Source organism: Leptolyngbya sp. ST-U4 (assembly GCF_039962215.1).
Lineage (GTDB): Bacteria > Cyanobacteriota > Cyanobacteriia > Elainellales > Elainellaceae > Leptolyngbya_A.
Genome location: NZ_JAMPKZ010000010.1, coordinates 114,004 through 170,540, shown reverse-complemented (window position 1 = coordinate 170,540; position 56,537 = coordinate 114,004). Strand labels below are relative to the sequence as shown.

Below are 56,537 nucleotides of genomic sequence, written 5' to 3'. Positions count from 1 at the left end.
TTGCTTAAAGGCTTGCTCGGAACTGTCTACCGCGTGATAGGAGCCATTGATCAGCGTGACTGCCACATCCACCACCGGGAAACCTAGCGGACCGTGGCTGAGGAATTCGCGCACGCCCATCTCAACGCCCGGAATGTATTGACGCGGAACCACACCGCCCACGATCTTTTCATCGAAGTTAAAGCCTGTGCCGCGTGGAAGTGGCTTGATATCGATATAAACATCGCCAAACTGCCCGTGTCCGCCTGATTGTCGTTTGTAACGTCCGTGGATATTATTTGCGACTTTGCGAATCGTTTCCTTGTAGGGAATCTGGGGCAGGTGGGTGGTCATGGGCAGACCATATTTCCGACGCAGGCGATCGAGCGCGACCTGAAGGTGAATTTCGCCCTGTCCCCACAAAATCACTTCATGGGTATCGCCGTGCTGTTCCCAGTGGAGCGATCGATCTTCTTCTAGCAATTTCGTCAGGGCAGAACTGAGCTTCACTTCGTCGCTGCGTTTTTCAGAGACAATTGCCAGGGCATAAACGGGTTCGAGGCGATCGGCAATGGGGAGGGGCTTGACGCTGGCATCAGTGCTAAGGGTGTCTCCGGTCTTGATGCCTTCCATGCGTCCCAGAGCGACGATCGATCCAGCGGGAGCTTCCTGTAGCGTTTGCTGCTGCTGTCCGGTGAGGCGATAAATGCCGCCTACGCGCACCCCGTTGAGAGCGATGCCGTCTGTAATCTTGCCCTGCCAAACTCGGACGAGCGAGAGTTTGCCGCCTTGAGCAGTGCAGTAGGTTTTGAGTACCTGGGCGATCGGGTTTTTCGCGTTGAGCTGCAAGCCACGCCGTTCTGCTGTGGTATCGGGTTCAGGGGCTTCGCGCAGCAGGGTTTCCAGCAAAGGACGCACACCAAAATCCTGTTCGGCAATGCCCACCAGCACGGGCACGATCAGATCTGCGCCTAGCTCCATCTTCAGATCCTTGAGGATCTCTTCCTGCGGGGGTTCGATGTCTTCGAGCAGTTCTTCCAGGAGGTGATCGTCAAAGTCTGCCAGCGTTTCCAGCATTTCGGCGTGAGCCGCGTGTTCTTGTTCTCTCAAGTCTTCCGGCAGCGGAATCGGGTCAGCCGGTGCACCGGGATGATATTGGTACGCTTGCTCAGTAATTAAATCGATAAATCCAGTGATCGTTTCTCCCTGCCCGATCGGGTATTGATGCGGAACCAGTGGACGGCTCGAAACGGATTTGAGTGCCTGCAAAATGTCAGCAAAACTCGCATGGGCGCGATCCATTTTATTGACAAAAACCAGGTGAGGAATTTCCCAATCGTCTAGAAATTGAAACAGCGGAGCCAGTGTTAAAACGCGATTGCAGTCTGGTTCACACACTACGATTGCCGCATCGACTCCAATTAGCGCATCGTAGGTTTCCTGAGCAAATTCAACCGAACCGGGGCAATCAATAAACGTAAAAGAAATGCCGCCATATTCTGTGCTGGCAGCATTGGTTTCAACAGACATCTGGCGATCGCGGGCTTCTTGAGAAGCATCTCCAACGGTATTTTTATCTGCAATCCTGCCTTTACGCGACGTTGCGCCTGTCACCCACAAAAGGCTTTCCAGCAGAGAGGTTTTACCGCTAAGATACGGTCCCACGATCGCCACGTTTCGTGAGCCAGATAAAACTTTTTCGCTCATGATATTCATCCTTTTTTCAATTCGGAATGAACGGCAAAAGGGTAGCAGCCCATCCGTTATGCTGCTCATTGAAGAGATGGAGCGATCAGCATTCTGGAAAAGCAATCAGCCGTTGAAGAGGAATCGAAACGTGCAGATTTTGTAGGGGTGAAAAGGAGCTGATGGCGAACAGTGGAATGCTAAAAGCTAACCGTTAAAAGTTAATCCCAATTACCTTAGTTTTAGATTACCTTGCGTATTCGCTGGATGCGATCGTCGGTTAGGAAAATTTATGACAATACGGTTTTGTTACGGTCATTTACACTCTGCAAAGTAATCCCTTGCAATTCGCTTTGTCAAAATAAAGAGATGGAGCGATTAGCCACCCTTCTGATTCCTGCTTCTCTCGCGTCGCTTAAATCCTCTCTTGATGAGACGATCGCCCGCCTCAAACAAACTACGCCGCCAATGGGCTATCACGTCAAACCGCCCAAAGGACGATCGGAGTCTCAGTTTGAGCGCGATCTTTGGCAATATTTCCCTGGCAAAATCCATACCGGGGTACAGATGCTGCGATCGGGCTACGATCAGCCTTATGTGCCCGATTTTGCCTATATTGATCCAGCGATAGGGCTGCATATCGACATTGAGATTGACGAACCCTACACCCGCGAACTTCAGCCCTTGCACTATTTCGGCTGTCCTAAAGATGCCATTCGCAATCAGGCATTTCTCGACTGGGGCTGGGTTGTGATTCGGTTCAGCGAGCGTCAGGCGGTCAAAGCTCCCGCAAGCTGCTGTAAGACGATCGCCAGCGTGATTGCCGAACTCACCGGAGACAGTTCTGTGATGAATGCTTTCCGTCAGGTTCCGACCCTAAAGCCCGATCGTCGCTGGACTGAAGCCGAAGCTCAGCAAATGGCGATTCAAGGCGATCGCGATGCCTATTTCAAACCTGCCAATGTCACTGAACTAAAACCCAAACGAAAGCGCAAAAAATCTCAGACGCAGGAAGCACGATTGATGCTCACCTCAGGCTTCACATTTTATTGTCCGGAGTGCGGTGAGGGTCCGATCCGCTGGCAGGGGCATTATGTTTGCTGTCCGAATTGCCTCTACGATGCGTTTGTGCTGTAGAGACATTTCATAATAGGGATACTGTTGTCTTTGTTCAGATTCTCATGCAGACTCGTGATTCGATCGCTCCCGCTTCCCTTAATTTAGACCTTCCGGCTCGAACTGCAACCGTGCGGCGCGTGACGGGCGAAACCGATGTGCAGGTTAGCCTCAATCTCGACGGCTCCGGGCAGTGCAACGCGAAAACGGGTGTGCCGTTTCTGGATCACATGCTGCATCAGATTGCCTCTCATGGGCTGATCGATCTGGACATCCAGGCAACAGGTGATCTGCACATTGACGATCACCATACCAATGAGGATGTTGGCATTACGCTGGGTCAAGCATTGCACAAGGCATTGGGCGATCGAAAAGGCATTGTCCGCTTTGGTCACTTTGTCGCGCCGCTCGATGAGGCTTTGATTCAGGTTGCGCTAGATTTTTCCGGTCGTCCTCACCTTAGCTATGGCTTAGAGATTCCGACTCAGCGGGTTGGAACCTATGATACGCAATTGGTGCGCGAGTTTTTTGTGGCGATCGTCAATCATGCTCAAATGACTCTGCATATTCGACAGCTCGACGGGATGAATTCGCACCACATTATCGAAGCGACGTTTAAGGCATTTGCGCGGGCAACCCGGATGGCGATCGAAGTAGACTCTCGGCGATCGAACCTGATTCCCAGCTCGAAGGGCGTGCTGTAGGCAAAAATAGGCATCGAAAAGAGGCATCGTTTAGCCTGAAGTCGATGTGAACTTAATATCTGAATACCTGTTCAGATGTTAGGATAAATACAGAATCTTATTTGAGGGAAAACTATGACGACCGTAACTCAAATGAAATGTGCTTGCGATTCCTGCCTGTGCGTTGTGTCGATCGAAGATGCAATCCAGAAAGATGGGAAGGCTTATTGCAGCGATGCTTGTGCGAATGGGCATCAGGGTGGACAAGCGGGCTGTGGTCATTCTGGCTGCGGCTGCTAAAATCAGTGCATTCAGCAAGGTTTCGTCTTGCTGACTAAGCGTTAAACTGACCTGTCGTTTTCCTCAAACGGCGACAAACCAAGCTTCAAAAAGGCAATTTCTTGTCCTGTGCGATCGTGTGACAGGCTATGGAGGTTGCCTTTTGCTATAGAAATAAAACTAAAAAATAGGGCAGGCAAGATGCCCACCCCACAAAAGCGATATTTCAAGCGCGATGAATCACGATCGAACCCTACAGCGAAGCCATCACTTCACGGGCAGCGGCTAGAGTGCGATCGATATCCTCATCGGTATGAGCCAGCGACGTAAATCCGGCTTCAAACTGAGACGGCGCGAGATAAATGCCCTGCTCCAGCATGCCGCGATGGAAGCGACCGAACTTGGTCAGGTCAGCCTTTTTCGCGTCTTCGTAGCTGTGAACGGGTCCCTCGGTGAAGAAGAAGCCGAACATTCCGCTGATTTGTCCACCGCAGGCAGCGTGTCCGGTTTCCTGGGCAATTTGCAGCAGACCGTCCGTTAGCTTTTTGGTGACGCGATCGAGATACTCGTAGGTTCCGGGACGCTTCAATAGCTCCAGCGTTTTGATACCTGCAGTCATTGCCAGCGGATTGCCGGAGAGCGTGCCTGCCTGATACATCGGACCTGCGGGAGCAACGAGCTGCATGATATCTTTGCGTCCACCATATGCGCCCACGGGCAGACCGCCGCCGATGACTTTGCCCATTGTGGTCAGGTCAGGGGTAACGCCAAATCGCTCTTGTGCGCCGCCGTAGGCAATGCGGAATCCGGTCATCACTTCGTCAAAGACGAGCAGTGCGCCGTGTTCTTTAGTGAGTTCGCGCAGCCCCTCCAGGAATCCAGCATCGGGAGGAATAAAGCCTGCGTTACCAACGATTGGCTCCAGGATTACGCCCGCGATTTCATTGGGATTTTCGGCAAAGAGGGCTTTGACAGCTTCCAGATCGTTGTAGGGCGCAGTCAGGGTGTTTGCAGTTGTGGATTTGGGTACGCCCGGAGAGTCAGGTAAGCCCAGGGTTGCGACGCCGGAACCTGCTTTTACCAAGAACATATCGGCGTGTCCGTGGTAGCAGCCCTCGAACTTGATCAGCTTCTCGCGTCCAGTAAATGCTCGCATCAGCCGCAGCACTGCCATACAAGCTTCTGTGCCGGAGTTGACGAAGCGTACCATTTCCACGCTGGGCACGGCATCGATCACCATTTCTGCCAGCACGTTTTCCAGATAGCAGGGCGCACCAAAGCTCGTTCCCTTCACCAGGGCATCTTGGAGGGCGGCAATCACTTCGGGGTGAGCATGACCGCAAATTGCTGGACCCCAGCTTCCCACGTAGTCAATATACTGGTTGCCGTCTACGTCCCACATATATGCGCCTTGAACATGGTCAAAGACGATCGGCTGTCCTCCAACAGACTTAAACGCCCGCACCGGGGAATTGACTCCACCCGGCATCAGCTTTTGGGCAGCAGCAAAAATTTCTTCTGATTTTGTCGTTTTAAGACGAGTAGTAACCAAATCTCTCTCCTCTTGAGCAGCTTAAATCGAGTAATTTTGTATCGTTTGCTTCGCAGTTGCTTCGCAGTTCCGCAAAGGGGGCATTGAGCGGATGCTGAGCTTGAGATCTTGGGGGCGATCGCAGCAGTGCGTCACGCTCTGTCAAAATAGCTCCTTCATTATCCTATCGAGTTGGGAATCCAACTGTGGGGGAATTCAGGAAAAGCAAATTTATTGTAAGAACGCAATTTTAAGGCATTACGTTTCAGGCAAAATAGAGAGTATTTCTACTCATCCTCTAGTCAGTGCAATTGATCCGTGCCAATTGATCTGTGCCAATTGCTTAGCGCAAATCGAGCGGTGGGATGCCAGGGATTTGAGAGTCACGATTTGAGAGTCGCGATCGAACAAAAGCCTATCGATAAATTTCCTGAAAGCGATCGTCGCAGCTAATAATAGACATTGATCATCAACACCGCTTGCAGCAGGTTAACCCATGTCCTCCGTTCAATCCTCTACCTTCGCTATTCCGCTGGATCAGATTCGCTACAACGAGCAGGGGCTTGTTCCGGCGATCGTGCAGGACTATCTCGACGGTACGGTGCTGATGATGGCGTGGATGAATCGCGAGTCTCTGCAAAAAACCCTGGAAACGGGTGAAACCTGGTACTGGAGCCGATCGCGCTCTGAACTCTGGCACAAAGGCGCAACCTCTGGACATTTGCAGCAGGTGAAAACGATTCGCTACGACTGTGATAGCGACACGCTGCTGGTGACAGTCGAGCAACAGGGCGACATTGCCTGTCATACGGGAGAACGAAGCTGCTTTCATCAGATTGACGGTCAGATTCAGCCACCGCCTGCGGATACCCTGTCTCAGGTGTTTGAGGTGATTTGCGATCGGCGAGATCACCCTAACCCCGATTCCTACACTTGTAAGCTGCTGGCAGGGGGCGATAACAAGATCCTCAAGAAAATTGGCGAAGAGTCGGCAGAAGTGGTGATGGCATTTAAAGATGATGACCCGGAGGCGATCGCCGGAGAAGTGGCAGATTTGCTTTATCACACGCTGGTTGCCCTGGCGCATCATAAAGTGGATATTCGTCAGGTTTACCGCAAGCTTCAGGAGCGCAGACGCTAGGCCAATGCTGCCTGTGCGGTGGTGTCTGTCAAGTAATGTTGTCTGTGCGGTAGGGTCATCCTCCGATCGATCGCCATTCTGATTCGGTCAAAGGCTGGGTTACAAATTCGACATCAAACGTCTCGCAGGCAGCAGCAATCAGGGCCTCAATGACTTTTTGATACAGGTCATTTTGATACGGATCTGGCAGGTCGAGCAGCGAGCAATCGATCGCCTCTATAGGTTGACCAAACACCTGCTCAAATAGCCCCGGATCAGGCTGAAGCCGCATTGAGCCATGCTGCAAAATTGCATTTCCCCGCCGCAGTTGGGCACTGCCGATTAGCTTCTCTCCGTTTGGCAAAACGAGATCGGCTGCGGTCGCCGTGCCAAAACAGTTGGGATTGTGGATGTAGCCCCTTCCTGCCGTACCGTAGTGCAGCTCTACGCCGATCGCCCTCCAGCCCCGAATCAGAAATTCACAAATCTTTTGGTATGCCTGCATTCGCGTTCCCTCAATCCCGGAGGTCACAACAGCATAGGTGAGGTCGCCCTGATGCAGCACGGCTCGACCCCCGCTTGGACGACGCACAAGGTCTAGCGGCTGCTCGTTCCAGATTAGGGTCTGCCAGTGGTCGGGAACCTGTCGCTGATGATAGCCGAGCGAAATTGCCGCCGGATGCCAGGTATAAAAGCGCAGTGTTGAGGGGTGCTGGTGGTGCTGATGTTGCTCTAACAGCCAGCGATCGATCGCCATTTGCTGGGAGCCGGGAGCCAGGAGGGGGGGGATGAGCCGCCAGGTGTTGGGAATCGGGAATTCGGGGGGTGAGGTGGGGGGGGAGTCTGCCATTTATTTTTGAGATGGGGGCGGGGGAGTAACTTGTTTTAGGATGGGGTGAGTTTAGCCCGTAGGGATTGGGCTATGGTGGGATAAAAGTGGGAATGAGTTGAGCGGCGATCCCTATGATATGAGGGAGGATGAACTCGATCGGCAACCTGGTATTCCTGGTATTTCTGAACGATTGAGAGAGTTTGTGTGAGAAGCTAGGGTGACGTATGGCGCATTCGATCGGTACACTTTTTGGCATTGGGGCGGGCGCAGGCGATCCAGAGCTGATCACAGTGAAGGGGCTGCGGATTTTGCGGCAGGTTTCGATCGTGGCATTTCCAGCAGGGGTGCGGGGAAAGCCAGGAGTCGCAGAGCAAATTATCGATCCGTGGCTGCTGCCGGAGCAGAAAAGACTGGCATTGACTTTTCCCTATGTGCAGGACGACGCGGAGCTGACTCAGGCATGGGAAACGGCTGCCGATCGGGTCTGGGAAGAGCTGCGTTTGGGGCAGGATGTGGCATTTGTTTCCGAGGGAGATGTAAGTTTTTACAGCACTTTCACCTATCTGGCGCAAACCCTGCAAGCAAGGCATCCGGAGGCGATCGTTCAAACCATTCCGGGAATTTGTTCACCGATGGCAGCCGCAGCCGCGCTGGGAATTCCTTTAACGGTGAGGGCACAAAAACTTCTGGTGCTGCCTGCGCTGTACAGTGTTACCGAATTGGAAACGGCACTGGCAACCGCAGATGTTGTGGTTTTAATGAAAGTGAGTTCGGTGTATTCGCAGGTTTGGTCGGTGCTGAAGCGATGGGGGCTGCTGTCACGCAGCTTTGTGATCGAACGCGCCACCCTACCCAACCAGGTCATTTATGCTGACTTGAGCGATCGTCCCACCCTAGAGCTGCCTTACTTCTCGCTGATGATTGTGCAGAGTCGGGATGCAGCACAGGCTCCGCTGGCGGTGGCAACTTTCCAGAATGAGCCGCAGTCGTGATTACAGTTCCGCAATTACAGTTCATATGTGCAGCGGTCATTCTAGGGGTCATTGCAGTCCTGATAGATTGAGCCATGTTGTGAAAGGGGATGCGGTAGGATCAAAAAGTTTCGTCAGGGGCGAAGTTTGGATCAGGAGTTCAGTTCGGTTTCGATCGCTATTTTTTCCATCGGTGCTTTAGTGAGTCGGCAATATGTCATCCTCCTTGCGGTTTCAGGATTTTTCAACCCTTCAGAAGAACGCGCAGCAGTGGCTCAAGCACCCTGCCGTTTGGTCGGGCATTGTCTCCGTAGGAGCGCACGGCTTGCTGTTTGCCCTATTGCCCCTGCTGCCCAGCGATGCTCTCAGGGAAAATCCGCCTGATCTTCAGCGATCGGTCGATCTAGTTGAACTGACGCCCGAAGAACAGCAGCGATTGCCGGAGTTTTCGAACGAGCTGCCCGTAGAGCTGCCATCGATCGCCCAAACACCGTCTCAATCTCCGTCTGATTTGTTTACCACGCTGCCGCCGCTGTCCAACGAGACACTACCGCCGATCGCGCCTTCTTTTATCAATCCACTGCCGCTGCCCTCGTTCCCGATTTTCCCGATTCTGCCGCCGTCCCGGACTCCGCTTCAGATTCCTGCCCCGACTGTGCCTCCGAACCCACCAGCCAGCCCTTTGCGCTCTCCTTCTCCCGAGGCTTCTCCTTCGGCGGCAGCTAGTCCGCAGCCGAGTCCTTCCCCGGCTTCTGATGCCCCGGCTCCCGATGCCAGTTCCGCTCCTGAATCTCCACCAACCGCTGAAAATCCGCCTGCTCCATCACAGCCCAGCCCCTCAGAGCAGCTTATTGCCCGGCAGCAGGAGCTACGGCAGCTGTATACCTATAACCCGGAAGGAACCAGCAACGAATCGGCTTTGCAATCGGATACCGACTGGCTGAAGCAGGTTACTGATAGCCTGGGCGAAAACTGGGACGAAGACGCCCAAGAGAACCTCGATCGCGACAAGATTGTAGAGATAGCGGGAGCTTATCCCAGAGCTGCCTGTATTCGCCGTCTATCGGCTTCAGTGATTCTAGGGGTGATGGTGGACGGAGAAGGCAAACTGCTGGAAGAACCCGTGCCGCCTGCGATTCTCAGAAGTTCGGGCTACGCCGTTTTTAATCAGCTCGCGGTCGAGGCAGCCGCTGCTCATGCTTTTGAAGCTGCCGAAAAACCGCTCCCTTACCGGGTCCTGGTTAAGTTTGAGCCGAGCAATGAAGTTTGTCCGCCCGGAACGGCTCCTGAATCGGCTCCAGAGGCTCCGCCGTCCTGAGGAAGAATCTCACTCGGTCGAAGAATCTAACGATCGAGGTATGACGGAAATTCTCCGATCACGGTATCTGTGGGGTACTTGCGGAATTTACTCTGTCTCTCCGCCCTTCCCCGTTACTGTGATCATCCTGGATACTCCGTTTAAAGCGCATCTTCGCGCGATTGCCGATCGCCTGTTTTCACTGATCGATCGCTTCTCGCAGGCAAAGGTACTGGTGATTGGGGATTTGACGCTGGATGAATTTTTGACAGGGCAGGTGGAGCGGGTGTCGCGGGAAGCTCCGGTGATGATTCTGCGGCACGAGCAAACCGAGAGAACGCCGGGTGGTGGTGCAAATGCGGTGTATAACCTAGCGAAGCTGGGAGCACAGGTGCAGGCAGTGGGTCTAGTGGGCGACGATGAGCAGGGAATCGCGCTTCGTAATCTGTTCGTCCAGGCAGGCATCGATACCGCAGGAATTTTTGTTGATCCCGATCGCCCAACCGTTACCAAAACCCGAATTTCCGGTCATGCCCGCCAGTCGGTAACGCAGCAAATTGTCCGAATCGATCGCAAGTCCGACCGCGCTCCCCGTTTAGAGCTTCAGCAGCAGCTTGCCACCTATATTCGCCAGCACGTTCATTTCGTGGATGCAGTGGTCTGTTCGGACTATGGCGATCAAACGCTGGGGCAGCCCGTGATCGATGCGGCACTATTTCATCCCTACACAATCGTCGATGCTCAACAGCAGCTCGAGCGCTATCGGGGCGCGTTTTTGTTCACGCCTAACCTCCCTGAAGCTGAAAAAGCGGTCGGCTACGCAATTACCGATGAGCAAAGCCTCAGCCGCGCCGGACATGATTTGCTAGAGCGCACTAAAGCCAAGTTTGTGCTTATCACCAGAGGCGAAGCCGGAATGACGCTGTTCGATCGATCGGGTGTGGAGCAAACCGTTCCTGCCTTTAACCGCACTGATGTGTTTGACGTAACAGGAGCAGGCGATACGGTCGCGGCTGCGCTCACCCTGGCCCTCACCGCCGGAGCCTCACCCTGGGAAGCGGCAATTCTGGGTAATCTGGCAGCGAGTTTGGTGGTGCGCCAGTTCGGAACCGCGACGACAACACAAGCCGCAATGCAGGCTGCTCTGAAGGATTTGCTAAGCGGCAGTCAAGACGACCGCATCACCGAACCCCTGCGCGAACGAGCCGCTGCTCCAGAGGAATTCAAGAATGCCTAGCCGGAATGTTTGCTGGAATAATTAGCCGGAATACCTAGCCATACACCTGCGGCCAGGTAGTGAACAGAAAGACGACCACCGGGACGATCGCCAGCAGGAGTTCGATGATATTACCAACCATAGTCCCGACAAAAATCCCGATCGCCGCCCGAAACGCCCGCTTCAAATCCCGCTGATACAGCAGCTCCCCTACAATTGCCCCCAGCAGCGGACCAATTAGCAGCCCCAGCAGCGGGCCTCCAAACGGCAGTGCAGGCAGCAGCCCAAAGACGCCCACCAGCAACCCGACGATCGCGCCAATTTGCCCCCAGCGGCTCGCCCCCGCCTTTTTTGCCCCGTAATAAGCTGCCAGAAAATCAATGCCTAGATTTGCCAGCAGCACGACGATCGCGACGGCAAGCGGAATCCAAATTTGGCTAAAGCCCTGAACCAATCCCCAGATAACGATCGCCACCAGAATTAAACTCGCACCTGGAAGCGCGGGAACGGCTGCGCCGATAACGCCGAGGATCATAACCGTGACCAGGAGCCAGTAGAGGAGGAGCATGGGGGTGAGGGGGTGAATGAATGGGGAAATAGATGATAGATGAATGGGATGGGTTGTCTAAGAGCTTAGTAAAGGCGGGACTGCGATTGTGGAGAGGGTGAATTTTCCGTGGAGAGAGCAATTTAAGAAGTCTAAAATAGAATGCTCCTGTCGATGCAAGTCTTCTAACCAAGAGGTGTAGCCTGCGAATGAAATCACTCCTTGCTCTCCCTCCCCCTATCTCCTCATCCCCTCACCCACCACCCACCTCAGCTAAGGCAAGACTATTCGCTAGTTTATCCGTGATCCCGGCAATCCAGGTTTCATCCTGCTTGGTATAGCTGCGGGGAGCGTTTGCACCCAGGATCATAACGCCCACTTTGCCGATCGGCTGACAAATCACGCCCTGAGTATTTTCGGGCAGATAATCAAACTCGATGCGTCCGGGATAAAGGGCAAGGTTAACCAGGTAAACGGGCTTTTGGCTCGAGAGAACGCGCTGCACGATCGCCCCTGGTATTACCTCTGGATTGTTGCCCAAAATGCCGCGCCTCAGCAGCACCCGATCGCCATACCAGACCAGGATTGATCGCGTAACAGTATTCGTCAGCAGCAAATGGGACGACCAGGCAAGCTCGGTTTGAATTGATTCAGGCAGATCTTCCGCCAGGTCAAATCCTTCTTCGCCAATGAGTTCCACAGCATCGGGTAGTTTTGGCTGAACTTGCTGCCAGATCAGTCCGGTCAAAATCAGAATCGCGCTGAGAATCACGCCCATCACATCCGATCGTGCCTGCGAGTCGGTGAGGGCAGGGGTGAGGAGCCGATTTAGCATCAGCAGCGTACCGCCAAGAATGCCAACGGCGATCGGCAATTGCCGTAACACTGCATTTTGATCTTTAGCCATCGCTGCTTTTTCCGGTGGAAGTCTGATTCTTTTTATCTTACCTAGCGGGATCAGGGGATTACCTCACCTGAGTCGACGCGACACTAGAACGAAAAATCAGGCTGTGTCATTTTGTCATCTAAAATTCACATCGCCATAACAAGGCTGACAAACCCGGCTGATAGCTTATAAATCACAGGTGAATGAATGCTGCGGAGGGGTAGTGGGCTGCAATCTCTGAGCAATCCGAAAGGGTTCTCACAGCGGCTACTCCTCTTTTTCCGTTGGATACCCCTTCGATCGAGATTCAACCAGCCCGAAGAATTTTCTGACTGCGGTTAACCCAGCGTCAGATCAAGAAACAGCATGACCATTATCCCTCCTGTCCTTTTGCATCCAGAGCCGCATAGCTTCTGCCGCGCCACTGAGTCGGAGTGCGGGTCGAAGACAGCCAGATTCGCAGCACCGCGATCGGATCAGCCAGGGGAGACAGCCAGAAGCTCCAGCTTGCATTTGCCTGGGAGAAATCGTAAGACACAGCAATACCCAACAGCAGGGCAAACCGGATTGCGACTAAGCCTGCATTTAGCCCAAACGCTGCCCAGATTGGGAGAGACGTGAAGCCCAGCGCGATCGTAACAGCAAACCCGATCGCCCCAATCAAAGGAAGTCCCTGAACGGCAATTAAAAACCCCAGATCGCCCCATTTCTGTGACGGAGTGCAGGCATCTTTTAAGTCGAGCGATCGTCCCCACTCGCGCCAAGTTTCTGCCATGCCTTCGTACATTCGCACCTTTAGCACTCTGGAACCATCCAGGAAGCCGACTTTTGCCCCCAGCCGAGCTGCATTTCGTGCCAGCGTCACATCATCACAAAAGGAATTTCTTGCGCTGGAGTAGCCCCCCAGTTGGGTTAAAAGCGATCGACGGCAGAGAAAGCACTGTCCATTTGCCATCACGCGATCGGCTTCGCCTGACCGTTCTCCGGCTGCCCCGAAGCGATAAACCAGTGTAATCAGCAGCGCAGGCTGGAGCCACCACTCGCCCAAATCCTTCAGGATAAAGCGAGGGGCAAGCGAGATCAGATCGTAGCCTTCCTGGTGAGCCGTTTTAAGAATGCTGGCAACAAGTCCGGGCTGAGGCTGGGTATCGGCATCGACGCCCAAAATCCACTCGCTGTCTTCGGAACTGTAGAGAAAGCCGCTGTGCAGTGCCCACGGGCGACCGACCCATCCTGGCGGCAAGGGGTCATCGGTTAGTAGGCGAAATCGCGGATCGGCCAGCTGGGCTGCTTTTACCAAATCCGGTGTACCGTCCTGCGATCGGCTATCGACCACAATGATTTCTCGCACTTCGTAGCCCTGTCGCGTCAGCCCTTCCAGGCAGCCTCCGATCCGATGTGCCTCATTCAGCGTCGGAACGACAATACTCACCCTGCCAATCAGATCCGGCGTAGCCATTTGCGGCTGAAGCGGGGGTAGTCGTCGGGGAGCTTGCAGCAAACGAGACAGCAGAATTGCGACAGCAGGTAACTGAATTACGAGCAGCAGCAGGGCAAGGGCATTCATCCAGCCAGAGCGAGGATCTGCACCAGGGAGAAAGTCAAAAAGCAGTAGAGTTTGCACAGTTTCAGCGTTTGCGATCGGAATCGATGAGGAAAAAAGGCGAATAAAAAAGCAATGAGGAAGTTTCCCCACTGCTCATTTTGACATCGAAAGGCTGCGTTCAAAGACGATTCGGCGATCCGTCCACAGCCTTTACTCGAAATTGAGCTATTTGGATGTAACGGCAACCGGAGTCGGATTACTCACGCTGTCAGCCAGGGAAAGAGACGCAATCGCGCGATCGCCTCCACGCTGAGCCAGCCACCAGCAAACGACCGCCGGAGCCACCCCCGTCAGTAATCCCAGACCCAGCGGAATCCAGAAGCCTGCCCCAATGCTGAGCACCGCAGCAAACACAAAGTTGCCGAGATAGACCACAAGCGGAAGTCCAAGTTCCTGACGATCGATCGAGATGGTTTGCTGACGCCAGAGGAAAGCAGCCACAGTAATATAAACGACCCCTGTGCCAAACCAGCCCGCAAAGTTTTGATAAGGCATTCCAAAAAATGCGCCGGGGGTGTGCCAGTACCAGAAGGGGAGAGCAGCCTGGCTCATTGCCGGGTCAAGCACAAAATCCCAGGAAGTGAGCATTAGCGAACCCAGAACCACGGCACCAATCTGCCCCAGCCAGCCCAGCTTGCCGGACTTGGCGACGCTTAAGCCTGCCCGTGCCAGCACGTATGCCGAGAAGCCAAGATAAAACCAGGAGAGGGGAATTGTAAACGGAACCAGTCCACTAATCTTGTAGCCCAAGCCGCTGAGATAGCTGTAGTGCCCGAAGGGAAAACCTGTGCTGGTTCCCATCAGTTCGCTGGTTAGGGAGATGGACACTGCCGGGATCATAAACGTCAGCAGGTTTCGTAGACCTAACATGCGACAAGCATAGACTGCTACCGCGATCGTTGCCAGCACCATGTACAAAACGCCGCCGCCCGCCAAGCTCCAGGCATACATAGTTTGACCCGCAGGCAGATAAGCTAAAAATTCAGGGTGGGGCATGACGAGCAGGATTCCTGCCAGTCCAAATGCCATCGACACCAAATGTCCAATCAAGCAATACCGCTCGATCCGCTCCAATACACTCATCTCAGGCTCCCCGTGCGTAGACACTCACAAGTCCAGACTAATTAGTGAAATTTACAAAATTTAATCTGTCTCACGATACTACTGTAAAAGAAGTCAGGCTGTAAATTAGCAGAAAAAGATTGGGATCAGGGGGATGGCGAGTTAGGGAGTTGGGGGGATAAGGATTAATCAGGATTTTGGTGCGGCGTGAGAATTCGTGGTGGGATGTCCAAAGTCGATTAGACTGCATAATGAACATTTTTAAGCAATAGAAGCGGAATCAAATACTGTGTCGATCGCCGGAATGATTGGAGTTGGTCTTGCCGTCGTAGTCGGTTTAGTCCTGCTGGGGCTGATTGCGTTCGAGGCGAAATATCGTCAGCGTCCAGGCAACCGCTTAGAGGTGACTGCCGGGGAATGGAATTTGCCGATTTATGAGCCGGATCATTATTTGGCGATCGGCGAGATAGAGCTGATTAACCAGACCAAAACACTGGAAATCATGGTTCCGCAGCTCTGGGCGGAGGCAACCCTGCTCTCGAAGGGAAGCCTGGAAGGAATTACGACTGAAATTCGCGTGACGCCCCGCCATCCTGATGCCCCTGCCCGTCCAGATGGCTACTGGTTTGGTTATATTGTGAAGCGGAAGCCCACTAAGGCAGAAATTGCGATCGACCTTCGCGGTAAGAAATTAACTGAGCTTCAGTCGGTTTGGGTACGGGTTCACTACATTACCTACGGGCCTCAGGGACGGATTCCCAAAGTCAAACATATTATTGTGCCGCTCAGCTTCCCCAATGTCGATGAGCCGAGACGGTGGCGACCGACGACCCGCGCTGACGTTTTACCGATACGAACTCACCTGCTGACTCACCTGGATGATCCAGTGGAGATTGTGAAGCGGTACGTTATGCCTCATGCACAAGATGGCGACGTCGTCACGATCGGCGAAACGCCCGTTGCCCTCATGCAGGGTCGGTTCCGGCATCCCACCGAGATTAAACCGGGCTGGGGGGCGCGTCGCATCTGCTATTTCTTTATGCCTACCTCCAGTCTGGCAACCGCTTGCGGCATGCAAACCCTCGTAGATATTGTGGGACCGTGGCGCGTGCTGTTTGCCTTTATCGGCGGCTCGATCGCCAAAGCCGTCTTTAAAAAACCGGGAATGTTCTACCAATGGGCAGGGGAGCAAGCCCGTCTGATTGATGACGTGACCGGAACGCTGCCGCCCTACGATCAATTTATTGTGCTTGGACCCGATCGTCCGCAGCAGGTGGTAGAGCGAATCTACCAAGAAACTGGGCTTCAGGCGGCGATCGTAGACGTGAACGACTTGAAAGCAGTTAAGATATTGGCAATGACGCCTGGATTGTCAAGTGATCTGCTGAATCAGGCATTGCTCCACAATCCAGCCGGAAATGCTGACGAACAAACGCCGATCGTGCTAATTCGTCCAACAGGTTAATGCCCAAAAGCTAATCATGCTTCCCTGTGACCTATGACTTCTGCCCCTCCCCAAACTAACGTGACGATCCGTGCCTTTCAGTATCGCGATCTGGAAGCAATCACCCGGATGATGGGTGCTGCGGAAACGAACACAGCGACCTCGACTGAAGCAACGCAGCGATTGCAGCAGTTGTGGCGGTGGTATGGGCTGCTTAAATGCCTCAGTTTGTTCCCAAACCCGTTTCAGCATTCGATTTCGGCTTACGTCGCTGAGCAGGACGGGCAGCTATGCGGCATGGTGCAGGTGTCGCCCTTTAATCGGACCCGCAGTACGTGGAAAGTCGATCAGGTCTGGGTTGATCGATCGACCCTGGGCGGGCAAACCTTGGCAATGGATGTGGGCTCTCAGCTTTTACGCCACTGCTTTCAGACGATCTGGGAAGCGCGAACCTGGATCATTGAAGTCAATGTGAACGATAGCGAAACCCTTGCCCTATATCGACAAAATGGCTTTCAGACTCTGGCACACCTCACTTACTGGGAGCTTTCCCCAGAGCTCTTGCAGGCACTTGCAGAACGCAAGCACGATCTGCCCAATTTGCTTCCGGTAGGCAACGCCGATGCTACGCTGCTGCACCAGCTTGATACGGTTTCCATGCCGCCCTTGGTGCGCCAAGTGTTCGATCGCCACGTCACCGACTTCAAGAGCGGGCTAATGGGATCGATGCTGCGTCAGATGCACCACTGGATGCACCAGTCTGAGCAGGCGCGAGGTTATGTGTTTGAGTCTCAGCGCAAAGCGGCGATCGGCTATTACGAGCTTCAGCTTTGCCGTCACGGTCATCGTCCCCATGTAGCAGATATTACGGTTCATCCGGCGTACACCTGGCTCTATCCCGAACTGTTTGCTCAGATGGCAAGAGTGGTGCGCGACCTGCCCGTTCAAACAATGCGAGTTGCTTCGACTGACTATCAGCCAGAGCGGGAAGCCTTCCTGGAGCGCATTGGTGCAACCCGGATCGAGCATACGCTGATGATGTCGCGATCGGTCTGGCACAAGCTGCGAGAGTCTCGCTTCTCGCTAGAAGGACTCCAGCTCTCTGAAGTGCTGCAAGGATTCCAGCCTGCCCGTCAGCCCATTCCCGGTCGGTTTTCGCTGCTGGATTCGATCCGTCCTCAAGCATCCGAAAAATCTGACACACCGCCGCTTGATCCCGGGAACACGAACCCGCCTGAAAATTCCTGAATGTTTCTGAAAGTACCTCGAAGAACGCCTTTGCTTCCCTGATCCCTCTTTCCTCGGCTCCCTTTTATGCAGCGAATTTCCGCACTAGGGCTGGATCTGGGCAGAAAGCGAATCGGGGTTGCAGGCTGTGACGGAACTGGACTGATTGCAACCGGCTTGACCACGATCGATCGCCGCTCGTTTGCGGAGGATGTGGCACGGCTTCAAAAGCTGGTACTAGAGCGGGAGGTACAGCTTCTGATAATTGGCTTGCCTTACAATATGGACGGCAGCCTGGGAGCGCAGGCAAAGCAGGTGCAAAAATTCGCCGCTCGCCTCTCTGCTGCCCTCAATTTGCCCATTGAATTTGTCGATGAGCGTCTGACTTCAGTACAGGCAGAAGAGCTATTACGCGCCGAGCGACAAGATTTTTCTCGCAACAAAGGCTTGATCGATCGCAAAGCAGCGGCTATCATCCTGCAACAGTGGCTCGATATTCGCCGCAGCCAAAAAAGAAACTCCCTTAACTCCCTTGAATTGGATCAAGATTAAAAACCTTCGCATTTTTTCTGCTTTTATCTCTTGTTCAGGCAGAATTTGACGCAAGACCTAACCTCAGAAAGGTATAAGGAGAAGGGATAAAGAGTAGAAGTTAAGCAAACGCTCAAATTGGATTCAAATTGGAACTTGAAATGGACGATGTACCTACACTAAATCTACTGGATGAAGACGGACAGCCCGTACTTTGCTACGTCGAGCGATCGCTCAATGCAAAGGGCAAAGAGTATGTGCTGCTGCGTCCGGTAGATGCCCCCGTTGAAATTTTTGCCTGGGTGGGGGATGAGGAAGAAGAAGAAGACGAAATGCTGCTAGATGTGGACGATGCCGAGCTAGACGAAATCATGCCCACGGCAAAAGCAGTTTTAGCAGAGCAAGATTTAACCCTGCATCGGACTGCCCTGTCACTGATTGCAAGCGGTAATCTACCGGAGTTTAGTGAGGAAGACGTGATTACGCTGGATATTGAAGGCGATGAGGGTCAGGTCAACATGGAGCAGTTCCAGCAGCTTGCTTCGTTCTTCCATGAAGAGCAAGAGTATGTGGTCTGTACCCCGCTCGATCCTTTCCTGTTTATCGCTCGCCTCAACGCTGCCGGACAGCCTGAACTGCTGACCCCTGATGAACTGGTTGCGCTCCAGCAACTCGACGAATTCAAGGAGATGCAGCTTGAGCTGGAACAGCTTGCCGATGAATTTGACGATGAGGAGCTAAATTAACGCATGGTCAAGGCTTCCCGCATTCCTAGGGTGTTGTTCTACTTACTGCTATTGCCGATCGTTCTAGGAATTGGTGCATGGCAAGGATGGTCATGGTGGAGCTGGGCAAGTGCGCCCCCTGTCGGAACTCAGTCTGGAACTGCTGCGAAGCCTGACTCTAGTAAGCCCCAAACCGTTCAAATTCAAATTCCTGAAGGAACCTCAGCGCAACAAATCGGAGAAGACCTCCACGCTGCCGGGCTGATTCGATCGCTGACTGCCTGGAACCTCTGGTCACGATGGCTGAGCCAGCAGGACAAAACGGGCAGCTTCCAGGCTGGGACTTATGAGCTATCTACCGACCAGGCCATGACGGCGATCGCTGACCAGCTCTGGCGGGGCGATGTGGTGCAGAGCAGCTACACGATTCCCGAAGGCTGGTCAATACAGCAAATGGCAGCCTATTTTGAGGAGCAGGGTTATTTCTCAGCCCCGGCGTTTCTGGAAGCGGTCAAGCAAATTCCTCGCGATCGCTATCCCTGGCTGCCTGAAAATCTGCCTCATCTGGAGGGATTTCTATATCCCGATACCTATCAGTTTGGGGGGGATCTCACGCCTCAGCTTGTGATCGACCAGATGCTCGATCGCTTTCAGCAGGTCGGACTGCCGCTTTATGAGAAGGTACAGGGGCAAACCAAGTACAGCCTGCTAGAGTGGGTGACGCTTGCCAGCATTGTTGAAAGAGAAGCGGTGGTTAGCTCAGAACGCCCGACGATCGCTGGAGTGTTTGCCCGTCGCCTGCAGGAGGGAATGACGCTGGGAGCCGATCCCACCGTGGAATATGGGCTGGGCATTCGCCAGACTGCCGACCAGCCATTGACCCTCGATCAAGTCCGTACCCCTTCTCCTTACAATACCTATATCAATCCTGGCTTACCGCCGACGCCGATCGCTAGTCCGGGCGTTGCCAGTCTCGAAGTTTCCCTCAATCCACCGGATACTGAGTATCTGTACTTTGTTGCCCGCTACGACGGAACGCACGTCTTCAGCCGCACCCTAGCAGAACATGAAACAGCCCAGGCAGCAATTCACGATGGGCGAGAAAATCTTGCTCCGATGGCTTCACCCTCACCTGCAAATTCTGCTCCGGCGGCATTGTCTTCGCCTGCAAGTCGCCCTCAAACGAAGCCTCAAAGTAGCCCTTAGTCAAACTAGATTCCTGAGAGCGTTAGATTAAGAAAGGGAAGGATGAGAGAAATCCTGATTCTGTTGTTCTGGTCAGGCGTGCGCTAGATTGACTGAAGTGATTTGCATTGCTCTATTTTTGTTTCTGGAACCCGTACTATGTCCTGGGGTAAATTATTGCAGCCCGATTTAATTCTGGGCAATTCGATTCTGGCACTGACTCCTGAAGTGCTTCAGCGGCATCAGCTTCAAGGCTTAGTGCTGGATGTAGACGAAACCCTTGTCCCCATGAGTATGGCAGAAGCTTCAGATGAGCTGTGTCAGTGGGTGAATAGCATACGATCGGTTGCCTCGCTCTGGCTCGTGAGCAACAACCTGAGCGAAGCCCGAATTCGCCGCATTGGAGAATCACTCAATATTCCTTATATTCTGGGAGCCAGAAAACCGTCTCGTCGGAAGCTGCGGCAGGCAGTCACCGCGATGAATTTGCCGATCGAACAGGTGGCAATGGTGGGCGATCGGCTATTTACCGACGTGCTGGCAGGTAACCGCTTGGGAATGTTTACGATTTTGGTTGAGCCGATGGTGAACCCGATGAAGGCAGAACGGCGTTATCTGGTGCGAGATATGGAAGTTTGGTTCTCGCAATTGCTAGGCGTGTCGATTCATGAACTGCAACAAACCATGACTCATTCGGACAAGTCTTAATATTCCTTCGTTGATGCTAAAGAAAAAGTTAAGTCACCTATTATTTTTTTTGATCCCTGCTAATCTAGGAATAGCTCAAATGGGGTCAGCGAATATAAAGACCCTAACCCTTAAATCCCTGTAAATACTTTGATAGAACGACCAGTCTTTCTTACCGAAGGGCTGGTGTTCTACTTTCTGGCGTTTTTCTTTTAGCATTATTTACGCTATATCAAACGCTATTCAACACGCTATTCAAAAGGTCCACGAGTTACACCCAGGCGATTTTGCAGTTTAAGCTTGCGCCAGAGCTGTGCCCCGGTCATTTTGCCCTGAAGCAACTGCTGATAGCAGTCGATCGTCTGACGCACCTGATCCGGTGTTTCGTTCACAAACTCCAAGCGGAACGATCGCACCCCCAACCCGATCAAGCGCTGCATATATTCCGCTCCGGTTTGCGCTGTACCGTTAAACACCGTGTTGCGACAGCCTGCATCTGCCTGAAGCAAATGCTCTGTGCCCACGCGGTCGCGCAGCTTCACTTCTGCTTTTTCGCAGGGACGACCGCAGTTTGTAAAATCTGTTCCCTCAGAGAGAAAGGCGCAAAAGACGCAGTGTTCCATGTGAAACATCGGGATGTGCTGGTGAACCGTCACTTCCAGCCAGTTTGGCGGGCAAGTGTGAAGCAGGTCTTCGAGCTGTGAAATATTCAGGTCATAGGAAGCCGTTAGCCGTTCCAGACCGTATTGCATCCAGTAATCTGCCGTCAGCGCGTTCGCCACGTTGAGTGAGAAATCGCCAATCCGTCGCTGGTCGGCAAAATACTTCAGGTGGTCATAGTTTCGCACCAGATAGCCGTCTGCCTCAGACGATCGCACCTGCTGAAGAATCCAGTTTTCTCCCGGTTTTGTGATTCGCGGCGGCGCGACAAAAATCTGAGGCGGCAGGCGGTTTGCTGCTGGAGAGTCTGCGATTGGGAAACTCCGTACCATCTGCACTGCCTGACGATAGGCGTGGGGATCTTCCAGTTCGCAGTAAATTAGCTTGCTACCGGATTCCAAAACTGCCTCTAACTGCCCCAAACGACGCACCAGCGGAATCAGCGTTGGAGTCGTCACAGGCGTTGCGATCGGCTTTAGCAACAAATTAGACAACGTTTGATCAGCATTGAGCTGCCAACGATGGGGCTGGGTGCGCTGCTGTTCAAGCTGAGACACTATCTCGCGGCGCAGGCGGTTCAATTCGCTCATAGGCAGCATTAAATTGCCTTGGAGATAGCTCATCAGTTCGCCTAGACAGAACGGTGTATTGCCCAACCGCCCAAACTGCTCGCGTAGCCGATCGAGCGTCAACGGCTGTTTTTCCGCAGCGACGAGCAACATCGCAGACTCAACCTGCACAATCTGCCCCTGCTGATCACGAGCGATTACGGTCAACGAGCGACCCAGTTCCCCCTGCACTTCCAGATCGATCGATCGCTGAAATCGAGGCGTTTCTCCCGCATAGGTTTGGCGAAGCTGCCGATCGAGTTCCGGGTCGCTGGTTTTCCAAAGTCGATCGCCTGCATGAATTCGCCGCCAGTTCAAATCATTCCGCCCAAAGGTAAGAATGGCCTCTGCTCCGCGCTGCTCGACGGCATAGATGCGTCCGCCTTCTTCTTTTTGTTCCGGGTGTCCGCTATCAAAGACCACGCCATCTCCGGGCTTTACGGGAGCTTCTAGCGTCAGCATGATTTGCTCCGGGCGAATTTTTGTCACTTGTCCCAGATAAACGCCGCGCTTTTTGCCGAATCGAGCGTGAACGAGTTCTTGATTGTTAATGCCCTGCAGCCATCCGGTCGAAAGCCCACGTGAAAAAGACATTTCCAGGTTATAGCGATCGGAATCTGAATAGAAATTAGTCTGCGTTTCTGTAAGCGACTCCATGACGCGATCGAGTGCCTGTCGATAAGTGCGCGTCACGTTTGCCACATATTCAGGAGCTTTTAAGCGTCCTTCGATCTTTAGGCTGCTGATGCCTGCTTTCACCAGATCGGGCAGTACCTCCAGACCCGAAAGATCCTGCGGACTAAGCAAATATTTTCGATCGCCCAGATTCACCTGTTCTCCATCTGCAATCAGCTCGTAGGGCATCCGACAGGCTTGCGCGCACTCGCCCCGATTTGCCGATCGCCCACCCAAAGCCTCGCTGGTGAGGCATTGCCCTGAATAAGCAACGCAGAGTGCCCCATGCACAAACACTTCCAGCGGCAGGGAGATTTGCCTTTCGCCAAGCTGCTGCTGAATCTTGCGAATTTCCTTCAGCGAACATTCCCGCGCCAGTACCACCAGTTCGCAGCCCAGGTCTCTGGCAAACTCTACCCCGATCGCGGTTGTTACCGTCATCTGCGTCGAAGCATGAATCGGAAAATCGGGCGACAAATGGCGAATCAGCCGACAGATGCCCACATCCTGCACGATCGCTGCATCCACTCCTGCGGCAATAATGCTGCGAAGATACTGCTCTGCCTCGCGTAACTCCTGTGGAAAAATCAGCGTATTCAGCGTCACATAGCCCTTTACGCCGCGCCGATGCAAAAACGCCATCAGTTCTGGCAGATCTGCCTCGGTGAAGTTTTCTGCCCGCATTCGCGCATTAAACCGATCGAGCCCAAAATAAATTGCATCTGCGCCGTTTTCTACCGCAGCTTTGGCACATTCCCAGTTGCCTGCGGGAGCAAGAATTTCGGGTCGTCTGAACTGGGCAGGCGTGGGAGAAGTCAGGAATTGCAGGTCAGCCATCATAGCAATCGATCGCGCTTCGATGAGACAGGTCTTCTGCCATCATATCGAGTCAGTCTGCTCTGTGGTGACTGCTGGGTAGCGGCAGTTCGTTCTGAAGGGCTGGCATCAGTTCCAAACTATCTTGCAGGCAATGCTGAAGAAAATCGAAAAAAGGTCTTGTCAAATTCGGAAAGCTACTGCTATCTTTATAAAGGTGCTGAAGCCGGACGCGGGCTATTAGCTCAGGTGGTTAGAGCGCACCCCTGATAAGGGTGAGGTCCCTGGTTCGAGTCCAGGATGGCCCATACGGCGAGGCACTGTAAAACACAAGGGGGTTTAGCTCAGTTGGTAGAGCGCCTGCTTTGCAAGCAGGATGTCAGCGGTTCGAGTCCGCTAACCTCCATCGGTTCCAGGGTTTAAAACGAAGGGCTTCCCTAAATTTTCCCTAGATCACAATTAAATAAAAGCTGTCTATCTCAATCGGCGCAATTCTTTCAGCCTCTAGCCAAAGCGAGGTTGCATTTTGGTGAGCGTAATTTGCAATAAGTATTTATATAGATCAAACTGCGGACACCGTTTCAGGTGATACGTTTTGTCTTAGCTCCACGGCTAATATCTCTTGATTGGGGTGCGGCTAGAATTTAGGGGACGTTACACTCATGGCACTGCTCGATCGTGCCCTCCCTCCAAATGGCGCGTACTTGGACACCAGAAGATCGACAGAAACACTCTGAGTTAATGCGATCGAAACTACTTGCCCGTGAATGGGAGCCGTGGAAGCATACGGTCGATCGATCGCAGCAAATGCGCTGGCGGCTGCAAGGTGGGCATAGTCCCGATGCAAGCTAAATTCGGTAGATGATTATGGAGAATAAACGCAGATGCCCAGATAGACACTAGAAACTCGTCAGAAGCAAGCTGAGCTAATCCAACAAGTCAGACCTTGTAGCCAATCGACCGGACCAAAAACTTGCCAGGGCAAGCGGCGATCTCTGGTGGTGACGGTCTGAGCCGACTATCCCTATTAATCTCACTTAGTGATTGGGTGAAACCAAGCTGTATTCTTGGCACCATCGTATTCAGTTCTGATTTGGTTCTTGCAGCATGGGCAATCAATAGGTATGCCAGTGTGCGGAATATGAACATCCTTGCCACAGTAAGGGCAATTGTCTGCTAGGAATAAAACAAATTCTTTAAGGAAGGCAGCAAGTAATCCCAATATCAAGATAGAGACCAAAAAGATAGGTCCAACTCCACCATGAGTCAGCGCACCACTCAGGATGGTAATGACCCAAGCAACTCCAACGCCGATTCCTATCAAAACTCTAACAACCAAGTTTGCCCTTTCAACCTTGGCTTTAACAGGCTGAGGCTTTTGACTTGGCTTGTAAATTGGCTTATGAATTGGTGCATGATTTTGCTTAAGCGTGGTCTTGCCCGGCTTTCATTGAAAGCCACACTTGAGGCAGGTTAGCCGCATCTTGCCAGCGCCAATAAAGCCACCGGCTAAACCCAGTAGTCCCAGTAAGACTGCTCCTGCAATCGCTTTGCCGCCACTAAAGCCTTTCTTGTTCACCCCGATCTGAGTAGACGTGCAGCGAGGACAGCGCACAGGATCGTCCTCCGACTTCTGGGAATGCGGCATGACGCGATTAATCTGCTGAGTTTGGCTGCTTAATTCAATAGGAGGTGCAGCCAATGCGGATGCTGTTGGTGAAATTGGTGGTACTGGAGGAGCGAAGCCTAATTGAATCTCTTCAATCCAAACAGGTATGTCCTCGCCGATTTGTTGACCGCAAACCTTAACGGTTGTAATGCCCTGGGGTGCTAGCTTATTCAAACCTCGCGCAATGAAGCTAACAATCTTCTGCTGTTCCGGCGGCACCAGAAGCAGGGGCATAAAGCGGAGTGCCGCTGTCTGTTCCCAGGTCTGCTCCTTCGTGCATCTTCTCAACTCCGGTGATGGGGTGAGCTCGCATTCCGAAGTTAGAGGTCACTGGGATTCCTACCACTTCCCCACCGTCATAGATGCCGGGAAAATCCACATTCACGACTTGAGCAGGTGTGGAACTGCTATCACCCTTAAACGGGTTCACGCTGCCGATCGCGTCCGTGATGGCGTTCTTGAGAACGATCGCCGTACAGACCAACACAAATAACCCTGTACTGGTTAGCCCCTTGGAGCGTAAGCCATCTGTAAGGTTTGATGTCTGGATACCCCGCTGTTTGCGGCGGAGAACACCATTATCGTACTTTATAAGTCTGGTTCAGTTCCATTTCAGTTAACCAAGCTGCTAGCAAATGGCTCGAACCTATCTTGAATCAAGACATTAGAGCAATACATAGGTAATGAGCAGAGTTGGTTTTAACTCTGTTTACGCATCGTATATCAAATTATTCTCTACGGTTGAACTGCAAATCATGGCGGAATTAGAAAAAATAGAGAATCAAGTACAGACCCCATACAACTACCCATCCGAAGCCGATTACATACAAATCTTGGAACGATTTGCTCTCTATAGCGAGCGTGGCTGGAAGGGGAACTATCTCGGCGATCCTCAACTGGGTTACTTTGGCGATCCAGACAATGACGAGAGCGGGATGCGCTCAATGGGCAACTACATCTTCACGACCAGTTTGCTTGCCAGCGATCCAGCCTACAATCCTAATATCAGCGGTATCGAACAATCAGTCTTGCTCGATCGAGCCAAATGCTGTCTCAATTACATGACTCGCAGCCATGTGACAGGTGATATTCCCTGTGGCAATGGTCGCCAGTGGGGAAATGCATGGCAGTCAGCCTGGTGGACAACCAAGATGGCGTTGGGAGCGCAGTTAATCTGGCACACACTCAGCCAGGAGCAGCAAAGGGCAGTAGAACGAGTTGTAGTATTTGAGGCATCCCGGCATTTAGACCGCATCGTTCCCAGTGGGTTGGCGGAAGATACAAAAGCTGAGGAAAATGCTTGGGATACAGAAATTCTGGCAACCGCGATCGCTCTATTTCCGCAGCATCAGCAGTGCGAAGGGTGGCGAGAAAAGCTGATTGAATTTAGCCTTAATACCCTTTCGGTTGCTCAGGATCATCACTCTCAGGTGTGGGTTGATGGTAAACAACTGAAAGAGCAGGTCTACACCGTTAACATTTATTCAGACTATACTCTGGAAAATCACGGAGCCTACCATTTTTGTTACGTTGCTAGTCCCCTTGTGTCTGTTACCTGGAGTTACTATGCTCTACTAAGCACAGGACAGCCGATTCCAGAAGCACTGTTTCACCACGTTAAAGATCTGTGGAATCGAGTTAAAACCACTTTTCTAGACAATCGCTTTGCTTACATCGGTGGAAAAGACTGGGCTCGATATACCTACGGACTTTACTTCATCGTGCCGGTGCTGGTCTTATTGCAGAACAAGTATGAAGACACAGATGCTCGGACGATCGAAGTCTCCCGTATCTGCACCTTGGCAAGTGAACAACAAGACAACCAGGATGGCAGTTTTTTTGGTCAACGAGTCACCCGCAACCGATTGTTCGGTCAGAGCGCGAAGTACGAAACTGATTGTTATGCCGATTTAGGGCTTGCTTACTTGCTGCACCGCCGGTTACAGACCACTAAGCAGATCACTCCGCCCCAGGAATTTGCTCAACGGATTAGTGGTCGCACGATGGGACAGGAAGCTAGTATTTGCTGGGTGAGAACCCCAGAATTGTTTGCATCGTTTTCCTGGCGAACACTAACTGATCCTTTTCCAATTGCGCTATTTATTCCCAGCGGTATGGACAACGCCGCAGAATGGACAGCTAACAATCTGCTAGGCAGAGTTACTGTTTTGGGAATACAAAGTGCAGTCTCCATTCGTTCGATGCAAGCAACAGGTGACGGCTTTATTGTTAAGGGAACGATTTCATATCGTTCTAGACAACGAGAAGCCTTTGTACATGAGTTGTCCTATGAGGTGAGACCAGGGCAAAAACTGGCAATTGTAGAAAGCCGCTTTATTGCCCGCAGTAAGATTATGGTAATCGCACAGGAAGGTCTAAGATTGGCGATAGCCAACGATCGCTTCAATGACTACGAGCGCCATTTCAAATGGGATACTGGCAGTGCTACGATTAGCTTCGATCCCACGACTCAAGCTCAGAATCATCAGAATCAACTTAAATCTGGTTTATTGGCTCGCTTGCAGCGCAAGGCGGTCAAATTACTTAACCTGAGAGTGGTGAATTGGCAAATGGGACAGAATTGGGTGAATGTAGATGACAAGTTGGGAATTGTTCAGCTTCATAATTATCAGCATCAGACCCAATGTGAATGGTTCAATCTAAGGCAAGAACTCGATCGCAACACTCCCAATAGCTGCCTTCACTATGATATCCTCAACTACCCCAGACCTACTTTGCGTCCCCAAATCAGGCAATCAAACGAGGTTTTGCTGCACACTAAGTTTTTGGTTGTAGCAGGGACTGCCGCAGAAACCGAAGGGATTGCTCATTCTTCCTCGATTGATCGAGTACGCATTGATTAACGATGATCATTAGGGCGGGTTTTAAAGGTCTTGCCGCCCCCCGATGAATTGCTCTACAGTTTCTGATCGAAATAATGTAGCCCACTCCAGTCGCTTCTCTGATTGTGCGATTGATATCGCTAACTCACTCCGATCGTTGATCATTGCTAAGCTGGTGTGCTTCCAGTTCAGCCCGTCTAAACCCATCAAAGCAGGCAGGAATGCCCAGACTAATATCTTGCTGCTTCTTGCCAATCCCATTTTTTGCGCGCAATGTCGCCCGAAGGTGAAGGGCTTTGCCGCGAATGCCAACACGGACAGGAATCGCGGCAGCTTTCAGCCGTTGATTAATTTGGGCGATTGCTTCCCTCTCATGCACTTCCCTAAATTTTCCCTAAAAAGTGCAGCAACAGTAGGCATTTTACGACAGTTTGAGACGATCAAATGCCAAGCAGAAAAGTGGCTGAAGCCTCGTGTTTCATAGATTTGAGCAATTTTTGAGCCCAAAGAGCGTCTGCTTTGTAAGCAGGATGTCAGCGGTTCGAGTCCGTTAACCTCCATTCAACAAACTGAATTTGCAATACAATGCTTTTCTTCATTTGAGGAAGTGACTGCTGTTGTAGTGCAAACTCGTAAAGCGATTACTGTTGGTTAAGCCGATTGCCAATCGCTAATTCGTGTTTAAAGGGGCAGTCCTTCAGGAAGTCACACGCTGAAAAGGCTATATCCTAGAGCGATTAGACCGATTAAGCTCACTAAGCCCAATCCCTGACGGAAATAGTTAACACCTGAGAAGAGTTCCAGCCATGCCCAGCTGTATAAAGTGCCAAACCCGACTAAGCCTGACAGAATTCCAATCGTGCCATTTGGAGCCACAAAATGGAGCAACGTGGCTGCTGTTCCAACGAGGATTGGCAGGTTGGGCGGCTGAATAATCACAATGTTACCGTTACTGTCGCGAAAGATGCGATCGAACAGCGATCGTTCATTTGCCTGAGCGGACTCGAAATCGCGATTGAATTGAGATGACATTGGCTTTGCTAAGAAACGACTAGATATGATGTTAGTGCGGTCTCATCAGGCAGAACCTATATCAGACGTTAGATTAGCGTTTGTCCGCAGGTGTAGTCACTGAGGCGTTAAGCCCCGTAGTCGCATTTGAAAAACTTTGCTGATATAAGGCTGGGACGATCGCAACTTGTCTTTTGTCCTGCATTACAAATTTCTTTGGCTCTTGTTCCCCCTGATCTTCGTTGGGCATTCTGTAGATAGGGTTAGACAGAGCAATTTCCTAAACCATGCCTAAAACTGCTGCTAAAGCCAAGTCAGCGATGCCTAAAACTGCAAAGCCAGCCAAACCAAAAACACCTGCCCCCCTCAACTCGCTCCTACAAAACGAGATCGCTCGGCTCTCAGAAATACATGGAATAAACACCTCTGCTTTAGAGGAATTTGCTCAGTTTGTAATTACCAATCACAAAGTAGTAATTAAGCCGCCAAAAGTTAAACCACTCAGTTTAGCGCAACTTAAGGCAGCCATTTATCAGCATTTCTCGGTCAAGAATACAACTGAGCTGAAAAAATCTGGTGCATTTAAGATGGCAACCGATGGCATGGATGGGCTGAATTTGAGTGTCAAGGAAGGTTGGAAAAAACTCTATCGTAAGTTCATTGGAATTCTGCCAGAAGAGGAGAATCAACAGGGATACGGCTGTATTAATGGCATTAATATTTTCAATTACTTCAAGCCGTGGCAGGTCTTTGGTCTCGATCCTCAAACTGCAACACAACAAGACATTAGAAACGCTTACCATCGCTTGAGCAAGATTTACCATCCTGATGCTCCTGAGACGAGCGATGCGGTCATATTTGACTGTCTCACCATCATGTACAAGAGCATCAGCGCAGAGGCGTGAATCATGGCTACCAAGAAGACAGGGTTTACGATCCGCGAAGCTGAACTCGCTACTGCTCTAGAAATTACACATCAGAAACTAGACGAGATTGTTACCTTCTTCGATGCTGATTCAAGCGATCAATGGGAACTGCGCGAGAATGAGCATTTTATCTATCTCAACAAGACTTTAGGGGAACGGCTCTTCTCTGAGCAGGGAGCTTATGCGATCGCGAAATACATGGATGAGAAGACACCGAAAAGTATTTGGGCACTCATTACAGAATTTATTACGAGACATAAAGAAAAGATTCGCAATGCCTTTATTAGCCGAAAAATTCAGGAAAACTGTAGTTCACTCACAATTAGAAATAGCCGTCACTTTCTCTCAAAAAAAGATGTTGTAAGTATTCTTTGCACCAGTCCAGCACGTCTGAACAAAGCATTCGATGACATTCAAAAATCGTATGATCCCATGAAGATCTACGAAGATTTTGACGATATTGATAGCGTTCGGTATTATTCGCTATCCGGCTTCTACAAACTATCTCAAAATCTTGCTAAAACTTTGAGGGTTAAAGATCGACAAGGTTGGTGTGGGGCGATCGAGATTGTAGGCAGGAGAACCTTCAAACTCATCATTGATGCACAGGCAGCACAGCAGAAAAAAATTGATGCTGCTATGGAAGTTGCTAAAAAGCGAGATGGTAAACGTTGTCAAATTACTGGAAAAGCTTACGGAAAGCATAGCAAAAACGTCCAAATTGTCGCGCATCATATTTTTTCAAAGGAGCACTATCCTCATCTTGCGGCTTGTGTAGATAATCTCATTGCCCTGACTCAAGAAGTACATCAGGACTTTCACACGTGGAATGGTGGTTCTCGAAAACCTTGCACTGTTGATCATCTGATTCAATTTGTTAGCGAACTATATCCTGACAACTACGAAGTCGTTCTGCGACTTAATCAGGTCAAACAAATACTAGATCCACCATCTAGCAAGGCAGCTTAATCTACCAATCTGCGGCTGCTCAAAACCTTGGCATTGCAAAGGCAATTTGCAGCCACAAAATCCTACCATTGAATCCGAAAGACGATCGCCCCTACGAGAAAATGCGCTGGGCGGTGGGCGGATACCAGCGTTTGTATAGGCGCATCAGTTCGCCCGGAAGTGGTTGAATTGGGGGTGCGTTTTCGCGGATGTTGAGTGATGGACTCCAGGCATAGCTATCGCAGAAGCCTTTTCGTTCTAGTTCAATCACACACTGATCCACAGCATGGGGATTGCCCAGCAGCACAATTTTCACCGCCTGTCGCTCAAATCGCTCATGCAGAAGCCAACCGACAACCGTTTGCGGCTCGATAAGGTAAGCCATATTCAAGATCTCCTAGGGTAAGAACCCTAGAGATTAAACCGAAGACTTTCAAACATGACTGACAAGCCAAAACTTATAACCGCGCTATCAAAGTTTTTCTCTGGTCGTAATACGAATTGATATTTGCTTGTTAATTGGCTTTCCAAACCTCATTCCAGGGATCTTGAAATGCTGGGATAAGTTTTTTTTGAAATCGGGACTCAAACTGCTGACGAAAAACTTCTGGCAGATTGAATAGAAAGATTGTTTCAACTCCTTCAGGGAGGGATTGAACGGAAAACGAATCTCCAACGGCTGGCAGCAATAGTAACTGGGTATTCGGTTTGAGCAGGTAGCTGAGGGAAATAAGACTGATCGGATAGTAGCTGAAAGCATCAGCAATGATGAGGGGACGATCGCTTTCATTAATTAAATTAGCAAGCTGATGGTAATTAGAATTCACATCTTTATTCCACCAGGTATTTGCTTGAGAATAGACCCCACAAGAGAGAATTCCTAACAGAATTAGCAGGGAGAAAACCAGCTTTGCAAAGCTAGACTTCCATTTTTGAGTTTCGGTTAAATAGGCTGATAGCAGATAAACGACTGCGAGTTGTAAGCCAACATAGCAAACAATAGGATATCGAATGACAGTGAGCCGCTGTCCCCCTAGCAGAAGATCTGGAAGCCATAGTATGAGGGCAGTGCTGCCCACAAAGGTGAGGATAAACCAATAGATTTTCTTGGGTGCATTGCGGCAAACCACAGACAGGGCATAACCTTGCAGAATCAAAATTGGGATTGCCAAAATATAGGCAAGGGAGTCACTAAACTTAGCGTTGAAATCAACAAAACTGCGGCTAAAGTTAAACGCTAAGGCTTGTAGATAAGTTAGTGGTGCTGGCGAGATCGAAGTCCAACTTGTTGTCGCACTCAGCGTATCCCTCGATGTAATGATGAAGGATATCCAGGGAATAAAAAATAAAGCGACCAATAGCAGCGTGATGAAACAGGAAATCGTGCGTTTTCCCATCTGCAAGGGCAGTTTAACAAATCGATTATCTGAATCTACAAATAGAACATAAGCAAAATGACCGACCGCAACACCCAGCGTAAATAAAGCAGTGTAAGAGGCAACAAGCATTGATACGCCATACCATGCCCAATTGCGCCAGGAAGAGGAACGGATTGCCCGCAGCAGCAGCGCACTACAGACAAGCGTGAGAACTGTCCAGAAGCCAAACTGCCGCACTTCTTGTCCAAATACCAGGTGAAACGGGGAGACAGCAAACAGGGCGATCGCGACCCATCCGCTTAAGCGGGATTCAAATAGTTCCCAACAGAGCCAGTACAGTGCCGGAAAGATCAATAGGCTGAGCAGGGCTGAGAAGCTGCGAGTCACTGCCGGAGCCGTCCCCCACCACTGTGCCCAAAACCGCAGCAAGAGGTAATAAACCGGGGGGTGCTGCACATCTTCTGTGCCCTTTCGCACTACCATATCGCCCAAAGCCAAATCCGGGACAAAACGCTGATATGCCAGCAGATCGGCAGGTTTCGCCAGCGTATTTTTAAAGATGTCTTCGTTGAAGTACTTTCCGGGACGAGCCGTAATCACCGTTGAGGTATAAGCTTCGTCGTGCCAGTACACTTTGCGATCGAGGTGGGCAAAGCGAAAGCAAATTGCCAGCACCAGTAGGGCGATCGCGATAAAACGCACCTGTTGGAGGAGCTTCGGGTTTTTAGGCGGGGGTAGGGGCTTTCCTGTCACAGCAAAAGTTCCTGCGATAGCTGGTGAGCGGAGAGTGTTGGAGGAGTGTGAGAAGTCCTACATTGCCCGTAAATTCCTCAATGCTGGGGGACTTTGAATTCTGAAGGAAAGCTAGACTTTGAGGAATTTGAAACTGAAAGGAGAGTGATTTCCCCACAGTTGGGATAAGGGCGCAATTCGGGTCACAATCAGATTTGGGTCACAACCAGAATTGTTCAAATATCCTCTAAACTACATCCGTTCCAGTACCGGAATTCCTAATAGAGTAAGTCCCTGTTTGATGGTTCTGGCGGTGAGGTTAGAGAGAATAAGTCGAGAGGTGCGAAGCGGTTCTTCTGCCTGCAAAACAGGGCAGCGATCGTAGAACTGATTGTATTTCTGGCTCAATTCAAAAAGATATTGGCAGAGGCGATTGGCATGGAGTTCGGCTTCTACATCGCTCAGAATTTGGTCGAATTGCAGCAGGTGTTTTGCCAGTGCCAGCTCGGTTTCTTCTTGCAGGACGATCGGTGCATCGGCTCCCAGCTTAGAAAAATCAATTCCCCCCTTGCGGCTAATGCCCTGCACTCGCACATAGGCATACAGCATGTAGGGAGCCGTGTTGCCCTGAAGTGCCAGCATTTTGTCATAGCTAAACACATAGTTGCTGGTGCGGTTCTGGCTCAAATCAGCGTATTTCACCGCACTGATGCCCACTACCTGAGCGACGTGGTTAATAAACTCCTCTGATTCCTGCCGTTCCTCCGTTTGCAGCCGAGTAACGAGATCTTGCCTTGCCCGATCGATCGCCTCATCCAGCAGTGACCTGAGCTGAACCGTTTCACCCGATCGCGTTTTAAACTTTTTGCCGTCCTCGCCCTGCACAAAGCCAAACGGCACATGAACCAATTCCACCGTATCGGGAATCCAGTCTGCCCGCCGCGCCACCTGAAACACCTGAGCGAAGTGATTTGCCTGCCCGGCATCGGTAACGTAAATCATGCGATCGGCGTGATCTTGCTGAATCCGGTAGCGCAGGGCTGCCAGGTCGGTCGTCGCGTAGTTATAGCCGCCGTCCGATTTCTGAATAATCAGCGGTAACGGATTGCCGTCCTTATTCATAAAGCCTTCCAGAAAAACGCACTTTGCCCCCTGATCTTCGACCAGCAAGCCTGCTTTCTCCAGGTCAGCGACAACTCCAGGCAACAGCGGATTATAGAAAGATTCGCCCCGCTCCGTAATGTGAATGTCGAGCAGCTTGTAAATCACTTCAAATTCCTGGCGCGACTGCTCACAAAGCAATTGCCATGCTTTAACGGTTTCGGGATTACCTGATTGCAGCTTCACCACTTCGAGCCGAGAAGTCTCCCGGAAAGTTTCATCCTCGTCAAATCGCTGTTTTGCCTGTTTGTAAAATGCGGTCAAGTCTCCCAGATCAAGGGCTTCGGGCTGCGTCAGCGCCTCTGGATACGCCTCACGCAAATAAGTAATCAACATTCCAAACTGTGTGCCCCAATCGCCTACATGGTTGAGCCGCAGCACATCATGCCCCAGAAATTCCAGCACCCGTGCAAAGCTGTCGCCAATAATGGTCGATCGCAAATGACCGACGTGCATCTCCTTAGCAATATTCGGGCTAGAAAAATCTACGATCGTCCGCTGGGGTTCCTTTGTTTCAGGCACACCCAGGCGATCGTCGTTTTGCATCTGGCGAAGCTGAGATTCCAGGTAGGCAGGCTTGAGCGTCAGGTTAATAAATCCGGCTCCTGCTACAGTAGGCGGCTCAGAGATTTCGCTGACACTCAAGTGTTGAATGATTTGCTCGGCGATCGATCGCGGCGGTTGACCCAGTTTCTTCGCAAGCGACATTGCCACATTTGCCTGATAGTCGCCAAACTTTGGGTTGCTCGTTGGCACTAGCACCGGGTCGGTTCCTGCTAGCTCATCACCAAAGGCGGCTACCAATGCCTGCTCAAACTGCTGCTTTAACTGGGCGATCGTCGCATTCATCATGTCTCACCTGCCAAAACTACTGCCGCTTTTGTCTCTTTACCAGGATAGCGATCGCTTCGCGCTGCCGCCTCTGGCGGGTCGACTCTCTATCATTCAGCACTTTGGCATATTTGGGCAAGGTTAATAGACTTGTTCTCCGCCCCGATTGCTTCCACCGCTTGATGATGGGAAGGCAGTGTGATCACATCCTGGATAAATTCTCTCAAAAAGCCGCAATTCTACGGGACAATTGGTTCTCTTTCTGTTTTGCCTGCCGCGATTTCGGAAAATGCACGGAAGGAAGGAGCAGAATTGGACTTTTATTGTGAAATTATTCTTCGCTCTGTCTGAAATACCTGCAAAAGGCATATTTCCATGAAGCGCGATGGGTGTATTTCTACCATTTCTCAAGAGGCTGAACGTCATTTATGGTTGCCAGCATCAATTCTCCCGCTCAAGCCGTTTCATCCGTAGTTTCGTCAATCGATCTCATTGCAATCGCGAAGCAGTTTCGCAGCGATCCACAGCAAATTAAATTAATTCAGTGGCTTCAGGCATCAACCGGGCAGCAGCGACAGGCAGAATTCGCGCAAATGTGGCGTAACGGGGAAGAGAAAGGGACGATCGATTTTGTGCAGGTGTTTCGGTTTTATCAGGGTCGTCCGCACCAAAACGCTGCGCTGAAATGGCTTCAGCAAACTAGCCAGCCTAAAACCCTGGAAGGATTTGCCTGCATGTGGGGACGGATTCCTGCTGCTGGGAAGAACCGGGAACTGCGCCTGAATGTGCCCTACTACGAGCAAACCAACAATCTCTACGAGCCGCAGCGCACCTGCAACACCTCAAGCTGTGCAATGGTAGCGCGATTTCTGGGCGCGAAGATCTCGGGCGATGATGCCTATTACCAAATCGTTCGCAAGTACGGTGACACCACCGATCACGGGGCACAAACCAAAGCTCTGGCACAAGTCGGCATCAAATCGACCTGGAACACCAACCTCGGATACGATGACCTCGATCGCTCCCTGGAAGCTGGATTACCGATCGTCATTGGCATTCTCCATCGTGGCACGCTGCAAAGCCCCACTGGAGGACATATGATTGTCGTCGTCGGCAGAACACCCAGTCATGGCTACATCTGTCACGATCCTTATGGCAGTCTGCTTGACCCAAACGGCGGCTACACGGGCGCAGTCGAAAACGGCAAGGGCGTTGTCTATCCGCGATTCGTGCTGAATCATCGCTGGTTAGTTGAGGGTGAACAATCGGGTTGGGGTAGGCTATTCTACGCCCATAAAGCGGGTTCGTGAGTCAATCAGGATTCTAGTGGAACGGTCCTGCTCGGAAATCCGCAAATTATGCCTGTGAGGAATCAAGAATCCCCTGCTTGAGCCGCATACTGATATCGAGCCAGGTCGATCGCGTAATCGGGGCACTGCTGGAGATAAAATCAACCCCGGTTTCGGCAACCGATCGAATCGTTTCCAAAGTCACATTTCCTGAAGCTTCAATCTTGATCCGATCGCTGGTCGATCGGATTTTTTGTACTGCCTGACGCATCTGGTCGGGCGGCATATTGTCGAGCATGATGATGTCTGCGCCGTGCTGCAACGCTTCCTCGACCTGAGCCAGGGTTTCGGTTTCGACCTCGATCGTTAAAGGATAGGGAATGCGAGTGCGGATTTGCTCGATCGCCTGGCGGATTCCGCCTGCGGCAGCAATGTGATTGTCCTTAATCATCACGCCATCGTCTAACCCCATGCGGTGATTCCTGGCTCCACCAACCTGAGCAGCATATTTTTCGAGAATGCGTAAGCCCGGAGTCGTTTTGCGCGTATCAACCAGTTGGGCAGACAAATCGGCGATTTTATCAACATAGCGACTGGTTGCCGTAGCAATTCCGCTCAGGCGCATGGTCAGATTGAGGGCAACCCGCTCACCTGTCAGCAAAGCGGCAAAAGAGCCTGTGATGGTGGCGATCGTTTCTCCCCGGTTGCACCGCTGCCCTTCTGTCACCCGCAACTCGAATTGAATGTTCGGATCTAAAAGCCGAAACACCTGTGCGGCGATCGGCAGTCCAGCAACGATGCCTGGTTCTTTGACAATCCACTGCGCTGTTCCGGTTTCAGCCGAGGGAATCAGGGCTTGAGTCGTTCGATCGCCCCGTCCAATGTCTTCTTGCAGCCAGCTTTGCAGCAGGGGATCAAGCACAATCGGCGGCGGCAAAACGGCAGAACTTGTATTTAGCATTGGTACATTCCAGCGATCTCCAAATCCGCTACTTAGTGAGCGGGGCTAATCATCTGCAACGCCTGCTTCACCATGCCGATCAGCGTGTGATGAGCATCCTCAGCGTCCTGCAGCGTGTGATCAAATGTGACCCGTAGCGGCATTTCTGCTCCGTTCGACTCGACCAGTAAATCCATTCCTTCAGCGTCGATTTTCTGCATCCGGGCTGCGGTGACATCATCCACGCTGCCAAACGCCTGAGCGTAGAGGATTACAGCATCCTTGTGGTCATCATTCATGTGAGCGCAAATGCGATCGCTAATGGCTGGAGAGAAAGCGTCAGACATAAAAGCTCTGGTTTTGAAATGAGGTAAACAATGGACGGAATTTTGCAAAACTTACTGTCAGATGAACTGAGCTGCGATTAGCTGCCGTGCAAAAAGAAAACGGTAATCCGAAACAGGCTGTTGGCAATAAAACCAATCAAAGCCAGGAAAATCAGGACGTTGACAGCATCTTTCAGCTTTTGCATGAATTCCGCAGCACAAGCAACATCCTTACATTATCAAACGGGTTGTCCCGACTGAGAAATTTGCAGAATCTTTTCCAGCCTAATCTTTTCCAGCCCAATCTTCTCCAACCCAACCCGATCGATTGGCAGCCCCTACAGCGCATCCACCATCAGATGTGCCACATCCTTCATCGTGTACTTTGCCTGCCAGCCCAGCATTTGCTTTGCTTTGGCTGCATTGCCGCAGCTCACGGCGATATCCGTGGGGCGAAACAAACTGCGATCGACTTCCACGCGATCGTGCCAGTCTAAGCCCAGGTAATCAAACACTTCAGCCACAAATTCCTGCAAGCTATGGGTATGTCCAGTGGCGATCACAAAGTCGTCCGGTTGCTCCTGTTGCAGCATTTGATACATGGCCTCCACATATTCCGGCGACCAACCCCAGTCCCGCCGAATCGAGATATCGCCCAAAGACAGTTTCTCGGCTCGACCTGCCGCAATGTCTGCCGCTGCCTGCACAATTTTTTGCGTCACAAAGCGTTTGGGGCGCAGAGGCGATTCGTGGTTAAACAAAATACCAGAGCAAGCAAACAGCTCGTATGCCTCGCGGTAGTTTGCCACTTGCCAGAAAGCCGCTGCCTTTGCCACTGCATAGGGGCTACGCGGACGAAAGGGAGTCGTTTCATCGGCGGGTGCTGTGCCCGTATCGCCAAAACATTCGCTCGACCCCGCATTGTAGAGCCGAATTGGGGCATTAATAAAGCGAATCGCCTCCAGCAGATTGAGCGTGCCCAGCGTAATGCTTTCCATCGTTTCTACAGGCAGCTCAAACGAGAGTCCAACCGAGGTTTGCCCTGCCAGATTGTAGATTTCATCCGGCTGCACTTTGTTAATTACCTGAAGCACGCTGCGAAAGTCGTTGAGTGCCATCGAGCAGGTTTTGACGCGATCGCGAATTCCCAACCGTACCAGATTGCGAAACGTAGAAATTTGGGCGTCCCGCGATGTGCCGACCACAGTATAGCTATGACTCAGCAGCAGTTGAGCTAGATAAGCTCCGTCCTGTCCTGAGATTCCGCAGATAAGGGCTGTCTTCACCATAGGTAGGGCAATCCGTAGGGCAACTTTATGAGGTTAAGAGACGGTTTGACAAGCGACCGTGCTGGCTTCGATCGCCCCTCTAACGGGTCAATTCTAGAAGGAACCGACTTGCTTTCGGGTTTCAAAATTTCCCAGGTTTAGGAATTGAGGGGGCAATGCTAAGGGAGCAATGTAGCACCTCGAACACTGCTCAAATCACCTCTCAGCCTAAAGTGCCCCGATCAACTCACTGGGCAACAAATTGCTTCTGTTGCTCTTCGGATTTACGTTGCCCCCCAGCTTATTATTCGGGTGATGCGGTTGATTCTCTCGTTCGAGCAGATGCTGGATTAAGCGTAAACGAGATGGATTTTTCAGCTTGAGGCGCGATCGACGGTTCAAATTGGGGAAGCTGAGGTTCAGCTTTGGGGCGAAGTTCAGCCACCGGGCGAATATCCGGCGGCAGCGTAGGGGCAGGAGTGGCAGCCTGTTGAACGGGAACTGAAGCAGCCTCAGACGATGAAGAAATCGATTGCGAATCGCGCTGACTGAGATTAGAAACGATCGCCAACGCTGCCCCAGCCAGCAACAAAACGGGAAAGGGCAAGCTGTCTAGCCCATTCGACCACTGGTAGAACTGCGCTACACCAAAAAACAGCACCACACAAACCAATAAAAGCGGCATTTCTGCTCCTTTGCTCCTGCCCTGAGCTGATCTAAGCCAATCGGCTGCCCGTGCCCATCGATCGAGCCATGTCGAGCGTATCGCCGATCGTTTCACCGTCATGATAAGCCGCTAGCAGCACTTCGCTGGTTTTGCCCCAGGCGATCGTTCCCGTGGCATCGATCCCGATCGCACCCAGGTCGCGGTTTCGCTGATGTGCCTCCCGGAAGGAGCGATCGAAGGCAGCAGAGATCGGCAAGCCATCGGTGGTGCGAATCACAATCCGGGCAGCAAGGCACTCTTCGATAATGTCTTCGCCAATTCCGGTGCAGCTTACGGCAGCGTCGGCAGTGGCATAATTTCCAGCAGGCATCGCAGAATCGCTGACTCGTCCAATTCGCTCAAAGCCTTTTCCGCCTGTGGACGTGCCTGCGGCAAGCTGCCCAGCGGCATCGCGAACTACTACCCCGATCGTCCCCCGTCCGGCCTCGCTCACCAGCTCTTTTTCGGCAACCACGCCCGCCATCGCTTTGTCAAAATTGCCTTCACGCTCCAGAATCCATTCCTGAAGCCGCAGCTTGGTCAGGGGATCGTAGGCAGGCAGTTGCAGTTCGCGCACCAGCTCCATTGCGCCATTGTCTGACAGCACGCGATCGTCTGAGCTCTGGAGAAACTGCGCGAGCTGAATTGGGTTTTGCACTCGCGACACGTTGATAATGCCGCTAAAGCGTTGGGCATTGCCATCCATTAAAGAAGCACTCATGCGAATCTGCCCGTCGGACTGAAGCACCGATCCGGTTCCGGCATTAAAGCGGGGATCGTCTTCTAGAAGCTGACAGCCCAGAATCACCGCAGATTTCGCATCCAAGCCCGACAGCAATTTGTCGTAAACCGCATCGATTACCTGGTAGAGCGACTGACGCACCAAATCCGCTCCTTTTTCCCCCTTGAGCGAACTGCCCGCACCTCCATGAATGATGAGCTTGGGCTGTCCATCTACGATCGACATCGTTGAAAATCCCCTGGTTAAACCCTATTATTACGCCTCTGGATTGCTACGCCTCTGGCGGAAGCCTGTGATCGAAATCCTAATCGCTAATCCTACCTGGAAATGGCAAAGCAAACGGTAAACGAATCTGCATCTGTCACGCTTCCAGTATCTGCTTCGTCTGGCTTTGTCGATGGGCGTCGTCGCCGACAGCGATCGGAGCAGTATTTCACCTCGTCCCAGCAGTCTGCCCATTTTTTGCGCCAAGCAAAGGGACGACCGCACACAGGACAGATTTTAGTCGGGAGATCAGATTTCGATCGCGATTTTGCCATCGGTTGTTAAAGATTCCGTTGATTCATTTCGATATTGATACGTCATCGATCGTAGCGAGTAAAAGATAGAAGATATCAGAGAGCGAGATGGTTTCATCTCAATTTCCGATTTTGAAGATTCTGAATTTTTGATCTATATTGATGCCAAATGATTTATCGGGCATACGAATTGTGTTAATGGAGCCTGCGGGAGCTTTGAACGTGGGATCAGTAGCTCGCATTATGAAAAATATGGGGCTACGACAGCTTGTGCTAGTGAATCCACAATGTGATCCCCTGGGTGACGAGGCAAGGAAAATGGCGGTTCATGCTGCCGATGTGCTGGAAGCCGCGCTGCGAGTGCAGACCTTACCAGAAGCTTTGCAGGACTGTCATCGGGTTATTGCCACTACGGGTCGCAGTGACACAACGCTGAAGATGCCGCTAGAGCCACCCCGAAATGCGCTGTCCTGGCTGGTTCCTGCTGATTTCCAAACGGGTTCTTCAGCCAATGCTGCGCTCATTTTTGGACGGGAAGACCGGGGACTCACGAACCAGGAATTGAACTATGCCCAACGGCTCGTCTGCATCCCTGCCAGCTCAGAATATGAATCGCTCAATCTGGCGCAAGCGGCTGCAATTTGCTGCTACGAGCTTTATTTAACGCTCAAGCTGCCGTCCTTCTCAGCCCTGCCAGCAGTTCCTCCGACGATCGCTGCCGCTTCAGAACCTCCGCCAACGTTTGAAACTTTGGAAGCGTACTACCAACAGTTAGAGGCACTGCTGCTGAAGATTGGCTATCTTTATCCCCATACTGCACCTAGCCGTATGGAAAAATTTCGCAGACTGTTGGGGCGATCGCTCCCTTCTTCAGAAGAAGTGGCAATGCTACGCGGAATCTTGCGTCAGGCAGAGTGGGCTTTAGGGCAAGAAAAATCGTCTGAAGCCCCCTGAATAAGTCTGCTTGAACTTTTGTGAAGCACCGTTTTGCTCCAAAGCTGCATCGTTTAATCTTGGAGGGCTTATATCCTCTCGCGAAAATTCCTCCATATCCTCTTCAAAAATTTCTATGCGTTAAGTGCTTGTCAGATTCGTAAATAACGATTAAAAATAAACAGCGAAACTCTAGATATAGCGTTAAGGTTCGCTTAAAAATCTGCTCCGGTAGGATAATCCGCTCAGCATTCATTCCCCTAGAGTACTGCTACCAGCGAGAATTCCTTATTCCAGGCGCACTCCGCTAAATGTAAGAACTCTCTTTATCTACCTGTTGTCGAGGTATTGCCCGTGCTTGAACCAAGCTATCGCCCCCAAGAGTCGCAGCGTCGTCGCCCATCTCGCCGTCGTTCTCGCCGCGTGTCGCCTGCTTCGGCTTCAGAAGTTAAATCAGAGCAATCGACAACTCGTTCTTCGCCCGCTGTTGGGTTTAACCCAAACCGAGCCAAACCAAGCCGCCCATCTTCTCCGGCTCGTTCGATGCCTGCTCGTCCGAATGAATTATCTCGGCGATCGCAAATTCCGGCTGACCCAGCTCTTGATTCAGTTCCCGGTTCACAGTCGCGTCGAACGCGCAAACCTCACCCCAAGCGTCGCCCTACCCCTCCTTTAATGCAGGGAATCCGGCTGCTGATTCTAGGCGTTGGAATTTGGGCAATTGCCGGAACTGCGCTCTCAATTTGGGAACCCACGGTGCGATCGGCGCAGGCAAACCAGGAAAACGTCGCCTCGGGAAGCAGTAACGCCCAGGCAGCTCCTGCAAATACCTCAATTCACAATGCCTTTAAACCGGGTCAAGAAATGACCACACTGGCAGCCAGAATCCAGCCTTTGACCAAAGACCTGACCGATCTCGCGCCCGGTGTCTTTCTTGCCGATCTCGACAGCGGCAACTACTACAGCCTGAACGGAACAACAACCTTTGCTGCCGCCAGCATGATCAAAGTGCCGCTCCTGATTGCCTTTTTTCAGGATGTTGATGCGGGCAAAATTCGGCTCGATGAAATGCTAACGATGCAGCAAAACGATATTGCAACGGGATCAGGCGATATGCAGTATTTGCCCGTTGGCTCAGAGTTTACGGCACTGGAAACGGCGACCAACATGATCGTGATTAGCGACAACACGGCAACTAACATGATCCTGCGGCGACTGGGCGGCATCGAAGCTGTAAACCAGCGATTTAAGGAGTGGGGCTTAGAGCAAACCACCGTTCGCAACGTGCTGCCCGATCTGGAAGGAACGAATACGACCTCTCCTAAGGAACTTGCGGCGGTGATGTCGCTGCTGAGTCAGGGTGAGCTGCTGTCGATGAAGTCACGCGATCGTGCAATCGCGATTATGCAGGGAACGTTAACCGATACACTGCTGCCTACTTCTTTAGGGGCAGGGGCAACGATCGCCCATAAAACAGGTGACATCGGCTCCCTTGTCGGCGATACAGGGCTAATCGATATGCCCAGCGGCAAACGCTATGCGATTACTGCGATGGTGAAGCGTCCGCACAATGACGATCGCGCTCAAGAGCTAATTCGTCAGATCGCCGCAACGGTCTATGATTATCTCGACCAGCCTACTGCCCAGACTGCCGCTGCTCCAATTTCTTCCACAGCACCCGCCGAGGCTACGACACCAGAATCGAACCCGGACGCACTCAATGCTGCGCCGTCTGAGGGAGGTGTACCCGCAAGTCCCAGTCCTACCGCTCAAGAATGATTCAGCAGGATGGGTCATTGCAGGCTTTTTTGCTTACAGGGATTGACTCAAGATTTTCGTTAAGATGCCAGGTGGCTATAGCCCCGCCAGACGGCAACGAGCAATCCCTGTACTGCAACATCAGTCGCAGCAGCCTCGATCACGTTGTAGTTTGGGTTTGCCGGCTTGAGCGTGACTTGATTGCCTTTACGATGATAGTACTTCAGCGTTGTGCCATCTCCGTTGACCCGTGCTGCGACGATCGCCCCGTTTTTGAGTGCCTTCGGGTCTTGCACAGGACGCATAATGACCACGTCTCCTTCGCCAATTAAGGCTCCAATCATACTGTCTCCCCGGACTCGCAGTGCGTAGTCCCCCGGCTTGAGCAACGAGCAGGAAAAGTCTAGCTGTTCGACAGAGTCCGTGTAAGATTCAACAACAGAGCCAGCAGCGATCGCTCCTAAAATCGGAAGTCCCTGCGGCTTGAGGATGCGAATCGTTCTGGCCCTACCCTCGGTCCAGTCGATGTATCCTTTGGCTCTCAGATGTTCTAAACGACTTTGAATTGGAGCAGGAGATTTTAACCCCATTGCTCGCATCATTTGCCGAATTGAAGGGGAATGCTGATTTTCTTTGATGTAGTCGACCAGCCAGTCAAAAAGCTGCTGCTGGACTTCTGTTAGGGATTCCATAGGTTGATAGGTTGGTAGGCTGGTTGTAGGACAAACAGATCATTCCTGGAACAGATGTACCACTAAACTGCCGCCTTTGTCCAGTCCTTCAGGGAATTTCTTTTTTGTAGATTTGTATCACCAGAACGGTTTGGGGTCTGCATCGAAGGCGATCGTGCGAGCATTGCCCTGCCAGACAGTTCAGCCAACTGTCCTACTTCAAGTCCAGCAAATTTGGCTTTTTTCAAGGGTAAACCCCTCGGTTCAACCGACCAATTGCTAAACCTACTTCTACCTAAAGCGTAAAAAATCGGGATGCTGGCAGGATAAAACCAGGTTCATTGAGATCCGTTATGCCCCTTTGCTCTGGCAAGGGGCTTTTTTAAAGGCAAAAGGATCTACAAACTTTCCAGGTATTCCAGCAAGTCAGCCATTTCTTGAGGACTTGGCTGAAACTGAGGCATTGGCGGGGTAGACCCACTCGTAACTTGATGAATAAGACCAATTCGCGACTTGCGAGAAGCAACGCGATGCAGATTTGGACCAACCCAGCCACTTGCATCAAATCCGTGACAGCTCGCACAGTTCATCTGAAACATGACTTCTCCCCGTTGGGCATTGCCAGCATGAGATAGGACATCTCTTACATAGGGATCAGCATGGCGGAAGTGATGAATGCCAACAAAAGCAAGCACGACCAGAAGTAGAACAGCCAACAGCGTGATAACTGTTCTTTGCACCGTCGGCTCGGGCGAGGTCGCTGTAAGGGGTTTTTCCAAAAGCTCTTTAGTCAAGAGAGGCAAAAAGGGAGAGAACGGCAAACAGGAGCTAACAATATATTTTAGGAATTTAACTTACTTCACGTTATAGCTAAGCATATTTTAATATTCCCAGCTCTTACTCAGGAATCAAAGCTCAGCAAATGCAGGCAGTCTTGTCACCACAGTACCTGAAAGCCTTGCTCTACTTAAAGTTTACCGCTTTCTTATTTTATTTTACTCAGGATATTTTAAATTGAACCCGTCGCGGAGATTATGAAAGAAGACTAAAAACCGTTAAGAAGCGGCAATGTCGCTTTGTTTGCTAAAATTCAAACGGAGATAAGGAGATAAAGCTGTGGTAGAACCGTTACTTTCTGGCATTGTGCTTGGTTTGATTCCTGTCACCCTGGCAGGATTATTTGTGGCTGCCTATTTGCAATACAAGAGAGGCAACCAGCTCAATCTTTAGTCCCCGTTGCGAGTCTAGACTCGGTAAGACGCTAAAGAAGGCTCTGCCAATTCTTGCCCTCATTCGCTTGCTCTTGTTTGCCCGCCCTATTAATGCGAGGGATCCAGGGAGAGTTCAACCACCGCTTGACTCTCCCGACTTTTCAAATCTCCTCTGAAACAACCGACGATCGAATCCGATCGAGCAGTGCATAAAACGGCTGCCAGTTATCTTCCTGGGTAATGGGTTCCCAGATGGCTTCGATTTCGGGACGAATAATAACTGTTGCCGGATTGTGCTGACTTAATCGTTGGGCGATCCGGCTTATTTCTGATTCGGGTAGGCTGTTCAACACCTGATGGTAAAACTGCCGCCAGCGATCGAGCAGACTTTCCACCGCATCGGTTTTGTCGCCAGGAGCCTGAGTGACTGCCAGGTTAAAAATATTGGTTGCGGCGTCGCGCCAGGAGCGATCAAACTGTTGCCGCAGTGCCAGGAAGAAATCGTGATAGCCTAGCTTGGTTTCAAAGAGAAGCTGCAAAGTCAGATGCAAAAGCTCATCGGCAACTTCTTCGGAAACCTGATCGAAACCGATCTCAAACCCTAATTTTCGCAGCATCCGCTGACGGTAGGTGTGCTGATAACGATCGTGATAGCGATCGAGGGCAGCTTCCATGTCAAATGGATCAAGCACAGCTTTGAGCGGCACTTGCAGCATTTGCAGATTCCACTGGCAAGCGGCGGGCTGGTTCGCGTAGCAGTAGCGTCCGTAGTAGTCAAAATAGGCGGCAGTAAACTGTGGGTCGTACTGCTGAATAAAGGCATAGGGTCCGTAGTCGAAGCTTTCGCCCGTGACGGACATATTATCTGTGTTGAGAACGGCATGACAAAAGCCGACCGACATCCACTGTGCGGTGAGATCTGCCACTCGCTCGACCAGTTCGGTATAGAACTGCAAGTAAGCGTTTTCCTGTCCTTTCAGGTGGGGATAGTAAATTTCCAGAACGTGATCCAGCAATTTCTGAATCAAATCTTTGCGTCCGAGATGGTGCAGCCGCTCAAAGGTGCCAAATCGAATATGCGATCGAGAAAAACGAATCATCACAGACGATCGGGTCGGAGACGGTTCATCACCGCGCCATAGCCCTTCTCCGGTTTCCACCAGACTGAGACAGCGCGAGGTTCTGACACCCAGCTGATGCAGCATTTCCGCCGCCAGCACTTCCCGTACTCCGCCTTTCAGGGTCAAGCGTCCATCACCGCCTCTAGAGTAGGGAGTTCTGCCCGATCCTTTTGTGCCAAAGTCGTAAAGCGCACCGTCAATCCCACGCACCTGCCCATAAAGAAAGCCGCGCCCGTCGCCTAACTGCGGGTTATACTCCCCAAACTGGTAGCCGTGATAGCGCATTGCCAGGAATGGAGAACGCCCCTCAAACCGCCCAAACGCCTCAATGAAATCAGCATCGGTCACCTGCTGCGGGTCGAGCCCAAGCTGACGCAACACATCATCGTTACGAAACCGCAAAATCTGTTGGGGAAACTTTGCCGCAGCTACCCCATCGAAGTAGTCTTCCCCTAACCGCTCAAAGGCGGGCTCATAGGGAAGTGACAGAATTGAATTCCCCGATAAATTCGCAGAACGATCGGCAGGCATATTGACAGACATGGACGACACACCAGACTTTAATGAACGACTTTGATGAGCAGCAGGGCTTTGCCCCTTCTTTCAGTCTAGTGTCCGATCAATTGGCTCAACTAATGCTTTCTGCTGACCTTTTGCCACAGTCTGAAATTGGGCAGGAAAAGCAGTTGGGAAAAGTAGTCAGGCTAAAGTAGCCAGGAAAAGTAAGCAAGAAAAAAGGGAGAGCCATTTGGAAAACTCTCCCAACCATCAGGGTGCATCTACATAACAGATTATTGCACTAAAGGGGTGAGGGGCGTAACCCCCTATTTAATTTTTTTCTGTAAATCTACGAAAAAGTTTCACAGGTAGGGGAAATTTTTTGCCCTAAGTCACTCTGCTTGCTGTTCCGGTTGCTGTTCAGCATACCCCGATCGATTCAATTTCCAGCCTGGCTTAACGACCTGACGGGCACGGGCGATCACCAGCGCGTCGTGGGGTACATCTTCAGTCACAACCGAGCCAGCAGCGACGGTCACATCTGCCCCCAAGGTCACGGGCGCGACCAGCACACTATTTGATCCAGTTTTGGAACGATCGCCGATCTCGGTTCGGTGCTTTTGTACACCGTCATAATTTGCCGTGATTGTACCTGCTCCTATATTGACCCGATTTCCCAAACTCGCATCCCCCAGGTAGGAGAGATGCGCCACGTTCGTTTGCTCACCCAGCCGCGAATTTTTCAGCTCGACAAAGTTTCCAATTCGGCAGCCTTGTCCTACTTCCACATGACCGCGCAAATGGGTATACGGACCAATCCGGCTATTTGCTTGCACCCTGCTATCGCTTACCACTGAAAGCAGAACAGTAGTATTCTCACCAATCTCGCTGTTTTCAATCAGGCTACCCGGACCAATCCGACAGCCCGATCGAATCACGGTTTTGCCGCGCAGATGGGTTTGCGGCTCAATGATCACGTCCGGTTCGAGCTGCACTTCAGTATCGATCGTAATGCTGCCCGGATCGATCAGCGTTACTCCGGCTGTCATCCACTCCTGCTTGATGCGCGTTTGCAGAATCTCATAGGCATCGGCGAGCTGCTGGCGATCGTTAATGCCGAGAATTTCTTGATAGTCTTCGACATCCACTGCCATCACGGGCGAGACTGCTGTCACGGCATCGGTAAGATAGTATTCCTGCTGATTGTTGTTGCTCTGAAGCAGGGGCAATACTTCCGCCAGCTTTAACCAGTTAAAGCAGTAGATTCCGGCATTAATGCGCTGGTTTTGCCGTTGAGCAGGCGTACAGTCCCGGTCTTCTACAATTTGCGTTACCCGATTTTCGCTATCGCAGAACACTCTGCCGTAGCCCTTGGGATTAGCAATCTGAGCCGTGAGAATAGTAGCAGCGTTTTGATGCGTTTGATGCGTTTGAAGCAAAGCACCGAGCGTTTTAGGACGTAGCAGCGGCACATCGCCATTAAGTACCAGTAAATCTCCTTCAAACCCTTCCAGGTGAGGAATGAGCTGCTGAACGGCGTGCCCGGTTCCAAGCTGCTCTCGCTGTTCAACCAGTTCCACATCCGGTACATGGGCGAGAGCCTGACTCACCTGCTCTGCCCCATACCCAACAATCACCAGACGGCGGCTCGGCTGAATTTCTGTCGTGCCGTCCAAAACCCTTTCCAAAAGCGATCGTCCACCAAGAGAATGCAGCACTTTGGGCAAACGAGACTTCATCCGAGTCCCTCGCCCTGCCGCCAGAATTGCTACCGCGACCATTCGTAATGCTTGCCTGCTGAGATCACATCCAACGGAGTATAGCTGGTTCTGACCCGATTTCAGCAAGGGCAACCAAAAAATTGGCTGGCTTTGTCTGGTTTTTACGCTCGCTGAAATGCCCGCACCAAAATTCCTTGGCTTGGACTGAGCAGCAGTGCCAGGAAAAACAGCACCGACGCAACCAGAACGATCGCTGCACCAGAAGGCAAATTGTAGTAATAGCTGAAATACATCCCACTCAGGCTCGACACAGTGCCGATCGCCCCACCCACAAGCATCATCTGATGCAGTCGCGGCACGAGCAAATAAGCAGTGGCAGCAGGCGTGATCAGCAGCGACAGAACCAGAATGACGCCGACTGCTTTCATGCTGGCAACAACAGTAAGGGCAAACAAAATCATCAAGCCTGTGTCAAACCAGTTGGTCGGCAAACCCGTCGCCTGTGCCCCAAGCGGGTCGAAGCTAAAAAACAGCAGTTCCTTATAAAAAAGAACGATCGCCAGCAGCACCAGGACAGCGATGATCGCCGTATCCCGAACTTCTGACTGAGTCACGCCCAGAATATTGCCAAACAGAAAATGGTTCAGGTCGATTTTGTTGGACTTCTGGACGACCGTAATGAGCGTCACTCCTAGTGCGAAAAAGGCAGAAAAGACAATGCCCATTGCGGCATCTTCTTTGATCGGCGAGCGGGTATGAATCCAGCTAATAATCACCGCACTTAGCAACGCCGCTACAAACGCCCCCAAATACAAATTTGCGCCCACAATAAAGGCAATCGCTAGTCCGGGCAGCAGCGAGTGACTAATTGCATCCCCCAGTAACGCCATCCGTCGCACTACCAGATAGCTGCCAACTACCGAACAGAGGACTCCAACAATAATTGCGACCACGAGCGATCGCTGCATAAAGCCGTACTGAAGTGGGTCGAGCAAGAGGGAAAGCATAGAAAACGTTCGATATTTCGAGCAGTAAGAGGGTAAAAACTGTGATCCGAACCCTTCCCCTGGCAGGTCAAGTTTGGGAGAACCCGGCTCGCTTCAGGATTCTCAAAGTCCCGCAAAGTTGGGGAATTGGGGGGCACGGTAGGGAATTTGAGACTTCTCAAAAACGCTTTCCCATCAAGAAACTACGCAGCCTGTTTGCCAAAGAAGCTTACATGACCGCCGTAGGCACGAGTCATATTTTCAACCGTGAGCACTTGATTCCGATCGCCGCAAGCAATCAGTTCACGATTTAGCAGCAGTAGCCGGTCGAAGTGGGTAATTGATTCGCCCAGATCGTGATTAACGACGAGGACGGTTTTTCCGCGATCGGCAAGCTGCCGGAAGATGCCAAACAGCAGGTCTTCGGTCTTTTGGTCGATGCCGACAAAGGGTTCATCAAAGCAAAATACATCTGCTTCCTGTGCCAGAGAGCGGGCAAGAAACACGCGCTGCTGCTGTCCGCCCGATAGCTGACCGATAGGCCGATTGCGAAACTGCGACATTCCGACTCGTTCCAGTGCTTCGGCAGCCGCCTGCCGACTAGTGACTGAAAACCGATTCAGGTAGCCCATTTTGCGAACTCTGCCCATCAGCACCACATCCCAGACCGTTGCCGGAAAGGTCCAGTCAATCTGCGATCGTTGGGGGACATAAGCAACGCGCTCTTTCTGGTCGGCAAGGGGGCGATCGCCATAAAAAACGGAGCCAGACACCGTGGGAATTAAGCCCAGCATGGCTTTGATCAGCGTACTTTTGCCTGCGCCATTAGGTCCAAAAATACCAACCAGGTGTCCGGGAGTCATCGTAAAGCTGACATTCTGAAGTGCCCGGACAGACTGATACTGAACGCTCAAATGCTCAACTGCGATGACGTGGGGTGCAGTCATAGGTCGAGCAGACCGACGAGCAGAGGATTGGAAGCGGGCAGTCGGGTGTAGGGCAGTCATAAGCAGCAGCGTGAGGAGGAAAAATGAGAAGAATATGAAAACGCAATATGATCGAATCTACCATAGATTATGAAACCAATGTGAAAAGGCTGTAGTCCGTCATGGGAAAGGAACTGATGCAATCAAGGGATAGAGATAACGGACGGTTTCGGGCAGGAAAAGGGGCAAAAGCTCTATCCCGCTATATGCTTCTTTGGATAGTGATCGGGGTAATGGGTTTAACCGGATGCGGTTCAAATCAGTCCACAGCCGAGGACGGCAAGCCAAACGTCGTCTCGACCAGCACCATGATTAGCGACTGGACGACTGAAATTGGCGGCAGCGAAATTGATCTGACCAGCATCCTAAAGCCAGGAGATGACCCACACGTTTATGAGCCAGTTCCAACCGACTCCCAGGCAATGGAAGAAGCGCAGCTCATCCTCTACAACGGCTTCAACCTGGAACCGGGGCTAATTCGTCTGCTAGAAGGCGCAGGAGCAAACGCTAAAAAAGTGGCGGTCGGAGAAGTGATCAAACCGCTAGACCTGCAAAAGGATGGGCAAACAGTTCCCGATCCCCACGTTTGGGGCAGTGCAGAGAATACGATCGAGATGGTGCAGGCAATTCGGGACGCGCTGATCGAACTCTCGCCGGACGATCGCGAGCAGTTTACCCAAAATGCCAATCGGCTCATCGTGGAACTAGAGCAGCTTCATACCTGGATTCAGCAGCAGGTCGCGACAATTCCGCCCGATCGCCGTAAACTCGTTACAACCCACGATGCCTTTCAATACTATGCGCGTGTCTATGGCTTGACCGTGCCAGGAACCCTCATTGGCATCAGTACCGAAGAGCAGCCCAGTGCCCAGACGGTTCAAAAGTTAGTCGAGTCAGTGAAAGGCTTGGGGATTCCCAGCATCTTTGCTGAAACCACGATCAATCCGCAGCTCATTACCACCGTTGCCGAAGAATCGGGCGTGAAATTGGCTCCCCAAAAGCTTTACTCCGACTCGATCGGTGCACCGGGCAGCGATGGCGATAGCTACATCAAAATGATGGTGGCAAATACTAAAGCGATCGTCGAAAACCTGGGCGGACGCTATACCCCGTTTACCCCACCCAGCCCATCAGCCGAGTAAAGCTCATCGAAGCAAACAGGAGAAATAAGCCGCCGCCGATCGCCGTCAGTTTCTGTTCGGAGACGCGCCCACAGAAAAACTTGCCGCACTGCACTGCAATCAGGGCACAAAGTGCGTGACCCAGAATGGCTCCCAGCGAAACGCCTATCGGATGATTTGCCGCTGCCAGCGCAATCGTCGTGATCTGGGTGCGATCGCCCCATTCCCCCAAAAAAGTCAGTCCAAACGCCTGAGAGACAACCCCCAGCGATCGGCGCGGCTTGATCTTGGACTCGGCTTCCATCACCGTTTCGGCGGCTTCCTGCTCTTCTGCTAAACAGCCATTGGGCGACATTTGGCGAGCGTCGTAGAGCAGCTTTAGCCCAAAGCAGAGAAACAGCAGAATTTCGCCCCAGCGCACGTAGATTTCCGGCAGCAGAGTTGCGAACTGTCCCAGCAGCACCGAGAGAACGGTCATTGCGGCTAATGCTAAAACTGCACCCAGAAATACCCAGCGACGGGGGTGACGCATTGCCAGGATTGCAGAAACGAAGAACGTTTTGTCACCCAGCTCGGAAACAGTAATTAGCAGCAGAGCCGCAGTAAATCCGGTTAACATCCTCAGTTGCTCCTCTCGATTCAGTCAGTGATCGACGTCACGGCTGACGGAGCGTGATGAGGATAAAACACTTCACCAGCTCACATCAATTTGTGAACTTAGTGAAGGTCTCGCTAATCAAAAACTTTTGCTTTTGCGTTTGAGCCAGGTTCATCACCAGTATGTTGACTCAAACTCACTTAGCTTGCAGAGATAATCGCTTCCTGAAGCAATTCAAAGGTCATTCAGAAGCAAACTCTAAAAGCCAGCAGCTACTCCCCTTCATTTGTTTCTATCCTAAGTCCTGGGGCAGAGAAAGTCAAAGTTCAGGACTGCGACAGGTAATAGCCTTTTCGATAAACCCAGGCAATCTGATCCGGGTCAAGGCTTTGAGTCCAGGTAGAAAAATCGGGTTCACGTTTTCTGCGCCGAATGGTTTTGCGGCTAACCTTCAGGCGACGAGCAAGCTGACTGGCAGAAATAGCTGTGGCTCCCGGTGAGAAATCTGCTTCCAGAAAATCGACGTAGGCATCCCAGAAGACAAACAGGCTAATGAACAGCAAAAAAATCACGGACTCTGGACGCTTGAGCACGTCTGGTGTCTCCAGCAGATCATCAGAACCGGACAGGTCAGGAAAAGGAGAATTCGCAGCCGCAGCGTAGGACACTTCTTCTAAAGGTTGTGGAGAGGCTGGCGATCGCGTATCAGACGCAGGATGCTGAACCGTAAAGCTCTGCTCATCTTCGGTTTGAAGCTCTGTTGGAGCGTCGATCGGGGCAGGGGAAGCAGGCTCTAGGGATTCCGGGAAAGAATTAGAGGCTTGAGTCACAAAATTTCTCCGAGGCAGGGGCAAATCGGACAAAAGCAGATCGGGTGGTTCAGAAAAAGAGGTATCGAGCAAAGACGGCTCGAAGGAAGAAGGAAAAGGAAACTGAATCGTCTGCCGCCAGTCAAGGTGAGTCTCCCCTTGGCGACGACTATAAACCATGATGGTTTGAATCGACTGAACATTCAAGACGCTTAGAATACGCTGCAAAAAGGCGATCGCTTTCTCCTGATCAAGAAGCTGCTGCGCCTCCAGCAAAACGTGCAAACAGTGATTCTGACGCTGGACTTTTGCCTTGACTCCGTGCGATCGGGTTACGTAGTTCAGCAGCGTCGCAATGGCGATCGAATGACCTTGTTGAGCAAGCGCAAGGATTTCCTGCGACAACATAGCATGACCCTGAACAGCAGCGCGGAAAGCAAATTTTCCATCCATAGCATACGAGATTCGGCGACCGTTCACGCTAATTGCCGATCGCACCTTGCAGCAAAATGGCGATCGCATTGATCACAGTTTGGGCTGAACCTAGGAAAAAGTCGCGATCGATCGTCTCTGGGGTATCGCTTGGCTGATGGTAGTGGGGATTGCGAAAGTTTGCAGTATCCGTGACCAGCACTGCACCGCGCCCCGATCGCCAGAAAGGAGCATGATCACTGCGAACCAGGTCAGGCGTAAAGCGTCCCATGGTGGGAACCGATAGCGTTAACACCTGCGGCAGGTTTGGCCGATTAGCATCGGTAAAACTCTGGGTCAGGGCAGGATGGCCCTGATCGCCAATCACCCCCAAAAAATTACCGCGATCGGTGGGTGGGGCAATCGGCAACACACTTGGAAAAGTTTGACAGCCAGGAGTTTGGCAGGCGTAACCCAGCATATCGAGAATCACTGCCCCATCAAAAGTTGGCTCCGACTGAAGCTGCTGCACGTAGGCTTCACTGCCTAGCAGACCTGCTTCTTCAAGGTCAAAAAAGACCAACCGCAGCGAACGCGGGGTTTGCTTTTGCTGGAAGAGCCTGGCGGTTTCCAAAAGGGTTGCGACTGCGGTGGCGTTGTCGTCTGCTCCAGGGGAATCTTCGACTGTATCGTAGTGTGCGCCCAGCAAAATCACGCCAGCAGTTGAGCCATTTCCAGGACGCTCTGCCACCAGATTCACACCACCCTCGCCAAAGGGCTGCTCCTGCACCTGCCAGCCTGCGGACTGAAGCTGCTGCATAATATAGCTGCGGGCACGGGCACGATCGGCTGCCTCATGCCGCACAAATGCCAGTTGCTCAACATCGGCAATCAGGCGATCGGAATTCGATCGAGGCAAGACAAGGGGCATATCGCTAGAGACTCGAAACGGCGACGAGTACTCAACTTCTCTGGCAAGGGGAAGGAATCTTTGCGGGTGCAGTCCCCAGCCCAGCAAAACGGCAGCGATCGTCACCAAAAACAGCAGCACTCCAAGCCAGCGTCGCCTCATGGCATTCCTCCCGTTGATTTGCCGATTGAGCCGATCGTTCAAGATATTGCCGCTCTGGAAGCGGCTTCATCGTCTAAAGTCTAAGATCAATCTCCTGTAATAGGGTGTGATTCAGCGATGATCCCCTTGGGTAAATCTCTCAATTCTGGGGACAATTTAGCCTGGGGTAATGGAGCATCTGGAATACCTGTTAAGCAGCCCAGGGAAGGCATTCAGATATAGAATTTTCACTCATCGTTTCAATGGTATCTTAATGGCATCAGCGCAAGTCCTTTACTCTTGCTCTGGCTGAGCGAAAGACGATTCAAACAATCGCTTCACGACTTCGCTTGCCGATCGAAATCCACCATCAAAATAAACGCCGCCGATCGTTGCTTGAAAGGTCGCTGACAGCATAGCGGGGTCAGGCAGGGTGTCGCTGGCTTGTTCATCGCTGCTGAGGCGCAAAAAACGATCGATCTGGAGGAATTGAGCGATCTGGCTCAAGGTTTCCGGGTTGACAAGCTGACTCAACCAGGATTCGAGGTCGTCTGCCTCGGAGTAGCCATAGCGAATCAACAGTTCGATCACGACCATTTGAATCAGTCGATCGCCCAGGATTTGATAAACGGTCTGATTGCCCGGAAGCTGATGCTCGATCGCGTAGGCGGGGGTTGTGAGTGCCTGTTTCAGGATCTCTTTGTCGAAGAAGAAATAGCCGAGATTTTGTTCGATCGCCATGCTATTCCCAAAAATTCCTCAAGCGCGAAAACTTAACCTTGATGCAGCAAACAGGCAGCCGGAAACACCAGATATTCCAGGAAAAACAGCTTCCAGATGAATTGATAAAACTGGGCGATCGATTGCTTTTCGCGTAAGTCCACACGGCTACTTAACACCCAGAGCGCAATCAGAGCCAGAACGTGAGTGGGGATCAGGAAAAGGGCACTGACATTCGGCAGCAATGTACCCGCCACGATCATGCCGCTGTAGCAAAGCGTAATGACCCAAAGTGCCAGCTTGAACACCGCCTTTTGTCCCAGCCGCATTGTAAACGTAGTGATGTGGTAGAGCCGATCGCCCTCCAGGTCGGGAATGTCTTTGAAAATCGCGATCGCAAACGTGAACACCAGCACAAACAGCGTCAGTGCCCAAACCGGAGCCGGAACCCCAAAACTGCCGCCCAACTGCTGATTAAAGTGCAGGAATAAACCCAGATTCACGATCGCCCCGCGCACCGTAAAAATGCAGACCGATGCCCAGAACGGAAACCGCTTGAGCCGGAGCGGGGGCAGCGAATAGGCAGTTCCGATCGCCACGCTGAGCCACACGGTCGCCATCAAAAACACACCCTGCACCGCAGACAAACCCAATGCCAGCAGTCCGGTCGTCAGAACGATTGCCTGTGCCTCCCGGCGGGAAAACTCACCCGATGCCAGGGGCAAATGGGGTTTGTTGATGCGATCGATCGCCACGTCCTCAAGCTGATTGAGCCCCACAATGTAGACATTGCCGCATAGACAGGTCAACAGGGGCAGCAAGGGCAACGATAGAGAAGCAGGATTTAGCGCAAAGGCGATCGCATACAGTCCAAGAACGCTCAGCGTCGTACCAATGATGGTGTGGGGACGGGAGAATTTCCAAAAGGCATAAATCCAGGGAAGGCGTTGCATTAAGTTCGATCGAGACGGGCGGGGTGGCGAAATCTGGCTCATGGAGTTGTTTTTGGGGATCGGCATGATTCTACGAGATTCCAGAGCCGGATATGCGATCGTGGCATAAAAAGATGTTGAAGGAATGGAAGTGAAAAGGGGCGAGGGGTTAGGGTTTGGTGGCTTGGAGTAAGCCGAAGCGGACTAAACCTCGTTCGTAGCCGCGTTTCATCAAACCCAAAGAGAAAGCAGCTTGGATCGTAGTCCAACCAGAGAGGAGTAAGCCGACGATTGCTTGAGGGGTGAAGGCAGAGTCGATCACGATATCCCAGAACGGGGCAACGGCAGCAGA

Annotated in this window: 57 protein-coding genes and 2 tRNA genes (2 of these 59 only partly in view); 26 read left to right on the top strand and 33 right to left on the bottom strand. The window is 51.7% G+C overall.

Going from position 1 to position 56,537, the window contains the following annotated elements; genetic code table 11:
• Positions 1–1,686 carry the 5' portion of an elongation factor G gene (locus NDA02_RS16335; protein WP_348255290.1) on the bottom strand. The gene continues 366 nt to the left of window position 1, outside the view, so 1,686 of the gene's 2,052 nt are visible here — the first part of the coding sequence; its start codon is at positions 1,684–1,686; the stop codon falls past the left edge of the window.
• A gap of 348 nt (positions 1,687–2,034) precedes the next feature.
• Between NDA02_RS16335 and NDA02_RS16330 the strand changes: the two genes are divergently transcribed.
• From NDA02_RS16330 to NDA02_RS16320, 3 genes are all read left to right on the top strand, one after another.
• Positions 2,035–2,802, top strand: coding sequence for a hypothetical protein (locus NDA02_RS16330; protein WP_348255289.1), 768 nt, complete (start codon positions 2,035–2,037; stop codon positions 2,800–2,802).
• 44 nt (positions 2,803–2,846) lie between these two features.
• Entirely contained in the window at positions 2,847–3,485 is a 639-nt protein-coding gene (gene hisB / locus NDA02_RS16325) for an imidazoleglycerol-phosphate dehydratase HisB (protein WP_190790062.1), read from the top strand.
• A 114-nt stretch (positions 3,486–3,599) separates the two neighbouring features.
• Positions 3,600–3,764, top strand: coding sequence for a metallothionein (locus NDA02_RS16320; RefSeq protein WP_190790063.1), 165 nt, complete (start codon positions 3,600–3,602; stop codon positions 3,762–3,764).
• A 232-nt stretch (positions 3,765–3,996) separates the two neighbouring features.
• Here NDA02_RS16320 and hemL read toward each other — a convergent pair whose 3' ends face one another.
• Positions 3,997–5,295, bottom strand: a complete 1,299-nt coding sequence (hemL, locus tag NDA02_RS16315) for a glutamate-1-semialdehyde 2,1-aminomutase (protein WP_348247090.1) — start codon at positions 5,293–5,295, stop codon at positions 3,997–3,999.
• Between the two features lie 475 nt (positions 5,296–5,770).
• Between hemL and hisIE the strand changes: the two genes are divergently transcribed.
• Positions 5,771–6,415, top strand: a complete 645-nt coding sequence (gene hisIE, locus NDA02_RS16310; protein ID WP_190792097.1) for a bifunctional phosphoribosyl-AMP cyclohydrolase/phosphoribosyl-ATP diphosphatase HisIE — start codon at positions 5,771–5,773, stop codon at positions 6,413–6,415.
• A 55-nt stretch (positions 6,416–6,470) separates the two neighbouring features.
• Here hisIE and NDA02_RS16305 read toward each other — a convergent pair whose 3' ends face one another.
• Complete coding sequence (locus NDA02_RS16305; protein WP_190792098.1) at positions 6,471–7,244, bottom strand: biotin/lipoate A/B protein ligase family protein; 774 nt, start codon at positions 7,242–7,244, stop codon at positions 6,471–6,473.
• 206 nt (positions 7,245–7,450) lie between these two features.
• On the opposite strand from NDA02_RS16305, the gene NDA02_RS16300 reads away from it, so the two are divergent.
• From NDA02_RS16300 to NDA02_RS16290, 3 genes are all read left to right on the top strand, one after another.
• Complete coding sequence (locus NDA02_RS16300) at positions 7,451–8,218, top strand: precorrin-2 C(20)-methyltransferase (RefSeq protein ID WP_190792099.1); 768 nt, start codon at positions 7,451–7,453, stop codon at positions 8,216–8,218.
• A gap of 193 nt (positions 8,219–8,411) precedes the next feature.
• The gene (locus tag NDA02_RS16295; RefSeq protein WP_190792100.1) at positions 8,412–9,515 is read left to right on the top strand and encodes a TonB family protein; all 1,104 of its coding nucleotides are present in this window, start codon (positions 8,412–8,414) and stop codon (positions 9,513–9,515) included.
• Between the two features lie 121 nt (positions 9,516–9,636).
• Positions 9,637–10,731 (top strand): PfkB family carbohydrate kinase, encoded by a 1,095-nt coding sequence (locus NDA02_RS16290; protein ID WP_190792105.1) that lies wholly within the window; start codon positions 9,637–9,639, stop codon positions 10,729–10,731.
• 34 nt (positions 10,732–10,765) lie between these two features.
• Here NDA02_RS16290 and NDA02_RS16285 read toward each other — a convergent pair whose 3' ends face one another.
• From NDA02_RS16285 to cruF, 4 genes are all read right to left on the bottom strand, one after another.
• Positions 10,766–11,278, bottom strand: coding sequence for a DUF456 family protein (locus NDA02_RS16285; protein ID WP_190792101.1), 513 nt, complete (start codon positions 11,276–11,278; stop codon positions 10,766–10,768).
• Between the two features lie 232 nt (positions 11,279–11,510).
• Entirely contained in the window at positions 11,511–12,164 is a 654-nt protein-coding gene (locus tag NDA02_RS16280; RefSeq protein ID WP_190792102.1) for a cofactor assembly of complex C subunit B, read from the bottom strand.
• 352 nt (positions 12,165–12,516) lie between these two features.
• Positions 12,517–13,710: a 2'-O-glycosyltransferase CruG gene (cruG, locus tag NDA02_RS16275; RefSeq protein WP_190792106.1), complete on the bottom strand. Its 1,194-nt coding sequence runs from the start codon at positions 13,708–13,710 to the stop codon at positions 12,517–12,519.
• 204 nt (positions 13,711–13,914) lie between these two features.
• Positions 13,915–14,832, bottom strand: a complete 918-nt coding sequence (cruF, locus tag NDA02_RS16270) for a gamma-carotene 1'-hydroxylase CruF (protein WP_190792103.1) — start codon at positions 14,830–14,832, stop codon at positions 13,915–13,917.
• Between the two features lie 274 nt (positions 14,833–15,106).
• On the opposite strand from cruF, the gene NDA02_RS16265 reads away from it, so the two are divergent.
• The 6 genes from NDA02_RS16265 to NDA02_RS16240 all read left to right on the top strand — a co-directional run bounded on the left by NDA02_RS16265 (position 15,107) and on the right by NDA02_RS16240 (position 20,631).
• Positions 15,107–16,276, top strand: a complete 1,170-nt coding sequence (locus NDA02_RS16265; RefSeq protein ID WP_347277876.1) for a F420-0:Gamma-glutamyl ligase — start codon at positions 15,107–15,109, stop codon at positions 16,274–16,276.
• Between the two features lie 33 nt (positions 16,277–16,309).
• Positions 16,310–17,503, top strand: a complete 1,194-nt coding sequence (locus tag NDA02_RS16260; protein WP_190792104.1) for a GNAT family N-acetyltransferase — start codon at positions 16,310–16,312, stop codon at positions 17,501–17,503.
• Positions 17,504–17,569: 66 nt separating this feature from the next.
• Complete coding sequence (ruvX, locus tag NDA02_RS16255) at positions 17,570–18,034, top strand: Holliday junction resolvase RuvX (protein WP_190790224.1); 465 nt, start codon at positions 17,570–17,572, stop codon at positions 18,032–18,034.
• 140 nt (positions 18,035–18,174) lie between these two features.
• Positions 18,175–18,759, top strand: a complete 585-nt coding sequence (locus NDA02_RS16250; RefSeq protein ID WP_190790223.1) for a DUF3727 domain-containing protein — start codon at positions 18,175–18,177, stop codon at positions 18,757–18,759.
• A gap of 3 nt (positions 18,760–18,762) precedes the next feature.
• Complete coding sequence (mltG, locus tag NDA02_RS16245; RefSeq protein WP_190790222.1) at positions 18,763–19,944, top strand: endolytic transglycosylase MltG; 1,182 nt, start codon at positions 18,763–18,765, stop codon at positions 19,942–19,944.
• Positions 19,945–20,082: 138 nt separating this feature from the next.
• On the top strand, positions 20,083–20,631 hold the full coding sequence (locus NDA02_RS16240) for a YqeG family HAD IIIA-type phosphatase (protein ID WP_190790221.1): 549 nt from the start codon (positions 20,083–20,085) through the stop codon (positions 20,629–20,631).
• Between the two features lie 230 nt (positions 20,632–20,861).
• On the opposite strand, the gene NDA02_RS16235 is transcribed toward NDA02_RS16240, so the two are convergent.
• Positions 20,862–23,393, bottom strand: a complete 2,532-nt coding sequence (locus NDA02_RS16235; protein ID WP_242067141.1) for a U32 family peptidase — start codon at positions 23,391–23,393, stop codon at positions 20,862–20,864.
• A gap of 210 nt (positions 23,394–23,603) precedes the next feature.
• Between NDA02_RS16235 and NDA02_RS16230 the strand changes: the two genes are divergently transcribed.
• The 3 genes from NDA02_RS16230 to NDA02_RS16220 all read left to right on the top strand — a co-directional run bounded on the left by NDA02_RS16230 (position 23,604) and on the right by NDA02_RS16220 (position 24,221).
• Positions 23,604–23,677: transfer RNA gene (locus NDA02_RS16230), tRNA-Ile, on the top strand.
• Positions 23,678–23,702: 25 nt separating this feature from the next.
• Positions 23,703–23,775 (top strand) — tRNA-Ala (locus NDA02_RS16225).
• 287 nt (positions 23,776–24,062) lie between these two features.
• A complete protein-coding gene (locus NDA02_RS16220) occupies positions 24,063–24,221 on the top strand; it encodes a hypothetical protein (protein WP_190790220.1) in 159 nt (52 codons plus the stop codon).
• A 595-nt stretch (positions 24,222–24,816) separates the two neighbouring features.
• On the opposite strand, the gene NDA02_RS16215 is transcribed toward NDA02_RS16220, so the two are convergent.
• Positions 24,817–25,272 (bottom strand): hypothetical protein, encoded by a 456-nt coding sequence (locus NDA02_RS16215; RefSeq protein ID WP_348255288.1) that lies wholly within the window; start codon positions 25,270–25,272, stop codon positions 24,817–24,819.
• Positions 25,229–25,525: a hypothetical protein gene (locus tag NDA02_RS16210; RefSeq protein WP_190794553.1), complete on the bottom strand. Its 297-nt coding sequence runs from the start codon at positions 25,523–25,525 to the stop codon at positions 25,229–25,231. Before NDA02_RS16210 ends, NDA02_RS16215 begins: the two co-directional genes overlap by 44 nt.
• A gap of 346 nt (positions 25,526–25,871) precedes the next feature.
• Here NDA02_RS16210 and NDA02_RS16205 point away from each other — a divergent pair, with 346 nt between their 5' ends.
• The gene (locus NDA02_RS16205; RefSeq protein ID WP_190794552.1) at positions 25,872–27,902 is read left to right on the top strand and encodes a hypothetical protein; all 2,031 of its coding nucleotides are present in this window, start codon (positions 25,872–25,874) and stop codon (positions 27,900–27,902) included.
• A gap of 124 nt (positions 27,903–28,026) precedes the next feature.
• Here NDA02_RS16205 and NDA02_RS16200 read toward each other — a convergent pair whose 3' ends face one another.
• Positions 28,027–28,260 (bottom strand): hypothetical protein, encoded by a 234-nt coding sequence (locus NDA02_RS16200; protein WP_190794551.1) that lies wholly within the window; start codon positions 28,258–28,260, stop codon positions 28,027–28,029.
• 326 nt (positions 28,261–28,586) lie between these two features.
• Entirely contained in the window at positions 28,587–28,913 is a 327-nt protein-coding gene (locus NDA02_RS16195) for a hypothetical protein (RefSeq protein WP_190794550.1), read from the bottom strand.
• A 299-nt stretch (positions 28,914–29,212) separates the two neighbouring features.
• On the opposite strand from NDA02_RS16195, the gene NDA02_RS16190 reads away from it, so the two are divergent.
• On the top strand, positions 29,213–29,797 hold the full coding sequence (locus NDA02_RS16190; protein ID WP_190794557.1) for a J domain-containing protein: 585 nt from the start codon (positions 29,213–29,215) through the stop codon (positions 29,795–29,797).
• Between the two features lie 3 nt (positions 29,798–29,800).
• A complete protein-coding gene (locus NDA02_RS16185; RefSeq protein ID WP_190794549.1) occupies positions 29,801–30,787 on the top strand; it encodes a hypothetical protein in 987 nt (328 codons plus the stop codon).
• 91 nt (positions 30,788–30,878) lie between these two features.
• Here the strand turns inward: NDA02_RS16185 and NDA02_RS16180 are convergent, their stop codons facing one another.
• From NDA02_RS16180 to argS, 3 genes are all read right to left on the bottom strand, one after another.
• Positions 30,879–31,151: a hypothetical protein gene (locus NDA02_RS16180; protein WP_190794548.1), complete on the bottom strand. Its 273-nt coding sequence runs from the start codon at positions 31,149–31,151 to the stop codon at positions 30,879–30,881.
• A gap of 130 nt (positions 31,152–31,281) precedes the next feature.
• A complete protein-coding gene (locus tag NDA02_RS16175; protein WP_190794547.1) occupies positions 31,282–32,898 on the bottom strand; it encodes a glycosyltransferase family 39 protein in 1,617 nt (538 codons plus the stop codon).
• Between the two features lie 231 nt (positions 32,899–33,129).
• Positions 33,130–34,887: an arginine--tRNA ligase gene (argS, locus tag NDA02_RS16170; RefSeq protein WP_190794556.1), complete on the bottom strand. Its 1,758-nt coding sequence runs from the start codon at positions 34,885–34,887 to the stop codon at positions 33,130–33,132.
• A gap of 1 nt (position 34,888) precedes the next feature.
• Here argS and NDA02_RS16165 point away from each other — a divergent pair, with 1 nt between their 5' ends.
• Both NDA02_RS16165 and NDA02_RS16160 read left to right on the top strand, forming a co-directional pair.
• Positions 34,889–35,014 carry a hypothetical protein gene (locus NDA02_RS16165; RefSeq protein ID WP_277879273.1) on the top strand — a complete coding sequence of 42 codons (126 nt, stop codon included), beginning with the start codon at positions 34,889–34,891 and terminating at the stop codon, positions 35,012–35,014.
• Positions 35,015–35,297: 283 nt separating this feature from the next.
• Positions 35,298–36,179: a C39 family peptidase gene (locus tag NDA02_RS16160; protein WP_242067587.1), complete on the top strand. Its 882-nt coding sequence runs from the start codon at positions 35,298–35,300 to the stop codon at positions 36,177–36,179.
• 46 nt (positions 36,180–36,225) lie between these two features.
• Here NDA02_RS16160 and nadC read toward each other — a convergent pair whose 3' ends face one another.
• The 6 genes from nadC to NDA02_RS16130 form a co-directional block, all read right to left on the bottom strand.
• On the bottom strand, positions 36,226–37,119 hold the full coding sequence (gene nadC / locus NDA02_RS16155) for a carboxylating nicotinate-nucleotide diphosphorylase (protein WP_190794546.1): 894 nt from the start codon (positions 37,117–37,119) through the stop codon (positions 36,226–36,228).
• A gap of 32 nt (positions 37,120–37,151) precedes the next feature.
• Positions 37,152–37,445 carry a DUF2470 domain-containing protein gene (locus tag NDA02_RS16150; RefSeq protein WP_190794545.1) on the bottom strand — a complete coding sequence of 98 codons (294 nt, stop codon included), beginning with the start codon at positions 37,443–37,445 and terminating at the stop codon, positions 37,152–37,154.
• Positions 37,446–37,762: 317 nt separating this feature from the next.
• Positions 37,763–38,710, bottom strand: a complete 948-nt coding sequence (locus NDA02_RS16145; RefSeq protein WP_190794554.1) for a GDP-mannose 4,6-dehydratase — start codon at positions 38,708–38,710, stop codon at positions 37,763–37,765.
• Positions 38,711–38,996: 286 nt separating this feature from the next.
• The gene (locus NDA02_RS16140) at positions 38,997–39,377 is read right to left on the bottom strand and encodes a hypothetical protein (RefSeq protein ID WP_190794544.1); all 381 of its coding nucleotides are present in this window, start codon (positions 39,375–39,377) and stop codon (positions 38,997–38,999) included.
• A 31-nt stretch (positions 39,378–39,408) separates the two neighbouring features.
• Positions 39,409–40,365 carry an isoaspartyl peptidase/L-asparaginase gene (locus tag NDA02_RS16135; protein ID WP_190794543.1) on the bottom strand — a complete coding sequence of 319 codons (957 nt, stop codon included), beginning with the start codon at positions 40,363–40,365 and terminating at the stop codon, positions 39,409–39,411.
• 92 nt (positions 40,366–40,457) lie between these two features.
• The gene (locus tag NDA02_RS16130) at positions 40,458–40,679 is read right to left on the bottom strand and encodes a DUF2256 domain-containing protein (protein ID WP_190794542.1); all 222 of its coding nucleotides are present in this window, start codon (positions 40,677–40,679) and stop codon (positions 40,458–40,460) included.
• A 141-nt stretch (positions 40,680–40,820) separates the two neighbouring features.
• On the opposite strand from NDA02_RS16130, the gene NDA02_RS16125 reads away from it, so the two are divergent.
• Complete coding sequence (locus NDA02_RS16125; protein WP_190794541.1) at positions 40,821–41,612, top strand: RNA methyltransferase; 792 nt, start codon at positions 40,821–40,823, stop codon at positions 41,610–41,612.
• Positions 41,613–41,945: 333 nt separating this feature from the next.
• Positions 41,946–43,370, top strand: coding sequence for a serine hydrolase (locus NDA02_RS16120; protein ID WP_348255286.1), 1,425 nt, complete (start codon positions 41,946–41,948; stop codon positions 43,368–43,370).
• Positions 43,371–43,429: 59 nt separating this feature from the next.
• Here the strand turns inward: NDA02_RS16120 and lexA are convergent, their stop codons facing one another.
• Positions 43,430–44,041, bottom strand: coding sequence for a transcriptional repressor LexA (lexA, locus tag NDA02_RS16115; RefSeq protein WP_190790419.1), 612 nt, complete (start codon positions 44,039–44,041; stop codon positions 43,430–43,432).
• 377 nt (positions 44,042–44,418) lie between these two features.
• On the bottom strand, positions 44,419–44,760 hold the full coding sequence (locus NDA02_RS16110) for a cytochrome c (protein ID WP_347277824.1): 342 nt from the start codon (positions 44,758–44,760) through the stop codon (positions 44,419–44,421).
• Between the two features lie 376 nt (positions 44,761–45,136).
• On the opposite strand from NDA02_RS16110, the gene petG reads away from it, so the two are divergent.
• On the top strand, positions 45,137–45,250 hold the full coding sequence (gene petG, locus NDA02_RS16105) for a cytochrome b6-f complex subunit V (RefSeq protein ID WP_035999205.1): 114 nt from the start codon (positions 45,137–45,139) through the stop codon (positions 45,248–45,250).
• Positions 45,251–45,392: 142 nt separating this feature from the next.
• Here petG and NDA02_RS16100 read toward each other — a convergent pair whose 3' ends face one another.
• The gene (locus tag NDA02_RS16100; protein ID WP_190790422.1) at positions 45,393–46,895 is read right to left on the bottom strand and encodes a YdiU family protein; all 1,503 of its coding nucleotides are present in this window, start codon (positions 46,893–46,895) and stop codon (positions 45,393–45,395) included.
• A gap of 20 nt (positions 46,896–46,915) precedes the next feature.
• Here NDA02_RS16100 and NDA02_RS16095 point away from each other — a divergent pair, with 20 nt between their 5' ends.
• On the top strand, positions 46,916–47,065 hold the full coding sequence (locus tag NDA02_RS16095; protein ID WP_190790423.1) for a hypothetical protein: 150 nt from the start codon (positions 46,916–46,918) through the stop codon (positions 47,063–47,065).
• Positions 47,066–47,242: 177 nt separating this feature from the next.
• Here NDA02_RS16095 and glmU read toward each other — a convergent pair whose 3' ends face one another.
• From glmU to NDA02_RS16080, 3 genes are all read right to left on the bottom strand, one after another.
• Positions 47,243–48,631 (bottom strand): bifunctional UDP-N-acetylglucosamine diphosphorylase/glucosamine-1-phosphate N-acetyltransferase GlmU, encoded by a 1,389-nt coding sequence (gene glmU / locus NDA02_RS16090; RefSeq protein ID WP_190790424.1) that lies wholly within the window; start codon positions 48,629–48,631, stop codon positions 47,243–47,245.
• A gap of 101 nt (positions 48,632–48,732) precedes the next feature.
• Complete coding sequence (locus tag NDA02_RS16085; RefSeq protein ID WP_348247111.1) at positions 48,733–49,578, bottom strand: metal ABC transporter permease; 846 nt, start codon at positions 49,576–49,578, stop codon at positions 48,733–48,735.
• 182 nt (positions 49,579–49,760) lie between these two features.
• Positions 49,761–50,504 (bottom strand): metal ABC transporter ATP-binding protein, encoded by a 744-nt coding sequence (locus NDA02_RS16080; RefSeq protein WP_199296428.1) that lies wholly within the window; start codon positions 50,502–50,504, stop codon positions 49,761–49,763.
• A gap of 245 nt (positions 50,505–50,749) precedes the next feature.
• Between NDA02_RS16080 and NDA02_RS16075 the strand changes: the two genes are divergently transcribed.
• Entirely contained in the window at positions 50,750–51,685 is a 936-nt protein-coding gene (locus NDA02_RS16075; RefSeq protein WP_199296429.1) for a zinc ABC transporter substrate-binding protein, read from the top strand.
• On the opposite strand, the gene NDA02_RS16070 is transcribed toward NDA02_RS16075, so the two are convergent.
• The 6 genes from NDA02_RS16070 to NDA02_RS16045 form a co-directional block, all read right to left on the bottom strand.
• Positions 51,657–52,283 carry a TMEM165/GDT1 family protein gene (locus NDA02_RS16070; protein ID WP_190790940.1) on the bottom strand — a complete coding sequence of 209 codons (627 nt, stop codon included), beginning with the start codon at positions 52,281–52,283 and terminating at the stop codon, positions 51,657–51,659. The genes NDA02_RS16075 and NDA02_RS16070 overlap by 29 nt on opposite strands.
• A gap of 305 nt (positions 52,284–52,588) precedes the next feature.
• On the bottom strand, positions 52,589–53,593 hold the full coding sequence (locus NDA02_RS16065) for a hypothetical protein (protein WP_348255284.1): 1,005 nt from the start codon (positions 53,591–53,593) through the stop codon (positions 52,589–52,591).
• Positions 53,553–54,554, bottom strand: coding sequence for a M20/M25/M40 family metallo-hydrolase (locus NDA02_RS16060; RefSeq protein WP_190790942.1), 1,002 nt, complete (start codon positions 54,552–54,554; stop codon positions 53,553–53,555). Before NDA02_RS16060 ends, NDA02_RS16065 begins: the two co-directional genes overlap by 41 nt.
• A 273-nt stretch (positions 54,555–54,827) precedes the next feature.
• Positions 54,828–55,274 carry a ribonuclease III family protein gene (locus NDA02_RS16055; RefSeq protein WP_190790943.1) on the bottom strand — a complete coding sequence of 149 codons (447 nt, stop codon included), beginning with the start codon at positions 55,272–55,274 and terminating at the stop codon, positions 54,828–54,830.
• Positions 55,275–55,306: 32 nt separating this feature from the next.
• Positions 55,307–56,248, bottom strand: coding sequence for a homogentisate phytyltransferase (locus NDA02_RS16050; RefSeq protein ID WP_190790949.1), 942 nt, complete (start codon positions 56,246–56,248; stop codon positions 55,307–55,309).
• Positions 56,249–56,354: 106 nt separating this feature from the next.
• Positions 56,355–56,537: the 3' portion of a methyltransferase domain-containing protein gene (locus NDA02_RS16045; RefSeq protein WP_190790944.1), read on the bottom strand. Its footprint extends 663 nt past the window's final position; 183 of the gene's 846 nt are visible here — the last part of the coding sequence; its start codon lies beyond the right edge, outside the window; the stop codon is at positions 56,355–56,357.

What these genes read in the sequence shown, in the direction of transcription:
- NDA02_RS16330 (WP_348255289.1), top strand. Translation starts at nt 2,035, where the DNA reads ATGGAGCGATTAGCCACCCTTCTGATTCCTGCTTCTCTCGCGTCGCTT.
- hisB (WP_190790062.1), top strand. Translation starts at nt 2,847, where the DNA reads ATGCAGACTCGTGATTCGATCGCTCCCGCTTCCCTTAATTTAGACCTT.
- NDA02_RS16320 (WP_190790063.1), top strand. Translation starts at nt 3,600, where the DNA reads ATGACGACCGTAACTCAAATGAAATGTGCTTGCGATTCCTGCCTGTGC.
- hisIE (WP_190792097.1), top strand. Translation starts at nt 5,771, where the DNA reads ATGTCCTCCGTTCAATCCTCTACCTTCGCTATTCCGCTGGATCAGATT.
- NDA02_RS16305 (WP_190792098.1), bottom strand. Translation starts at nt 7,244, where the DNA reads ATGGCAGACTCCCCCCCCACCTCACCCCCCGAATTCCCGATTCCCAAC.
- NDA02_RS16300 (WP_190792099.1), top strand. Translation starts at nt 7,451, where the DNA reads ATGGCGCATTCGATCGGTACACTTTTTGGCATTGGGGCGGGCGCAGGC.
- NDA02_RS16295 (WP_190792100.1), top strand. Translation starts at nt 8,412, where the DNA reads ATGTCATCCTCCTTGCGGTTTCAGGATTTTTCAACCCTTCAGAAGAAC.
- NDA02_RS16285 (WP_190792101.1), bottom strand. Translation starts at nt 11,278, where the DNA reads ATGCTCCTCCTCTACTGGCTCCTGGTCACGGTTATGATCCTCGGCGTT.
- NDA02_RS16280 (WP_190792102.1), bottom strand. Translation starts at nt 12,164, where the DNA reads ATGGCTAAAGATCAAAATGCAGTGTTACGGCAATTGCCGATCGCCGTT.
- cruG (WP_190792106.1), bottom strand. Translation starts at nt 13,710, where the DNA reads ATGAATGCCCTTGCCCTGCTGCTGCTCGTAATTCAGTTACCTGCTGTC.
- cruF (WP_190792103.1), bottom strand. Translation starts at nt 14,832, where the DNA reads ATGAGTGTATTGGAGCGGATCGAGCGGTATTGCTTGATTGGACATTTG.
- NDA02_RS16260 (WP_190792104.1), top strand. Translation starts at nt 16,310, where the DNA reads ATGACTTCTGCCCCTCCCCAAACTAACGTGACGATCCGTGCCTTTCAG.
- ruvX (WP_190790224.1), top strand. Translation starts at nt 17,570, where the DNA reads ATGCAGCGAATTTCCGCACTAGGGCTGGATCTGGGCAGAAAGCGAATC.
- NDA02_RS16250 (WP_190790223.1), top strand. Translation starts at nt 18,175, where the DNA reads ATGGACGATGTACCTACACTAAATCTACTGGATGAAGACGGACAGCCC.
- mltG (WP_190790222.1), top strand. Translation starts at nt 18,763, where the DNA reads ATGGTCAAGGCTTCCCGCATTCCTAGGGTGTTGTTCTACTTACTGCTA.
- NDA02_RS16240 (WP_190790221.1), top strand. Translation starts at nt 20,083, where the DNA reads ATGTCCTGGGGTAAATTATTGCAGCCCGATTTAATTCTGGGCAATTCG.
- NDA02_RS16235 (WP_242067141.1), bottom strand. Translation starts at nt 23,393, where the DNA reads ATGATGGCTGACCTGCAATTCCTGACTTCTCCCACGCCTGCCCAGTTC.
- NDA02_RS16220 (WP_190790220.1), top strand. Translation starts at nt 24,063, where the DNA reads ATGGCGCGTACTTGGACACCAGAAGATCGACAGAAACACTCTGAGTTA.
- NDA02_RS16215 (WP_348255288.1), bottom strand. Translation starts at nt 25,272, where the DNA reads ATGCCCCTGCTTCTGGTGCCGCCGGAACAGCAGAAGATTGTTAGCTTC.
- NDA02_RS16195 (WP_190794550.1), bottom strand. Translation starts at nt 28,913, where the DNA reads ATGTCATCTCAATTCAATCGCGATTTCGAGTCCGCTCAGGCAAATGAA.
- NDA02_RS16190 (WP_190794557.1), top strand. Translation starts at nt 29,213, where the DNA reads ATGCCTAAAACTGCAAAGCCAGCCAAACCAAAAACACCTGCCCCCCTC.
- NDA02_RS16185 (WP_190794549.1), top strand. Translation starts at nt 29,801, where the DNA reads ATGGCTACCAAGAAGACAGGGTTTACGATCCGCGAAGCTGAACTCGCT.
- NDA02_RS16180 (WP_190794548.1), bottom strand. Translation starts at nt 31,151, where the DNA reads ATGGCTTACCTTATCGAGCCGCAAACGGTTGTCGGTTGGCTTCTGCAT.
- argS (WP_190794556.1), bottom strand. Translation starts at nt 34,887, where the DNA reads ATGAATGCGACGATCGCCCAGTTAAAGCAGCAGTTTGAGCAGGCATTG.
- NDA02_RS16165 (WP_277879273.1), top strand. Translation starts at nt 34,889, where the DNA reads ATGTCTCACCTGCCAAAACTACTGCCGCTTTTGTCTCTTTACCAGGAT.
- NDA02_RS16160 (WP_242067587.1), top strand. Translation starts at nt 35,298, where the DNA reads ATGGTTGCCAGCATCAATTCTCCCGCTCAAGCCGTTTCATCCGTAGTT.
- nadC (WP_190794546.1), bottom strand. Translation starts at nt 37,119, where the DNA reads ATGCTAAATACAAGTTCTGCCGTTTTGCCGCCGCCGATTGTGCTTGAT.
- NDA02_RS16150 (WP_190794545.1), bottom strand. Translation starts at nt 37,445, where the DNA reads ATGTCTGACGCTTTCTCTCCAGCCATTAGCGATCGCATTTGCGCTCAC.
- NDA02_RS16140 (WP_190794544.1), bottom strand. Translation starts at nt 39,377, where the DNA reads ATGCCGCTTTTATTGGTTTGTGTGGTGCTGTTTTTTGGTGTAGCGCAG.
- NDA02_RS16135 (WP_190794543.1), bottom strand. Translation starts at nt 40,365, where the DNA reads ATGTCGATCGTAGATGGACAGCCCAAGCTCATCATTCATGGAGGTGCG.
- NDA02_RS16130 (WP_190794542.1), bottom strand. Translation starts at nt 40,679, where the DNA reads ATGGCAAAATCGCGATCGAAATCTGATCTCCCGACTAAAATCTGTCCT.
- NDA02_RS16125 (WP_190794541.1), top strand. Translation starts at nt 40,821, where the DNA reads ATGCCAAATGATTTATCGGGCATACGAATTGTGTTAATGGAGCCTGCG.
- lexA (WP_190790419.1), bottom strand. Translation starts at nt 44,041, where the DNA reads ATGGAATCCCTAACAGAAGTCCAGCAGCAGCTTTTTGACTGGCTGGTC.
- NDA02_RS16100 (WP_190790422.1), bottom strand. Translation starts at nt 46,895, where the DNA reads ATGTCTGTCAATATGCCTGCCGATCGTTCTGCGAATTTATCGGGGAAT.
- NDA02_RS16095 (WP_190790423.1), top strand. Translation starts at nt 46,916, where the DNA reads ATGAACGACTTTGATGAGCAGCAGGGCTTTGCCCCTTCTTTCAGTCTA.
- glmU (WP_190790424.1), bottom strand. Translation starts at nt 48,631, where the DNA reads ATGGTCGCGGTAGCAATTCTGGCGGCAGGGCGAGGGACTCGGATGAAG.
- NDA02_RS16085 (WP_348247111.1), bottom strand. Translation starts at nt 49,578, where the DNA reads ATGCTTTCCCTCTTGCTCGACCCACTTCAGTACGGCTTTATGCAGCGA.
- NDA02_RS16080 (WP_199296428.1), bottom strand. Translation starts at nt 50,504, where the DNA reads ATGACTGCACCCCACGTCATCGCAGTTGAGCATTTGAGCGTTCAGTAT.
- NDA02_RS16075 (WP_199296429.1), top strand. Translation starts at nt 50,750, where the DNA reads ATGCTTCTTTGGATAGTGATCGGGGTAATGGGTTTAACCGGATGCGGT.
- NDA02_RS16070 (WP_190790940.1), bottom strand. Translation starts at nt 52,283, where the DNA reads ATGTTAACCGGATTTACTGCGGCTCTGCTGCTAATTACTGTTTCCGAG.
- NDA02_RS16065 (WP_348255284.1), bottom strand. Translation starts at nt 53,593, where the DNA reads ATGCGATCGCCATTTTGCTGCAAGGTGCGATCGGCAATTAGCGTGAAC.
- NDA02_RS16060 (WP_190790942.1), bottom strand. Translation starts at nt 54,554, where the DNA reads ATGAGGCGACGCTGGCTTGGAGTGCTGCTGTTTTTGGTGACGATCGCT.
- NDA02_RS16055 (WP_190790943.1), bottom strand. Translation starts at nt 55,274, where the DNA reads ATGGCGATCGAACAAAATCTCGGCTATTTCTTCTTCGACAAAGAGATC.
- NDA02_RS16050 (WP_190790949.1), bottom strand. Translation starts at nt 56,248, where the DNA reads ATGAGCCAGATTTCGCCACCCCGCCCGTCTCGATCGAACTTAATGCAA.